A 57,671-nucleotide genomic window follows, 5' to 3' on the forward strand; every position below is an offset into this window, starting at 1 on the left:
GGATAAGTACCTCGAAAGAAGACGAAATAGGTTAACCCGAGAACGCTTTCTGAAAAATCGTCCGTCCGGTCAAATAAAAGCGGATTGGGCGGTCAAATTGAGCCGGATTGACCGGTCATTTTGATCCGGATTCGTCGGTCATTTTGAGGCGGATTTGGCGGTCATTTTGAGGCGGATCGGTCAGGCTATAACAATAAATAAGCCTAATATTATTGTTAAATAAATTGTGATACGTTTTTTGGTCATTTTATTTCCATGGCTAACGCCGCGCTAATATGCCGGACTACGACCGCATTTTCCCTCCGCAAACCACGAATCTTTTATGAAGAACCAGCCGACCGCGAGCCACAGGTGTTTGCAAATGCGGACGGTCATGATTTAGCGCGTTGTTAGGCGTTCTCCATTAGTATTCCTTAAATTGTATTCTTATTATACTTTCTTTAATTGGCTTATATTTTACTTGTTTCAAAATAGGGCAAACTGCAACTGTATCATTAACAAATTTAAACCTGGCTCCGCCCCCTAAAGTTAAATTGAACATTGAATTTAGATTGCAAAAAAAATGGATTTTATGATCTAATTTATTATAAATCCAATACTCATAAATTTCTTTTTTGCAATCCTTTGAAATAATTGGGCTGCAAGAATAGCTAAATATGACTATTTTCCCAGATTGCCCATCATAATTAAAGTCGCTTGGAAAACCAGTAGGTTTCTGAATAAAAGAAATATTGAAATTGGTATCGTTTTGAATTAAATATTTATTTGCATTTGATAATTCAATGTTAGTTGTTCTACTGTCTAAAAGATTAAAAATATTTACCCATTTTTCTCTTGAATCTATTCTGTTAATTACCAATAAATTCCCATAAAAAAATGGCCCTCCACCAAAATTGTAACCAATATTCTTTTCAATAAAATCTATACTATCAATTAATTTACCACTATCGGCAGAAAACTTATGTAGCTTTGTGCCGAAATAAACGTAAAGATAACCATTCAAATATTTTAAATCAAGAGCGGATTTATTGAATTTCCATTTTATTTCTCCCTTATTATTGCATTTATATATTTCGGGTCCAAATTCGAAGTAGACTGAGTATTCACTGTCAACATCAAAATTAGTGATTTGTCTATTAAAGCAATCGTTCATTTCTGTTCTCAAGCAATTTTTACAATTACCATACTTAATTGAGAATATTGTATCAACAGTAAATATTGCTTTATTGTTTATTAATAATTCTCTTGAGAAAGGTAAGTTACTCTCAGAGTAAAGGCTTGTAGTTAAGAATAGTAATGTAAATAATAATTTCTTATTCATTTTTATCTCGCCTAACGCCGCGCTAATTTGCCGGACTACAACCGCATTTTCAGCTTGCAAACCACCAATCTTGCTTGAAGAACCGACCGACCGCTAACCAAGGGTGTTTGCAGATGCGGACGGTCATGATTTAGCGCGTTGTTAGGCTTTAATTAGTGTAAATTGCTTATTATTACAGCAGCCAATATTCCACCAAGTATTCCACCTAAAATTGAACTCGTTATTATTGTGGCATTTTTAGTATGATCCTTATTAACTCTTTCTTTCAATTCTATGCTATCTACCGAATTTGATTTTAATTCCTTCTTAAATTCTGAACTATCTTGGAAATTGCTTTTTATTAATAATGCAGTTGCTCGATAACAAGAACTTAAGAAATCCGGCCTTCTTTCTTCGATAATATTTACCACGTCTGCACCACAATTGCACGCTTCCTTTCTAAATATTTCAATTGCATCATCTTCACCGCATGCAAAAGAAAAACCGCTGTCGCCGACCTTAACTCTACCAATAATTTTCACTGAAGTTGAATCGATACGCACATTTTTAACTACATTAACATTACAATTTGAATTCTTTTTATTATTATCGTATTTATATCCATTTCTTATAACAATATGCGTACATCCAATGCCAAGCAATAGAATTGCAAATGAAATTAAAACGTATTTCATTTATTTCTCCTTTTTATGAGCCTAACGCCGCGCTAATATGCCGGACTACGACCGCATTTTCTCTCCGCACGCCACCAATCTTGCTTGGATAGGCGAGGGCTGGCACGCCAAGAGTGTTTGCAAATGCGGACGGTCATGATTTAGCGCGTTGTTAGGAGTTCTTTCTTCATTTCGTAAATACAAAAGGGTATGTTACTTCTGTGACATCATCCCGTTTCTCTATTTGGTCAAAATTTATTGAATTTATTATTACCAATATTTTGGAATCAAACCCGGGGCTATTTGAATTGGATTCAGTAATCTTACTTGATGTAACAACTCCCAAATAGTTTATCTTGAAGAATACAACAACCTTCATATAATCCGGATATTTGTCCTTAAATTCCTCATTATATAATTGCCTTACTCTTCCAATATTTCCCATTATCCCTTTCATAAGATTCTCTCGGCTTCTACCACCAGTTAACGCTCCGCCTTTTACAAATCCAGGCTTAGCCTGTTCTGAATTGGTTGAATTCTGATGGATAGTTTTGTTTGTGCAGCCAAGGCAAAGAGGTAAGAGCACGAGAATTAATATGGATTTCATTGTTTTCAATTTTACTCCTAACGCCGCGCTAATATGCCGGACTACGACCGCATTTTCTCTCCGCACGCCACAAATCTTGTATGAGCAACCGACCGACCGCGAACAAAGGGTGTTTGCAAATGCGGACGGTCATGATTTAGCGCGTTGTTAGCCGGATTTCTTTTGTATTTTTGGTAATATAAAATTGTAATCTAGAAATGAAGAATCCTTTAAACAAAATGAATATAGCCTCAAGGAATCTTCATCGTTGAAAATGGCCTCGATTTTGCAATTGTTTCTATTATAGGCTTCGGAGTGCCATGGAAGACAAGGGATCCTTAATGTAAAACAATTATTAATAACAAAACGGCCTCCACCTCCAATGCAAAGAAAATCCATACGATCTTTCTTAGAGTAAGCCTTCTCGACATTTACCTCTTTTATTGATTCAACAAAAATCTGTGGTAATATCCTTATTGTGTCATATTCATAAACATACTTACGAGCTCCTGGTTCACTTTGGGCAGATTCTTTTTCTTTTGATACAACCAATAATTTTACTGAATCAATCTTCATTGATATAAGATGTTTGTAGGATATTCCCTTATATTTGTTTGGACTGCAATTAAAGAGTACCAATGCAAATGAGATGAATATTGCAGTAAAACAATTGTTGTTTAATGCCAGCTTTGTTATCATTATTATTTCTTTTGATATTGGCTAACAGATATTAGTCTTTAAACGACATAAATAATTAAGTCGACAGACGACATAACAATAATTATTTTAACCGGTAAACCATCCACCTCCCAAGGATACACTTATGACCCTTCATCAGTCAAGTTTGCTCTTGACAGACTATACCGCCACTTTGCAAAAACTACGTGTTCCTGATAATAAAAGCAAGTTCTACGTCTTATGGGTCAAGCGGTTTGGGCGGTTTCTCAATGGTGTTTCATTTGAGCAGGCATCTCCCGGGATGGTGGAAGCCTTTCTGGATGACCTCGCCACCGATCCGAAAATCGAGGAATGGCAGGTTGACCAGGCGCGTGAGGCGGTGATGATCCTTTTTTCCGATCTTCTCAAAATGAACCTGCATTACTCGGGGTTCCGGAAAAATGAGGGGTTCAAGGATTCACTCGCCCCTGGAGATCGTCTCGAAACGCTCCACGGCCGCCTGCTCGGGAAGGTCGTTTCGGAAATCCGGGTCCGCCATTATTCCCTCCGTACCGAGGAAGCGTACCTGGCCTGGATACGGCGGTTCATCACCTTTCACGATTTGCGGGACCCGCAGGACCTCGGCCCTCGCGACATCGGGAAATACCTGGATTTTCTCGCGGGCAAGCGCAATGTTTCGGCGGCAACGCAGAACCTTGCGCTTAATTCGCTCGTGTTCCTGTACAAACAGGTTCTCGGAAAAGATCCCGGCGAATTCGGCGATTTCACGAGGGCGAAAACGGGTTCTCATGTTCCCACCGTGCTTTCCAGGGACGAAATCGAGCGGTTGCTTGGAAACCTTGACGGCGCGTATCGGACCATGGCGGGGATTCTCTGGGGGGCGGGCCTCCGCGTGATGGAATGCGTGCGGCTCAGGATACAGGACATCGATTTTGACCTGCGCAGGATCGTCGTGCGGGATGGCAAGGGCGCAAAAGACAGGATCACCATGCTTCCCGCGCGGTTCGTCGCGCCTATCAAGGAGCAGATCGGTGTGTCCAGAAAGCTGTTTGACGACGATAGGGCCCACAAGGTCCGAGGCGTGTATCTCTGGCCCGCCATCGAGCGGAAGTTTCCCAACGCCGGCAGGGAATGGATTTGGCAGTATGTTTTTCCGTCGGAAAGGCTTTCGGTCGACCCGCGCACCAGGAGCGTGCGGCGGCACCACCTTGATCCCAACGTGCTCCAGCGCCGCATCAAACGCGCCGCGCTTGATGCGGGCATCGCCAAGCGCGTGAGCTGCCACACGCTGCGCCACACCTTCGCCACCCAGCTTCTGCAGGCGGGCGCAGACATCCGCACGGTGCAGGAGTTGCTGGGCCATTCCGATGTGTCAACAACGATGATCTATACGCACGTGCTCAACCGGCCCGGCTTGGCGGCGGCCAGCCCGGCGGACGCCTGAGGCTGGAATCCCCCCGCGGACCGTTGCGTTTACAAATGCGGACGGTCATGATTTAGCGCGTTGTTATGTGGAAATTAGATTTTAATTAAATTGTCTTGACTTATTCCTAAAAAGTATTTTGCAAGAATCGATTTTTCGAATTTCTCTTTGTCATTTGTCTTTATTTTATTAATTTCGCTATCCATTTCGTCTACATTTATGTACCCGATTTTTCTATAATCGTCTATATAATTTCCAGAAAACAGTGAATAAAGATTGCCATTTTCATTTAATTTATAATTTTTTGTTATTGCATCATAATTTCCTGAGAAATAATGAAAGAGCCAAAATATTGAATCTCTTGTTGCAATTATCTTTCCACAATTAGCACATTTAAACAATTTAGCTTTCCCAATTTTATAGTAATTCTTCTTATCATTATTGCCGCAATTAATACAAATTGCTTTTTTACTCCCATTTGGAGTTTTCAAATTATTAACATATGATTGAAATGAGACTTTTCTATTTAATGCAGTTAAATATGAAAAGCAGAAGAATATTTCTTTCCAATAATATCTGTACAATACAAATAAAACAATCCATCCCAAACCAATAAGTATTAAAAAATCAAAGGTTCCATGAAGAATAGAAGCGAAAACGAAAGCTCCAAATATTGTATTTATTTTATACCCCAAATTATTATATAGATATATAGCCAAACCCATAACTGCCGAAAATGCAATATGCATTGGTGTTGATATTCCTAATCTAATAAACAAAAGAGGTAAATTCCCTTGCTCTTTCGTTGCATACATTATGTTTTCTATTAATGAAAACCCTAATGTCAAGCATGATATATAAATAATATAATCAATTGGTTCATCTAAATCTTTTGATAAAAATGGAAGCAAAACAACAAATGTGATAAGTTTAGCAAATTCTTCAACCGGTCCTATTTTAAAATATGCATCCAAGAAATTATTTTGAAAATTATACCCAATATTTTTAAATAATATATAAAGTCCAATAGATATTAGTACGGATATTATTCCACCAATTACCGTAACAAATGACATTTTAACAATTGGTTCTTTTTCAAATATATCGTGATCTCTAATGTAATTAATTGAAAAAGCACCCAAAATAAACGAAATTACAACTGCGATATATTTTATCATTATTTCTCCACATAACGCCGCGCTAATATGCCGGACTACGACCGCATTTTCAGCTTGCAAACCACCAATTTTGCTATGAGAACCAGCCGCCCGCACGCAAAAGCTGATCGCACCCGCGGACGGTCATCAGCGAGCGCGTTGTCAGCAGCTCTTTCATTGCTTTTTAGTGTTGTGGCTATGGATTTACTTAATTTGCTTTAAATTTTCCCCAATTGCTTGGAGGTATCGGACCAAAATAGGGAAGATATTTGTCTATCAATCTATATCCAATACTGTCGGCTAAGGCCATTAATAGTGTGTCTTTACTAAACGATTTTACCCAATTTTTATAAATTTGACCATTTAATGAAAGGGTATCTGATTTCCATAGGTATGAGCTTGCGTATCGTTGCCAAGAAGAATCTGCGAAAATGAGGTATGCTATTAATGAATCTGTTCTAATTGTTATTATTGACTGAATTAATGTGTTGGAAAATACGGTGTCAGTTTCATAGGAAGAATAGATTGCCGAATACCCGTACCAATACCAGTTTCCAATTAGATTTTCAGTGTCGATGCTTGAGATGGGATTTGAATTGTTTCTTGTACATCGTGCAAAGAATAAAATACCCATGAGACAAATTATGCACAAGAGCGACCTATTCATCCTTTTCTCCTTTTTTACCGCTGACGGGTGTCAGTTTACAAACTCCATGATGTCAAATCATCATCGTTACTTTTACCGCTTTTCCGCATATTCAACTTTGAATATAATAATCCCGTCATCCAATCACAAATCAAGCCCTATTTCTTATAAAAATCCGTAAAAATTATATATTTTGTGCAGTCAGGCGGTCTTATACGGAAACGGCGTTATGAGGCATGCTGCGATTAGTGCGGTGTCGTTGGGCATGATTTTATGCCTCTTGATTATCGTCGCCCATTCGCAGACCATAAAGCTCGGGCCCGCGGAACTTATTTACAGCGACGCCGCCCTCAACGGTAAAACAATCATGCCCGGTGTAAGGCCCGGCGGTTCGGTGCGCACCATCACCGTTGACAACGGCGACCCGCCGCATTTCATCATCGACGCGCCGCTCAGCACGATCAGAAACGGCACCGCCATGGATTTTCTCGTCAGCAACTGGCAGGGAATCGACAAATGCCTCGGCACGCCGCTGGACCCTTTCCAAAAAAGATACTGGGGCCTTCCGCGGGAGAAGCTGTGGATGAATTCCTCGGTGTTTCTCAAGGACCGGGACACCGTCTCGGGCGGGGGCGGGGGCGCGGAGTATTGGCGGGACGTGCCGTGGATTTCGAATGTCTATAGGGTGCAGGATGACGGGGTCCCCGGAATCGGAAAAGGAGACCTGCTCGGGTTCGCGCACGTGGAGTGCTCGAAGGTGCCGAAAAACGGCGCCGGGTTTTACCGGAAGACTCTTTACAAAATAGGATTGGCGTTCTGCCGCGCCAAAGACGGCGCGGCGAAATGGGTGTATTGTTCGGACATCCTGTTCACAAAAGACCGGTACGGCGAGGAAATTTCCGATTGTAAAAAATATCCCTGGGGCAACGGCATGACGTGCCCCGGCTTTCTGCTCCATAACATCGGCGGGGCCCCGTACATAGTGAAAAACGATTCGTTCTACGTGTACTTCATGGACTGGGACACCGCAGACACGAAATGGAACGCCAGGCACTGGCCCGCGCGCATCTGCGTCGCGCGTGCGCGGGTGAAGGACGCGCTTGAGGAAATTTCAAAACGGATCGCGGCGCCGCCGGTCGCCTGCCCGCCTCCGTTTTCCGATTTGTGGAGAAAGTTTGACGGCAGCGCATGGTCGATCATGGGCAACAGCGCAAAAAGTGCGGGCAGGGAGGTGTTTGCGCCGTACCATGGCGACCCCGGCCTCGACATTCACGGCGACGCGGCCTATTGCGGGCCGCTTAAAAAATATCTGATCACCGTTGACATGCCGGGCGCGGGAAAGCTGCTGCTCTATTCTTCGAAGGACGGCCTGCATTGGGACGGTGCGCCCCTGGAGCTCGACGACGATACGGCATGGCGAATGCCGCATTCCTGTTTCGCAACGCTTGCATCCGACGCGTCAATTGATTGCCATGAAGTGGGAAAGCAGTTTTATGTGATTTGGCCGCGCACGAAAAATGCAGACCCGACGGTCCAGGAATTGTGGAGACGGGAAGTTGATATCGTCAAGTAATAGGTTTTGTCTGGTGGGGGAGTCTCCCCCTGGGGTGCAGCTTCCGCCGCTGGCCCGGAGGGCCGGGGTGAGGTCATCCTTGACGCACCACATGTCCGGTTGGCGCCAATGCAAGTTATTTACTAATAAGAACTTCGCCGCCGCGTTAGGGGCGACTGGAGGCGCCGGAGCGCGGTGCTGCCCGGCCGACCCCGCAAAGCGGGGGAACGTCCAACTTTTTTAAAACTCACTAATACTGCGATTACTCTCGCCTCTACAACCAACTATTTTTATCTAACTATGCAATCCGTCCCCAACCGCAACGCCCCCTGCTACTGCGGCAGCGGCAAGAAATACAAGAAATGCCATATGCTGCTGGACCAGAAGTCGGGCGCGGCGCAAATAAAACCGAAGCGCAGGCTCGCCAAGACGCAATCCGAGATCGAGGCCATGCGCGGGGCCGGCGCCTTCAACGGCGAGCTCATGGATTACATGCGGCGGTTTGTCAGGGCCGGCGCATCGACCCTGGAGCTCGATACGCTCGCGCACGACTACACCGTGCAACACGGCCATACGCCCGCGTGCCTCAATTACAAGGGTTACCCAAAGTCAATCTGCACGTCCATCAACAACGTCGTGTGCCACGGCATCCCGTCGGCGCATGACGTGCTCAACAACGGCGACATCGTGAACGTCGACCTCACCACCATCGTGGACGGCTTTTACGGCGATTCGTCGGAGACGTTCATGATCGGCGACGTGGGGGAGAAGGCCAGGCATCTTGTGATGGTGACGGCAAAGGCGATGCTGCTCGGCATTGCCGCATGCAGGCCGGGCAATCATCTGCAGGCCATTGCCCGGGCCATTGAGCCGTATGCGCGGGCGCAGGGCTGCTCCGTGGTGCACCAGTACACGGGCCACGGCGTCGGCACTCAGTTCCACGAGCACTTCAGCGTGTATCACCATATCGCGACCGACGGCGACGACGTGGAGCTCGAGCCGGGCATGACGCTCACCGTGGAGCCCATGATCAACCTCGGCGGATGGGAAGTAGTCACCGACCCGCGCGACAAGTGGACCGTGCGCACCAAGGACGGCTCGCTGTCCGCCCAGTTCGAGCACACGGTGCTCGTCACCGGTGGCGCGCCCGAAATCCTCACGCTCACCCCGTCGCAAAAGAAGGCGGGCGCGGCCATCATCGTGCCCGGCATGGACCTTTCATGAAGCCCACCCGCCTCTTCGACACCGATGTTCCCCCGCCCTCAGAGCGCGTGATCCTTGCCGGGCTGTTTACAGAAGGGACCGATCCGGAGCTGTTCGAGATTGACATGAAGGAAATGCGCATGCTGTGCGCCACCGCGGGCGCCACCATCGCCGAGACCGCGGTGCAGCGCCGCGACGCGCCGGTCGCGTCGACCTACATCGGCACGGGCAAACTGGAAGAGATCCGCGGGCTCATGAAGCGGCACGGATGCAAGACCGTGGTCATCGACGGCCAGCTGTCGCCCGGCCAGGTGCGCAACATCGAGAAGATCGTGGAGGGCAAGGTGATCGACCGCGCCCAGCTCATCCTCGACATTTTCGCCAAGCACGCGCGCACCAACGAGGCCCGCATCCAGGTGGAGCTCGCGCAGATGAAAACGCTGTACCCGCGGCTCACGCACGCGTGGACCCACTTTTCCCAGCAGGTGGGCGGCATCGGCACCACCGGGCCGGGAGAAAAACAGCTCGAGGTGGACCGCCGGCTCATCAAGAAAAAGATCAGCGACCTCAACGACCGGCTCAAGGCAATCGAGAAATCCCGCGCCACGCAGCGCAAGTCGCGCGCGGGCGAGTTCAAGGTGACGCTCGTGGGCTACACCAACGTGGGGAAATCGTGCCTGCTCAACGCGCTGTCGGGCGCCGACGTGCTCGTGCAGAACAGGCTTTTTGCCACGCTCGATACGGCCACGCGCCGTACGTTCATACAGGGGATCGGTGAGATCGTCATCTCCGACACGGTGGGCTTTCTGCGCAAGCTCCCGCCCGATCTTGTCGCGTCGTTCAGGGGGACGCTCGAGGTGGTGTCGCAGGCCGACCTGCTCCTCATCGTGATGGACGCGGCGAGCCCGTGGTCGGACCGCCAGCTCGCGACTGTCAAGGAAGTGCTCGCCGACCTCGGCGCCGACCACATCCCGCACCTGCTGCTGTTCAACAAGATCGACCTTGTCGCCGATCCGGTCGCGCGGAAAAAACTTTCGGTCAATTATCCCGACGCGCTGCTCGTTTCCGCGCTTTCGCCGGATGACATGGCCGTGGTGAAGGAGCATGTCGCGGAAATAATCAGGACGTATAAAAAAGACGCCGCCGCGGCCGACATCATAGCGAAGAAGACGAAGGAACTGAACAGGGATCCGGATGAGCCGGCGGGATTGCCCTGGGAAAATAGATAAAATTTTAATTCAGAGTTGGGCGTTCCCCTCGCCTTCGTCAAGACTCAGGCTCGGGTCGGCCCTCCTTCCGGTCCACCCCTTCGGGTGCTTCTCCCTCGTCAGGGATTTCCAAGGGTCACAAGGGTCGTCGTCCTTCGGCCCGGCCTCCAACCCGCCTGACGCACCGGAATTGGCAGTATTGCCGGTTTTCATCATCCCCCTTGTCAAGGGGATGGCGCCGGAGGCGGAGGGGGATGGACCACCGCGGTCGCGTTGCGAAGGGGCGACGCCTCGGGTAATCGGCGACCCGGCCGATGGGCATAGGGCGGTCCGGCAACGAGGCGAACAGCCGAGCCCGGAGGGAGACCGACCATAGCCCGCGCTTCAGCGAGGGCGAGGGGAACGCCCAACTTAATTTATCAAATCAAAAAGAATCATTTTTATGCAAGCACCACAACTTTTATCCAAGCCCCGCTACTCCATCCTCGACGGCCTGCGCGGCGTGGCCGCGGTCATGGTGGTGATCTTCCACGTTTTCGAGGCGCATGCCCGTGGCCATTTTGACCAGATCGTAAACCACGGATACCTGGCGGTCGATTTCTTCTTTGTCCTCTCCGGCTTCGTGGTCGCCTATGCCTACGACGACCGCTTCGTCTCCATGGGCGTCATGGGTTTTTTCAAGCGGCGGCTGGTCAGACTCCATCCCATGGTCATCATGGGCTCGGTCGTCGGCGCGGCGCTCTTTTACTTTGGAGACTCGGTGGTGTGGCCGGACATCCACAAGGTGCCGGCGTGGAAGATGCTCGGGATGACGCTGATCGGTTTTACCATGGTGCCGGTGCCGGTCTCAATGGACATACGCGGCTGGCGGGAGCTGTACCCCATCAACGGACCGGCCTGGACCCTGATGCTTGAGTATATCGCAAACCTTTTGTACGGGCTTGTCATAAGGCACTTGCCCAAGTGGGCGCTGGGGGCGCTGGTGTCCGCCGCGGGATGCGCGCTTGTCAACCTTGCGGTGTTCGGCCCCCACGGCGACGTGGTGGGCGGCTGGTCCATGACGGGGGAGCAGCTGAACATCGGGTTCACGCGGCTCGTGTATCCGTTCTTTGCCGGCCTGCTGCTTTTCCGCATGGTAAAGCTGATAAAAATCAAACACGCCTTTTGGCTGTGCAGCCTGCTCATCGTGACGGTCTTTTGTGTGCCGCGTATCGGCGGCGCCCATCATCCCTGGATGAACGGCCTGTACGAGTCGTTTTGCATAATCTTCATTTTTCCGCTTATCGTGTTTCTGGGGGCAAGCGGCACGCATGAAGGGAAATACGCCTCACGCGCGTGCAAGTTCCTGGGCGACATCTCGTATCCGATTTACATCACGCACTATCCGATAATTTACTGGTACACCGGGTGGGTCGCCGACAAAAAACTTTCCTTCGGCCAGGCATATCCCGTCGGGCTGCTCGTAGTAGTATCCAGTATCATTCTCGCATATTTGTGCTTCGGGTTTTATGACGTGCCGGTGCGGCGGTGGTTGGGGAAAAAGGTATTATTAAAAAATGAATAAAATAATTTTTATTGCGGGGGAGGTCTACCCCTTCGGGTACTTCCAAGGGTCGTCCCCCCGGGGTGCAGCTTCCGCCGCCTCCTTGACAAGAAATAGAATCAAAAAGGCGGCGGCGATCCGCACACGCACCCCTCTTTGGCGCCGGTGCCCCCGTGATTCGCAGGCACGCTTAGTGGCCGGCGAGACGAAGGTGGCAGCGCGAGCTTTACACGGTGGAGAAAGGCAAGTATTATAGCAATTTCGGAAAGATGTTAAGGCTTTTACAAATGCAATAATTGACCTATTACGGCGCGTCAGGCAGGACTGGAGGCGGCCAGGGGGAAACGCGAAGCGGTGCCCCCACCAAATGAGACTTGTTATGAGTAATCAAATATCATTCCTAAAACCCGAACACCTCGCCCCGATCCGAAACCTCACCCTTCGGACCAAGGCGATCGTCGAGGGAACCATCGCGGGACTTCACAAAAGTCCCTATCACGGGTTTTCCGCGCAGTTTCTCGAATACCGGCCCTACCTGCCGGGCGAGGCGGCGCGCCGCATTGACTGGCGCAAATACGCGAAGACCGGCCGGTCCGTGGTGCGGCTGTACGAGGACGAGACCAACCTGTTCGCGTGGCTGCTTCTTGACAAAAGCGCCTCGATGACGTTCAATTCCACCGCGGCGATGAGCAAATTCGAATATGCCCGGACGCTGGCCGCGTCGCTTTCGTGGATCCTCGTCCGCCAGCGCGACGCGGTGGGGCTGTACGCCTTCGACAGCGGCGAACACGTGATGCTGCCGCCGCGCTCCACCAACACCCAGCTCAAGGCCATACTCACGCGCCTCGAAACCATGGCGCCCGGCGGGACCACCGCCATTGCACGGTCGCTGTCGCGGCTCGCGGAGACGATCCGCAAGCGCGGGCTGTGCATCGTCATCTCGGACCTGCTCGACGAGCCGACGGCGATCATCACGGCACTGCGGCATCTGCGGTTCAAGCGCCAGGACGTGATGGTGCTGTGGGTGCTCGACCCGCTCGAGCGCGCGTTTTCCGCCGCCGGCGGCCTTGACGTACGCGACCTTGAGACGGGCGCCGGCGTCGCGGTGGACGGCCTCACCGCGTCGGAATATTTTTCCCGGGGCATGCTCGGCCACCAAAAGGCGATCGAGGACGCGTGCCGGTCGCTGAGGATCGGGTTTGAGCCCGTGGTCACCAGTGAACCGTTCCAGAAGGCGCTGTTGCGCGTCTTGGCAAAACGGAGGCGGCTGTTTTGAGCGGAATATCCTTTGTCCATCCGGAATTTCTCTGGGCGCTTTCCGGCCTGGCCATCCCGGTCATTGTCCATTTCCTCAACCGCAAGCGATCACGGCGGCTCGAATTCTCCACGATCAGGTTTTTTTCAGCCGGAGCCGTTTCCACCAGCAGGATGCGGCGGATCAAGCGGCTTCTTCTGCTGCTCGTGCGCATGGCGGCGATAGCCGCGGTGGTGGTCATCTTCAGCGGGCCCTATAGTGCAAAAGACCCCTTCATGGTCCTTTCGAATCCCGGCGCGTCGGTGTACGCCTTTGTTGATCCCACCATGAGCATGGACTACCGCGACGCGGGAATGCCCCTGTGGAAGAAAAGCTTTTTCCTGTGCGATACGCTTTCCCAATACCTGCCCGCGGCGGCGAAGCGGTATTTATACAACGAAGGACGGTCCGAATTCGTACAGGTAAAGTCATTCGGCGCGCCCCCCGAACCGTTTGTCAGGCACGGCCCGGCGGACATTGACAAAATGGCGTTCGCGCTCCCCGGTTCGACCGGGCGCGGGGCCGGCATGGCCGCGCTTGCGGTGTTGTCTGATTTTCAGCAGAACATCGGCGGGCCGCTTGACACCATGCTTGTCCGCGTTTCTTTGCCCGTGCTTCTCGTGAGCGTCGCCCCTTCGGAGCCCCGGAACTGCGGCATTCGGGACGTGTCGCTCTCGGCGGCCAACCGGTCCGTGATAACGGTGCGCGTCGCCTGCCAGGGGAGAAATCTTGACAGTGCGGGAATATCGGTTTCCGCCGGCGGCATGCGCTGCGGCCGCGCCGCGGTGAGCGCCGGTCCCGGCCGGGCCGAAAACGTGCCCGTGACCGTCACCGCCGATTTGCAAAACCCGCTCGGCACGGTCACGCTCGACTGCGACGACCCGTTCCCGGCCGACAATGCATGGTATTTTGTGCGCGGCGGGGGCGGCGCCCTGCGCGTGCTCGTGGTGGGCGAGCCGGACGAATGCTTTCCCGTCGCCGCCGCGTTCAATTCGCTGGGCGCGTCGCAATGGGCGGCCAAGAGCCGGCAGGCCCATATCGTATCGTACGACGACATCGATTCCGCGGCGCTCGTGGTGCTTTGCGGGGTGAGGCAGCTGTCGCCGCCGCTTGCCATCCTGCTGCACAACCGGTCGTTCGGCCAGAAGGCGATCCTGTTTTCGCCGGCGACCGACAGCGCATACGCAAATGTAAACGGGACGATCCTTCCGGTGCGCGATCCCGCGTCATGCGCCGTGGTTTATGACCCAAAGCCGCACGCCGTTGTCCTGCCCGACACGGTGTCCCAGTTGTTTTCCGGGTTCAAGCGCCTCAAGGACGCGGACGCGGCGGTGTCCCGCTACTGCACCGGGCTGCCGGGCGGCGCGCTGCTGCGTCTTGACAACGGCAAGCCCTTTGCGACCCACCTCGTCGACTCCATGGGGAATTCCTGGGTGATGGCCGCGGCGCCGCTCGGCATGGCGCGCGAGGCGAGGCCCGGCGGAGCCCTGTTCGAAACCGGGCTGTACGTGCCGCTGCTTGACAGGCTGGCAAAGTTCGCGCTGTCGGCGATCCAGAAGGGACAGCAGTCATGGGTCGCGGGCGTTCCCGCGAAAAACCCCTTTTTCGGCGCCAAGCGCGGCGCGCTCGTGTTCGACGCCGCCGGAAAACTCATTTCGCGTTGGTCAAGCCAGCCGCTCGTTGCGTTTTCGTCGCCCGGCCATTACCGCATCCAGCCCGACGGCCAGCCGTCGTTCTGGGTGGCGGTTGAAATGGACACCGCAGAGGCAGACTTCACGTACAGGGCGCCCGTCATCCCCGCTTCAAAAGCCGCGTCGGTAAAATTCCTCTCTTCCCGGCAGTTCGGGGCGTTTGTAAAATCCAGACGGTCTGGTTCTTATTCACAATGGGTCTGGATTGTTCTGGGCTTGCTTCTTCTCGCAGAGGTGTTTTTGTGGGAGAAGAAACGAATGCCTTCAAGTTTGCAAAAATAAAAGTATCTGGTGGGGGAGGGCTCCCCCTCGCTTTGGCCCGGTCGCTCCTCGTTTTTACCTTTTGTTTCCCATCCGCAATTATGTGCGACCGGTCCTCCGCTGCCCCCTCCTGGGTGCAGCCGGGAACCATCCGCTGCAAGCCCGAACCTGCCGCTGGGCGCGCCCTTGTAGCCCTTGATTACCATGGCATTCCATGTGATTGTAATTCATCACGCCCATTTCACAAAAACAAATAGTACCATAAAACTCATCAGGGGAAACTTTTCCCTCATAGATCATTTATTTTTTATATTGAAATCATGAACAAAGCCAATCATCCATATCTTGAACTACTGTATTCCAGGACCCCTATAATTTTCGACGGAGCCATGGGAACACAGATTCAGGAACTCGGGGTCAGGCCTTCCGATTTCCGCGACCACGAAGGATGCAATGAGATCCTCAATGTGTCGCGGCCCGATCTCATCACCAGGATCCACACCAACTACCTGCGGTCAGGCGCGCATGTCATCGAGACCAACACCTTTGGCGCGAACCGCGCAAAGCTCATGGAATACGGGCTCGACGGCTCGGTCGCGGAAATCAACAAAACGGCCGCGCAGCTCGGCAGGGCCGCGGTTGCGGAGGCGTGCTGCAACCATGCCTGTTTCGTGTGCGGCACCATGGGACCCACCGGCATTCTCTCGTCTCAAAGCGCGGGCCGGAAGAAATTCGATTTCAACGGGACCGCTGCGCTGTTCCGCGAGCAGGCCACGGCGCTGCTCGACGGCGGGGCGGACCTCCTGCTCCTCGAGACCATGCATGACCTTCTCGAGCTGCGCGCCGCGGTTTCCGGGATCAGGGGTCTTCTTGACGAACGCGCAATTACTATTCCGCTCCAGGCGCATGCGAGCATGGACGCGGCCGGCCGCATGCTTCTGGGCTCGGACCTCATCGCGTTTCTTGCCGCGGCCGCGGGCATGGGCGTCGACGTTGTCGGCCTTAACTGCAACACCGGGCCGCATGAGATGAAACGCCACGTGGAGGAACTGCTGGGTCTGTCGCCGCTGCCGGTGTGCATGATGCCGAACGCGGGCATGCCGAAAAACGTAAACGGCAAGGCCGTATATGACATGGGGCCCGACGAGTTCTGCAACACGATCGTTCCGCTTGTCTCGGAGAGGGGGCTCAATGTCACGGGAGGGTGCTGCGGCACGACGCCGGCGCACATCACCGCGCTTGCGAAGGCGCTTGACGGAAAGAAGGCCGCCCGGCGCACCATAACGCCGAAAACGTTTTGCGGGTCCGGCATTTCGGGAAAAGACCTTGAAACGGAAAAAAAACCTTTTATCATCGGCGAACGGCTCAACACCCAGGGCTCCAAAAAGACAAAGGAGCTTGTTCTTGCAAAAAATTACGACGAGCTGTATCAGGTGGCGCTGGGCCAGGCCCAAATGGGGAGCAGCATTCTTGACTTGTGCGTGGCGGTGAGCGAAGCCGACAACGAAAAAGAGACCATGGCGGCGCTCGTTTCGTTTTTGTCCGAGCGCGTGGCGCTGCCCTTTTCCATCGACTCAACCGATCCCGCGGTCATCGAGGCGGCGCTCAAGGCCTGCCCCGGGGCCGCGCTTGTCAATTCGATCAACCTCGAGGCGGGCGGCAAGCGCGCCCGCGCGATCCTGCGGCATGCCAAACAATTCGGCTGCCCAGTCATCGCGCTCACCATCGATGATGACGGAATGGCAAAGACCGTCGAGAAAAAAATGGAAATCGCCCGCCGGCTCCGCGACCTTGCCTGCGGCCAGTTCAATCTGCCGGAGCATTTTTTATACATAGACCCGCTCACCTTCACACTCGCCGCCGGGGACGCCGAAGGCGCAAACGCGGCGAAGGCGAGCCTCGAGGCGCTTGCCCGGATAAAAACGGAAATGCCGGGCGTGCGCACGGTCATGGGCGTGAGCAACGTTTCGTACGGCCTTTCGCCCGCGTCGCGCAGGGTGCTCAACAACGTCATGCTCAATCACGCGGCCGAGGCCGGGCTCGACGCGGCGATATTCAATCCGCTGCATCTTGACAGAATAGATACCTATGCCCCGGCGGTCCGCGAAAAGGCCGAGGCCCTGCTGTTCAACCGCGCGCCGCAGGCGCTGGCCGATTTTATTACCGTGTTTGACGATAAAAAAAGCGGCGGCGCCGGTATGAGCCGCGAAGCGGAAAAAACCGCGCTTTCGCCTGAGGAGCAGCTCCGCAACAAGGTGATCAACCGGGACCGCCGCGACCTGGCGCCGTTAATAAACGGTTTGCTGGAAAAACACGAGCCGCAGCGCATCCTCGACGAGATTCTGCTGCCCGCCATGGCCATGGTCGGCGAGAAAATGGACAAAGGGGAAATGATCCTGTCGTTTGTGCTGCAGGCCGCCGAGGTCATGAGGGAGGCGCTTTCCATCCTTGAGCCGCGCCTTGCGTCGAAAAACATGGCGCGGCGGGGGAAAATCGTGCTTGCCACGGTGTACGGCGACGTTCACGACATCGGGAAGAACCTGGTCGCCACGATCCTCAGGAACCAGGGATACAACGTGGTCGATCTCGGCAAACAGGTGCCTTCCCCGGACATCGTCGCCGCGGTGAAGCGCGAAAAGCCCGACGCCGTGGGCCTTTCCGCGCTGCTGGTCTTCACCAGCCGCGAAATGGCCGCGTGCGTGGCGGCGCTTGACAGGGAAGGAATAAGCGTGCCCGTGCTCATCGGCGGCGCTGCCGTGAACAGGGACTTTGCCTCGCGCATTTCGCGTCTGGAAAGCGGCGGCGCCTACGCGGGCGGCGTGCATTACGCAAAGGACGCGTTCGAGGCGTCGAAGATCCTTGAGGGGATAAAGAAGCCCCAGGCTTTTATGGAGAAAAAGGCGGAGCATCCGGCGGCCGGCCGGCCGCCTATAGAAGCAAAAACGCAGAAGCCGGAGCAGCCGCCGTATCCCGAAATGGTGACGCCCCAGTTCTACGGCACAAGTCAGGTGTTGAGGTGGGATGTGAAGTCGCTCTTGTCAACAATCGACACCAAACGCCTGTTCAAAGGGTATTTCGGCGGCGGCAATCTGGATAAAGAGGCCTTTAAAACAGCTTGCGAAAAGGAATTTCAACCGGCGTATGACCAGATTACACGGCTTATCAGCACGGAAAACCTTGTCGATGCTGCGGGGCTGTACGGGATTTTTCCGGCATATACTGACGATGACAAACTGGTAATCCTTGACCCCGGCGACTATTCCTCGCACCGTGCCGAATTTATTCTGCCAAGGGTCGAACGCAAAAAAAACCGTTCCATCGCGGATTACTTCCGGCCCGAAGGCGACGTGATTGCCGTGCAGATCGTCACCATGGGCAAGGCCATTGACGAAAAATGCAGCGCCTTTCTTAAAAACGAAAACAAGTACGCCCTCGGGTTTTATCTCAACGGCCTGGCCAATTATCTCACCGAACTTCTTGCCGATAAAGTCACGGCGGAGATCCGGCGCGCGTTTCTGATTCCCGCCGACCGCGGCAGGAGGTACAGCTTCGGGTATCCGGGACTTCCGGGCGTGGAGGAGCAGGTGAAACTGTTCGAGCTCCTCGGCGTTGAGGAACGGCTCGGCGTGTCGCTGACTTCCGGCTTCCAGATGGTGCCCGAACATTCGACCATGGGAATTTTCGTGCACCATCCCGAGGCGGAGTATCTTTGATATTCCGATTTTGTCGGCCGGAAAACCGTGGCAGGATATTTTTACCCCGCCTATTGCTTTACAAAAACGAACACGACCGTGGTGCCGGTGGAGTCGTACGCAAACGAGGTCGGTCGGTTGGGGTTCCCCGGCTCGTTTGCCGCATAGGTAAGCGTGTCGCTCGAGACTTTGTAGATGCCCAGACTTGTTTTTCCCACGTAGGCCGTATTTGCGCATTGCGTGATCACCACGTCCATTGTTTTCGGATTCGAAGCGGCATTGATCGAAAAGGTGCCCGCGTACCCGATGATCAAACCAAGTGAAAAAGAAAAATTATTGCCCGTGAAAACCGCGGTAAAGGTGTTTGTATCCCCAAGGGTATGGCCTTTCCATGTGCCTTCGAGCGAGGTGGCCGTCGGACCCGGACCGGTGGGGCCGGAGGAGGTGGAACTGGAACAGTTCAAAATTGCGGTAGATAGACAAATGGTAACCAGACAGGCAAATAAGCATGAAATGAATGAACGCATAATGGGCACTCCCTGATGAAGTTTTATTCCGTCAATTATCTCTTTTCAATCTGCGTGAAAACTTTACGCCGGCTCCATGCTAATCATAATCCTACAGTTCCGCCGGCAAAAATTCAATCATGGCTTTCCGCCCAACTCTTCAATTTCATGAACCCTTCACCGGCTTTTAGCGACTATTGTTTTGTTAAGCGACAAAGGCGTGTTCCATAATCCCTTGCCGTTATCCTCGGCGGGCGGCCGATGAAAAACCTTCTTCATTCATTCTGCGCCATTCTTGTCCTTGCATTACTCGGTTCCGTTTTTGCATCCACCTATCCATCGGTAAATAAAAGTACCGGGCATTCCATCGCCAAAACCACGGCCACGGGCCTTTCCAAATCAGCAGCCTCCGACACGATCATGAATGTCCAGGATTTCATGTACGACGGCAGTGATTCGCTGGCCGAAGTTTTCACCTACCGTTACGACCAGAAGCTCCGTCCGTTTGCGCGGACCGGCTATACCATGTTTGACAGGTTTGAGTACGACAAGCGCGACATGCCGGTGGTAACCTGCATCGTGGGCGGCACTCTGCTGGAATGGTTCACCACGGCCTACGACACCCAGAGCCATTGGTTGACAAGAGATACTTATCATTATTGCCCGACCTCGACATACGGTTCAAATCCGGCATATTCAAGTTTTATGTATGATTCCCTGACGGGCAGGATCGCCAGGGAAGACGTCTGCGACGGCATCGGGTGGGTGATGTATTCGCTCACCTATTCCTACGACCGGTTCGGCAGGCTCGTCAAAGTATATGCGCCGGGCGTGGTGCGCACCGAGCTTGTCTACGGCCCTGTTCCCAAACCGGCGCCGGTGACGGTTGCGACCATGCAGGGTGATTGGCGCACCGGTTCGATGGATTACGGTTGCTCCACGATCCGGTTGGAGGGATATTCAAGCGATTATACGTTTGTTGGAGATTCGTTTTTTTGCAGAAGGTATTGTTTTACCGACGCGATAAACCCCTCGGACACCTGCAGCACGACATTTGAGTGGACGTTGTATATCAGGGGAGCTTTCAGCATCAACCAGGACAGCATTGTTTTTATCGGGCTCTATACCGACAGCAATTTCGTTATAAGAACCGGCGGCTGCGCTTACGGACCCAGGCAGTGGGGAACCTGGAACCAGACCTATCTTTACCAATTGAGCGGAACGACCATGATCCTGTTTGATCATTCGTTCGGTTATCTGCCCGAGCCAACCCCGGTCATCTGGATGAATAAAACAGTCTCAACCGCTTCCAGGCCTGCGGCCTTGTCAAGTCCCCGGCCCGCAGCCGCCCGCATTATTGAAACGGCGTATTACACCGCAAGCGGCCGCAGGCTTTCCCTCACGCCGGCGCAGCTTCGTTCCCATCCCGGAATCGTCATCACGGCGCAGCGCTTGGCTGACGGCAAAGTTGAGGTCAAAAGAGGATTCGGCAAATTCAGATAAGGGAAATTCACCGAGAATAAAAACGCCCTCGGGTGAGGGCGTTTTTATCATACCACTATTTGTCAATTAAAAAACATCCAATATATCACGGATATTCCAGCACGCTCGACGACGCCACGCCGCCCACGCCGTTGATGACGTGCGTGATCTCCCCGCCGCCCAGTTTCTCCGTCACCAGGTGGTGCATCTTGACGCCGGGAGCGTTCGCGGGAACTTCAAACGCGTTGGTGGAGACCACGTCGTTCCTGAAAACGGAGTACACGCCGAGGCCCCAGGCCTCGTGGGTCAAGACGCCGTCGGAAACCTTGTACGACGGAAAACCGAGAATGCCGTTGCCCTCCGACCAGCTGGCGTTGTCCGGCGGGTCGTAAGGCATTTCCGATTGGTAAAAGAACGTGCGGCCGTTGTTGCCGTTCCACCAGGTCTGAAAGGCCTGCGTGTGCTCCACGAACAGGCCGTACACGGTCACGTTGTTGCCGTTCACGATAAGGCCGTTTGCGTTTTTATTCGAGTTCCAGCCCGCGCCCGTGCCGTGGTCGGCGCGCCACAGCCAGGTATGGTCGTAGATCACGTCGTTGCTGTTGATCATGACAAAGCAGGTCGCCAGACCGTTGTACTGGCCGCCCACCCTGCAGAAAATGTCATACAGGCATGTCGGATTTTTGGAATGGTCAACGGTTGAACCGGAGTCGCCGATTTCCAGCAGCACGGGCGCGTTCTGCATGCAGCCTTCGAGCAGGAAGCCCCCGACCTTCACGCCGTCGACGTCGGACACCTTCAGGGCGACGTTCCCGTTGGTCGGGACAAGCGTGGGATAGCCGATGCCCAAAACGATGGTGCCGGGCCGCGTGACCAGGACCGTGCTTTCCAGGTTGTAGTGTCCGGGCGTGAACAACAGGTTTTTCCCCTGGCTCAAGGCGGCGTTGATGCTCGCGGCGTTGTCGGAGGTCTTCGTGATGTAGAACAGGTCGATCGGAAGCCGCGTGCCGGGAGTCGCGCCGTTTGCCCACGAGACTCCCGCGGTGCTGTCGCGCCTGAGATCGGGGACGATAACGGAATAATTATTGCTTTTGTCAATTACGAGGAACGGCTTTTCCGCGATGAGCGGGGTCTTTGCCACCACCGTGCGGTTGACGCCCGACGAGGCGGGCGCGCCCGTGACGCCCACGAACACCATGTTCCAGTTGCCGCCGCTCCAGGTGCCGTACGCATCGTTTCTCGAAAAGTACTGCTGCTGCGACCCCGAGCTTATCGTGCCGTCAACCTTGCTGTCCGCGAAAAAACCGCCGCTCGACCATCCGCCGTCGTCGAGCGCCACGTCGCCCTTGATGTGCATGCGGCGCACCGGCGCGCCCTGCGAGGCCGCCCAGCGGTTCAAACCGCTCGTGGGGGTCACGCAGATGCCCGCGCACGCCCGCCAGAACGTGCACGTGGCGTTGCCGCCCATCCAGTCGGCCTCGGAATGCACCTGTCCCGTTATCTGCACGCTGTCCGGGCTGGTGCCGAGGCCCAGCACCTCGGTGTAGAAGCCGACGTTGACATCAAGGGAATACGACCCGGGCTTGAACAGCAGCGCGTACCGGTTCCCGCCGAACTGCGCGGCCAGCTGCGGGTCGTTGATCGCCGAAAGCTGGCTCTGCATGGCCGCCATGTCCTGCGACGGGTCGAAGATATACACGTTCGGTCCGAAATCCGGCGATGTTGCCGCCTGGCTCAGCGTGATATTCTTTGTGCCGGTGAGAACGGTCAGCTGCTCCATGTACGATGCATACCCGGACTTTGTGGCCTGGAGCCAGTCGGACGCGGCGGTCTTTTGCAGCGGCCCGCGTGAAGATCCCGGATCCGGATCAAAAACCATTGTTTCCGACAAAGGGTTGATCTTGCAGGTGACAGCTTGTTCGCCGGATTGCAGCCGCATCAGGACCATGGACCGCCCGAGGTCCCTGAGACTGAAGGGAACCTTTGTCGTTCCCCGCGCAAGATATCCATTATACGCCGTCGCCAGGAGTGCGCCGCGTGCGTCAAAAAGCGTTATCTTTACAAATGCGGGTGAGGCGAGGTTGAAAATAAACGAATTGTTTCGATAGAAAACTCCTTGGGCGCCTGCGTGATCGGGCCGCGGGGTTGCAACGGAAACGGCGCCTAAAAGCGAGTACGCTCCGTTCGCGTCGGTGGTGTCTGAAAGGCGCGAGGCGATCAGGTTGACAATGACGCCCTGCAGCGGTTGGCCCGCGCTATTGGTGACCGTACCGGATAGGGAAATGACCTGGCTGGAAGCAATCGAAGCAATTGATAAAAGCATGATCAACGGAAACTTCGTCATAAACAACTCCAGTGCCCCCCATTTCGGTTCTCTCCCCCCCCCCCCCCGGATCATTTCAGTAATAATTTGGCTGAAAGATTCATCCAAAATCAATATGCCGGTCAATATTCATAATATAAGATAAAAATGTGCAAATGAAACATGTTTTTTAAGAATTTACTTTAAAAAATGCGAACAAAGTAATTCGTAACTACTTGTAAAATAGGTAGTTAAAATTCTAAAAACATTGCGAATATAATTATTTTGCGAACATGAATGGCCCGGATTTTCTCAATTTCACCCATGCGGCAGGGGGTGCCGTGCCGATATATGGGGGTAGGGAAAGCCAACTTGACAAATAATTATAAATTCTTGACAAAAAGAACTTTGCATGGTACAATTATTACAGGTGCGACGAACTTCAGCGGAGCGGCAAACGCTCGGGAAGGGAGGCAATCAGGGTTGCATGAAGAAGTGCTCATGTAATCCATGCAACATCATGTGGATGGAGAAGGCCTCCGTAGTGAAAGGAGGTTTCTTATGGAACGGGTTAAAAAAAGCAACAACGGGTTCACAATGGTGGAACTGATGGTGGTCATCGCGGTGATAGGAATTCTGTCGTCAGTGGCGATTCCCAAATTTCTCGATGCCTCGCAAAAGGCGAAAGCGACGGAATTTCCCACCCAATTGACGGCGATTTATACCGGGGAGTTGGCGTATATCACGGAGCAGAGCACGTATGCGTCCACATTTGCAAACCTGAAGGATCAGGCGGGCGTTGACGTTGCCTCGTCAACGACCTGGTTTACGTATAGCCTTTCGGTGTCGGGCAGCACCGCATTTACGGGTACGGCGAGCGTCAACAGCCCCGGCTTTGGACAGGTCACCACCAGCGACTTTGCCACCATTGATCAGACAAATTCGAAATTCTGCACCTCTGCATTGCAGAGGTATTGTCCAAGCTGGAAGTAGCGAATCTTGGAAAAGGGTCTTTGATAAAAATAGCGGGATCACGTCAATCACAAGGCGATGCGGTGAAAAGGCCTGGGGTAGCGGGGCCTTTTTTATTGCTTTTTGAGAATCAAGCAAGCCGCGCGGTGTCGGCATAATGACAGGACGTATTGAACATTATTCCCTTTGATCCATGTCCCTGCACATAGCATATTCTTGCCATGGTAACGGCGACGCGTGCCGATCCAAAAACAAAATGGAGGATGCCATGATGTACGGTCAACCGGCGGACAAGGAACGCGCCTACGGATATCCTGCCGAGCAGGTTCCGATTGACAGAGAAATAATGTTTTCGAACCACAAGGGCGAATACAAGAAGGGGATCGAAAAGCGCCAGACAAAACTGCTCGGGAAGATGTCGTTCATCAAACCCTTCATGGCGCAGGATGAGAAGATATTGCTCATCACCACGGGATGCTCTCCGATGTCGGTGCTCGACCATCTGCTGACCGGATACCTCGTGTATTATCTCAAACAGTCCCTGTTCGTGTTCACGAACAAAAGAATTTTCCATGTGCCGACATCAAGAAATTACACGTATAAGAATTCCATCGCCCGAATCCAGCCCGCGGACTGCAAAGAGATTAAAATGAGCATGGGAACGCTTGCCGTCACCTTTCAAAACGGAAAAAAGGAAAGGTTCCATTACATTGCTGGACCGGAACGGAAAAAAATCAGCGCCATCCTCCCCGCCATTTCACAGACGGGAATGCCCGGTCAGACCGGCGGAAAGGAGCATCTCTGCCCGCGCTGCGGCACGGAACTTGTCAATGACGAATACCTCTGTCCCAAATGCCGGCTCGAATTCAAGACCAGGGCCGATGCGAGAAGAAACGCCGTTTTGTTTCCGGGCGGCGGATATTTTTATACCGGCCATCCCTGGCTTGGCATCAACTACGGGATCGTCGAACTGATCTCCATTGGCCTGATCATAACGTTTTGGATTGACGCTGCAAAGGGAGTGAAGGGTTCTGTTGAAGCGCTGGCAGTATTGTTGGTCATACTGGCCTTTGTAAAACTGATATCGGTATTTCATTCCAATCAGTTCATCAGCGAGTATATCCCGAAAGAGAAGAAGGTGGTAGCGAACTTTTAGGAATCCTGTTTTTAATTTGAGTCGATACTCGGCAAGGGCGTTCGCGAGGACGCCTTTTTTGCCCCGATCAAATTATCGTCCCAAAATGGTTTTTTGGATGGCAACCATCATCACGATGCTCATAGCTTCCAACCTGTCTTGGTATAGCGTATTTTTCCCATAGCATGGTCACCATCACTATTTCTCTCAACGACGCCAACCAGCGCCTCGACCGTTTTCTCCGCAGGCGCCTCAGTTTGCGCACGCTTTCGGACATCTACCGCATGATCCGCACCGGGTTTGCGCGGGTGAACGGGAAAAAGGTAAAGGAAAACTACCGCCTGCGGCAGGGCGACACGATCGAATTGCGCATGGACGAAGCAGAGCTTTCGCCGGAAAAACAGGAAAACCAACAGGCGCTCGCGGACCTTTCCAGGACGGAATTTTACCGGCGCAATCTGAAAATCGTTTTTGAAGATGACGGGCTTATCGCATGCGACAAGCCGCCGCACCTTGTGGTGCATCCGGGGACCGGCCACGACGGCCACGCCACGCTCATCGACCTTGTCAAAAGCTACATGCTTGCAAAGGGAAAGCGTGATGCGGACCCGGTGCTCGTGCACCGGCTCGACCGTGACACTTCGGGAATCATTCTTGTCGCCAAGAACAAGGCCGTGGTGAGAAAGCTCCATGATCTGCTGCGCGGCCGAGCGCTCATCAAGAAATACCTGGCAATATGCCATAACGGCCCGCCGCAACAGCAGGGCTTTGTCGAGGCCGACCTGGTGAAAACGCTCGAGCGCAACCAGGGCACCAAGATGAGGGTCGGTGAAAAGGGCCTTTATTCAAGAACCGAATACAAGGTCGCGAAAAGGGGGCAGGGCCTTTCCAAACTCGAGCTGACCATTGTCACCGGCCGCACGCACCAGATCCGCGTGCACATGGCGCACATCGGGTGCCCGGTCGTGGGCGACGTGCGTTACGGCGATCCCGCCGCGGACGCCGACGTTTTCAGGCGCACCGGCGCGCCCAGGCGGCTGTACCTCCATGCCGGCATCATCTCCTTTGTCCACCCCGCAGACGGAAAACGGCTCACCCTGACCGTTCCCGAGCCTGAAGAATTCTCCGCCATCATGAAATCAGCCCACTGCTAAAACTTTTTGACTTTTTGGTTGAACGGTAAATTGTTGGAGTGGTAAAATTATAGTTACCATTGGGTGTGATCCTTTTGCTTGTTGAAGAATACGGATGTCATTCCCGCGAAAGCGGGTATATTCTTATGTTAAGATGGGCTCCCGCTTTCGCGGGAGTGACAATACGGGGGAGTTTTATTTCCTGCTCGTAAGTTTGATTTTGTTTTTTATCGCCGCGAAGCGGCATGCCGCTGAGGATGCGTTGCGAAGGGGCGACGCCTCGCGAGCGTAATGCGAGCGAACTCGCGCGCCCCTTTGCTGGAGGGGGTGCGGGTGCAGATCACCGCCGCCTCCGCGATATCATTTTTTCAATAAGGGAGGCGGCGGAAGCTGCACCCCAGGGGGAAACGCGGAGCGGTGCCCCCACCCGTATATTTATTAAAAATAAAAAACAATTATGGCCATTCCCGACACCCCACGCTCATTAAAAAGCTCTCTTGACAAGGGGAAGCTCAAGATCCACAACCTGCTTCCCTCGCTCGAGCGCACGTACCTGCCCATCGGGTCGATTATCGGCAAGTACCGCATCATCGAGGAGATCGACCGGGGCGGAATGGCCGTGGTGTACAAGGCGCTGCAGCTCGACCTCGACCGCGAGGTGGCGCTCAAGGTGCTGCCCGCCAACATCACCATCAACCGGAACTTCGTTGAGCGGTTCCTGTCCGAGGCGCACGCGGTGGCGAAGCTGAACCATCCCTACATCGTGAATATCCACGAGGTGGCGGTCGAGAACAACGTGTACTATCTCGCCATGGACTACATCCCGGGCGTCAACCTCTATTACCACCTCAACTACCAGAAACCCAAGCTCATCGAGGTGCTCGAGATCACTGCCAAGCTCGCGGACGCGCTCGGCTACGCGCACCGGCAGAAGATCGTGCACCGAGACCTCAAGCTCAACAACGTGATCATGAAGGACAACGTCACGCCCGTGCTCATCGATTTCGGGCTCGCCAAGGCGCTCGAAAGCGAGGAGGGGACCGCCACCAAGACCGGCGAGATCATGGGCTCGCCCGCCTACATGGCGCCCGAGCGGCTGTTCGGCAAGGGCGCCGACGCGCGCAGCGACGTGTGCAGCCTGGGCATCATGCTGTACGAGATGTTGACATTCAAGAATCCCTACCTCGACCCGCGCAGCATCCATCAGACCACCATGAACGTGATCGACGCCAGCCCCATCCCGCCCCGCAAGCTCGTGATGTGGCTGCCGCCCGAAATCGAGGCCATCACGCTCAAGGCGATGCACAAGGACCCGGACAAGCGGTACCAGACCATGGAGGAGTTCGCCGAGGACATCAGGCGTTACCAGAAGGGCGAACCCGTGCTCGCCAACCCGCCGTCGCTGTGGTCAAGGCTGCGGCATTTTGTCCGCAAGCGGTGGCCGTTCATCGCCATGTTCTTCCTGTGCGTCGTGTTCGCCGGCATCTTTTCGTATTTCAGGTATGCGCAGTCGAAAAGGGAGCGGCCCTACTGGCAGCTCACGTACCAGAAACACTTTGCCGGCCTCGCCATCGGCGACGAGTGGTCGCAGTATCCGGGCGTGTCCGAGAAGAACGAGGGTTGGTCGGCGAAAAACGGCGAGCTCTTCTCGCCGTCGGGCGCGTCGTTCATCAGGCTCGACCGCCGCATCACCCGCGACGAGCGCGTGGAGTTCGACATCCGGGGCGTGGGGAACAATTTCTTCAATGCCGGGTTCTTTCTGTACGGATCGCGGCCGGACTCCGGATACGGGTTCCACCTGTTCAGGGGCCCGGACGCCGAATGCGGCATCTCGTTTCCGGGCAGCACCCATCTTTTTTCCGATTACAACCCGCTCGACCTCGTGCCGGCAAGGCATTTCCATGTGGTGGTGGAATGCAAGGAGAACGTGATCACCTTCAGGGTGAACGACCTGCTTGTCGGGAAGATATGCGACTTTTTCCCGCCGCTCGGCGCCGACCACCAGGCCATGGGCTTTTTCGTGAACGGCAGCAGGTGCGCCATTGACAACATGAAAATCTACCAGTACGCCATTCCCATGATGCCGAACGCCACGCTCATCGCAGACCGGTTCGCCAAGCACGGCGCCATAGAGACCGCGATCGAGGAATACCAGGAAATGCTCACCGATTTTTCTTCCGAGCCCATCACGCAGGACATTCAGCTCAGGATCGCCGAATGTTACATCAGGCTGGGCAAGTACGACAAGGCGCAGGCCGCGCTTTCGAGCCCGGAGCTTGCAAAAGCCGACGAGCAGATGCGCCTTAGGGCGCTTTATCTCAAGGGCCTCATCCAGGGCAGGAAGGGAAACCCGTCGTCGTCCGACAGCGCATTTTTGGTCCTGGGCAACCTGGCCAACGCGAGCCCCCTGTTCCAGTCGGCCATGTTCACCATGGCGCGCAAAATACTCGACCAGGTCGACCAGGGCGACGCGGCCGCCGCGGAGAGCAAGGTGATATTCCTGACGCAATATTATCCCCGGTACTCACGCCTGCTCGGCAGGGTGCACCTTGCCGTGCTTGACTATTACGCCAGCCAGGGCGCTCTCGACGCCGCGATCGAGGTGGGGCAGGCCATTGTCAAGCTCCACAGCATGGACAACGACATCGGCGCGCTGGCGAAGGTCAGGCTCGGCGAGATGTTCATGGCTAAAAACCGGAAAAACCAGGCCGTTGACGTGCTCAACCAGTGCGTGGCCTCCTACGTGCCGTCCCAGGGGCTGTGGCTGGCATGGATGGAGCTCGCCGCGATTTACGAATACGAATCGGACTACGCGAACGCCTACACCACCTACCGCAAGGTGTACGAGGACTGCCCCAAGGCGCTGGTCATCCCGTGGCTCGCGCGGATAAAGATGGGCGAGCTCGCCGACCGGACCACGAGCGACGAGACGCCCAAGGGAATTTTCGACGACGTGGTGAAGAGCCCGCATCCCTTTGCGCTGCCGCGCGCCATCGCGCAGCTGTACCGGGGCGCCGCCACCCCCGAGGAATTCAAGGCGTTCTGGGACATCCTCCATCCCGATGACCACCGGTACCTGGTCTATTTTGTCAACAAAGCCATCCTCGACAAGCGGCCCGACAAGGCCCAGGAATACCTCAACGAGCTCGAGGAATCGCTTCCGACCGCCTCGTGGGAGCTGATGCAGGCCTCGCAGTTGCGCAATGTGATCAGAAACATGAAATAGCGCCGGTCTCTCGTCTTGACAACCTGACTCATTTATAAATTCACCGCAAAGACGCAAAGAGCGCAAAGGTGAAAAGTGAGTTTGTACGGGACATGTTCTCAGATAAATTATTCTTTGCGACCTTTGCGCCTTTGCGGTGAGGTTTTTCTTTCTTTGCAAACAATCCGGGCTAAAAACGCGCCCCACAGCCGTAAAATTATTAAAACGCAATAAAGCCTTGAATTGAAAATCGTCGTTGGTTATTTTATACCTTTCCATTTCAACCATAAACCCATGTCAGGACAATGTTTCGCGATTTTATTGCTGGAAAGAAATATGTAGATCTCCACATTCACACGAAATTTTCAGACGGGACGCATCCGGTAGAGGAAATTCTGGAATTCGCCGCGGGCAAGAAGCTCAAGGCGCTTTCGATCACCGATCACGACTGCGTGGACGCGTATCCGTTCGCCCAGGAGCTCGGGGCCAAACACGGCATAGAAGTGATACCGGGCGTGGAACTTTCGAGTGAAATAAGCGGGGCCGATATCCATATCCTTGGATATTTCCTTGACACGAACAACCCGCGGCTGGTTGCGAAGCTCGTGGAACTCAAAAAGGCCCGCCACGTGCGCGCGCGCAAGATCGTGGAGAACCTCAACCGCCAGGGCGTCGACCTTCGCTTCGAGACCGTGCTTAACATCGCGGGAACCGCGGCGATCGGCAGGCCCCATATCGCGGCAGCGCTGCTCAAGGAAGAGCTCGTGTACTCGTTCCGCGAGGCGTTTGAAAAACTCATCGGCTACGATTCGCCCGCCTACGTTGAAAAGCTCAGCATGCCGCCCAGGGAGGTGTTCCAGCTCATCCGCGGCGCGGGCGGCATCCCGGTGCTTGCGCACCCGGGCGTCACCAAGGTGGACGAGCGGATTCCGGAGTTCATGAGCGAAGGGCTCATGGGCGTCGAGGTGTTCCATTCGGAGCACAACACCGCCGTCGAGCGGCATTACCTCCAGTACTGCCGGAAGAACGGGCTCGCCTACACCGGCGGCTCCGATTTCCACAACGGCAGCCAGAGCAAGTCGGAGATCGGCGTCCCCAAGGTGCCCTACAGCGCCGTGGAAAGCCTCAAGGAAAAACTCGCCGCCTTTGCCGCGGGCACGGACGCCGCCGTATGATCGCCGTTCCCCTCATCCTTGCCGGGGGCAGGGGCGAGCGGTTCTGGCCCCTTTCGCGTTCGTCAAATCCCAAGCAGCTGCTTCGCCTTGCGGGCAATAAAACCATGGTCGAGGAAACGCTCGCCCGCGCGCGTGCCGCCTGCGGCGGCGCGCAACCGCTCGTGATCACGGGGCGGCAATGCGCCGCGGCCATGCGCCGGGCGCTCGGCCGCCGCGTCGCGTATGACTGCATCGTTGAGCCCGTGGGAAAAAACACGGCGCCCGCCATCGCGCTCGGCGCGCTGTGGGTGCGCCGCCGCCATGGCGACGCGGTCATGCTCGTGGCGTCGGCCGACCATGCCATCGCGCCGAAACAAGCGTTTGTCAAGGCCGTGCGCAGCGCCGCATTTCTTGCCCAAAAGACGGGTTCCCTGGTGGTGTTCGGCATCAGGCCCACGCGTCCCGACACGGGTTACGGGTATATCAACATCGGCAAACCGATTTCCGGGGCCGGCGGCACCGCGTCGTACCAGGTGCGGCGCTTTGTTGAAAAACCGTCGGCCGCTGTCGCGCGGGAATATGTGCGGTCGGGAAACTACTTATGGAACAGCGGCATGTTCGTTTGGAAAACGTCGGCGATATTATCTGAAATCAAGGAGCACATGCCCCGTCTGTACCGCCAGGCTTGCGCGGTTGAAAGGGCCGGTTTTACAAAGGCTTCCATTGACCGGTATTATAAGACCTGCGAAAGCGAATCAATCGACTACGGCATCATGGAGAAATCGTCGCGCATCGCCGCCGTGTGCGGCGCGTTTTGCTGGGACGACATCGGCTCGTGGGAGGCGATGACGAGGGTACACCCGAAAAACAAAAAAGGCACGGTCGCGGTCGGGCCGGCGGTTTTTGACCATGAAAGCTCAAACTCGATTATTTATAACGCCTCGCCATTGCACGTCGCATCCATCGGCCTTGACAACGCCGTTCTTGTCGTCACTCCTGATGCGGTGCTCGCCGTTGCAAGGCCTTTGCTTCCGGGATTAAAAAAGTATCTTGGGATGATGAAGGAAAAGAAGTTTCCGGCGAAGCTGTTCTGATTGATTTTTCTGACTAATAATAATCTGGCGGGGGAGCTATCCCCCTCGCTGCGGCCCGGACGCGCTCCGAATTATTTCCAATGATGCCGTGTCCAAAGATTTGCGCGTCCGGTCCTCCGCTACCCCCTCCTGGGTGCGGCCGGGTACCGACAGTGGCAAGCTGCAACCATCCGCTGGGCGCACCCGCGGAGTGCGGTTGAAATGGGATCCTTATATACCTGGCTTCTTCTTATTATCAAGATGTCCTGCAAAACTTATTTTGGTATTATTAAATCATGTGTCCGACCGGCGCCAGAGATGTTGTTTGACTAATCGGAACCCCGCCGCCGCGTTAGGCGGGACTGTAGGGCGCGCAAGAGCGCGTTGCCGGCCGACCCATCGCCAGAGGCGACTACGGGCGGTCCGGCAACGAGGCCGCGGGCCGAGCCCGGAAGGAGGGCCGACCCCTTTTGGGAGCGAAAAGTTAACGCCCCCAAAGGGGGTAACGCCCAGATCAATACTTGAAAAATAAGGTTGCATTCATGAGCACGGTCATCTGGGTTCTTGGCAAGGAGACGATGCGCGAAGACGACTATGACCATTTTTACCTTTTGGAAGCGCTGGAAAAGCTGGATGCGATATGCGTGAGAGAACACATCCGGAAGATATCGGAGTTCGTCGATCGGGCGGACGGCAGCACGAAGAAGAAATGGCACCGGCCCGATGAGGGGCTGGCCGTTCTGAAGCATCTTGTGGAGTACCTTGACAAAAAGGGTGATGAACTGGCGGATATTGACGCCGAGGCATTAAAGGAAGAGCTGGCAGATTGCATTGACAAGATAGAACAAATCAAGAAAAACAAGGATTTGTTCCAGCTAACCGTGGTCATGTAAGGCTGAACAAGGTGTGGTATTGATGGGCCCCTCATCAACAGGGCCGCTCAAGCAATCCAGCAAAACTTATTTTGGTGTTATCAAATAACCCGTCCGACGGTGCCAGGGATGGCTTTTGACTAACCGGAACTTCGCCCGTTTTAAAACCTAATTTATGGAAAAAAAACCAGTATCCATCATGTTCGTCGCCGGCGACCCTTCGGGCGACGAGCACGCCGCCGCCGTGATCGGGCGTCTCAAGGAAATGCTCCCCGACGCCCGCCTGTTCGGCATCGGCGGACCGTGCATGCGGGAAAAGGGGTTCGAGGCCGTGCTGCCGTTCGAGCCGTTCAACCGCATGGGCATCGCCGAGGTGCTCCTGCACCTGCCGTTTTTCCTGAACGCAAAATCTATTCTTATAAAGCAACTTAAGAACACGAGACCCGCCGCGCTCGTGTGCGTGGATTATCCGGGGTTCAACATACCGCTCATGAAGGCGGCGAAAAAACTCGGCGTGCCCGTGGTATGGTACATCGTGCCGCAGGTTTGGGCGTGGAAGAAGAAGCGCGCCGAGGTGCTGGGGAGGTTCGCCTCGTTCATCGGCGTGGTGTTCCCGTTTGAAAAGGAATATTTCACGGCCTACCCTGCGCCTGTGGAATACGTGGGCCACCCGCTCGTCGAAGCGCTTGACAGAGAGCAAACGGTGGCCCCGAAGCGGCTCATGCTTGACAAAAGCAGCCCTGTCCGGCTTGCGATCGTGCCCGGCAGCAGGCGGCAGGAAGTCTCGCGCCTGCTGGGCCCCATGATGGACGCCGCCATGATTCTCAAGCGCGAATTTCCAAACCTTACGGTTGCGGTGTCGAGAAGCAGGGGGCTTGAATCCGGTCTTTTCGAAGCGTCGGCGCGCCGGTTTGAAAAGGAATTCCCCGGCGCCGTCGCCGTGAGCCGGGAGCCGCTTCCCTTGCTTTTAAGGAATAGCGACTGCGCGCTGGTCACCTCGGGCACCGCCACCCTGCAGGCCGCGCTCCGCGAAGTGCCGCTGGTGGTGGCCTACAAAACCTCCGCCGTGACGTATTCGCTGTTGAAAGGCATGATCACCCTGCCGTACATCGGCCTGCCCAACATCGTGGCGGGCGAGCGCATTGTGCCAGAATGCATCCAGCATGACGCGACCGGAGAGCGGTTCGCGGCCGAAATCCGGCGCTTTATTATTGACAAAGAATATTACGCCGCAACCGTGCTTAAACTGTCGCAGGTCCGCGCCAAGCTCGGTGAAAAGAAACCCTCTGTTGAAATCGCCGCGGCAATCGGGGCAGCGGCAAAGTCCGGTGTCCTCGCGCCATGAGCTCGCCAGTCTCTTCCATTCACGTAAAACGATCAACGGTTGCTCTTGTCAAATGTGAATCATACAATGACACCGAAGTGCTCGCGGCAATGCGGCGCGGCATCGAACTGCTGGGCGGCATGGCGAAGTTCGCAAAGCCCGGCGAGACCATCCTCGTGAAGCCGAACGCGCTGGCCGCGTGCGCGCCCGACCGCTGCGTCACCACGCACCCGTCGGTGTTCGCGGCCGCGTGCGCGTGCCTGCAGGAGGCGGGCTGCCGCGTCACGTACGGCGATTCCCCCGCACTGTATGCGGGCTGGGGGAAATGCGGTGCGGCCATGAACAAGTGCGGGTTTAGCGCGGCCGCCGAAAAACTCGGCATTCCCTGCGCTGATTTTGAAAACGGCCGGATAGTGGCGCGCGCGGCCGGCGCATCACGCAGGAACATCGTGATCGCAAACGGCGTTCTGGCCGCGGACGGCATGGTGAGCGTGCCGAAGCTCAAGACCCACGGCCTCGTCCGCGTCACCGGCGCGATAAAAAACCAGTTCGGCTGCGTGCCCGGCGTGTACAAGGGCCGCTATCACGCGTCCGCGCCCGACGTGCGCGATTTTTCCCGGCTGCTCGCGGACATCACCGCGTTTGTAAAGCCCCGGCTTTATATCCTGGACGCCCTGATCGCCATGGAGGGGAACGGCCCGCAAAACGGCGACCCGCGCAGGCTCGGCCTTCTCATGCTGTCGCGGGATCCCGTGGCGCTCGACGCAATCGCGTGCACCATCATCGGGCTCGAGCCGGCTTTCGTGCCCATGCTTTTGGCGGGCGAACAGGCCGGGCTCGGCACTTCGCGGATGGATGAGATCGAATGCGTGGGCGACGCCGTCGAAAATTTCATGACGCCGGATTTCAAGGTGTCGCGGCTCCCGGCGGTTTCTCCCAATTCCCTGCTGCGCGCGATACGCAACCTGCTGGTGACAAGGCCGGTCATTCGCGCCGCATCATGCACCCGGTGCGGACAATGCGTCGGCGCGTGCCCGGTGGAGCCGCGCGCTCTCGATTGGGGAACGACGGGCAAAAAAATGCCGCCTGTTTACAAATACAACAGGTGCATCCGGTGCTTCTGCTGCCAGGAGCTGTGCCCGGCCGGCGCGGTTCGCGTCAAGACGCCGGCGCTCGGCAGGCTGCTGCCCGTGGCGGCATATCTGTCGCTGTGGGTCTCGAATGTCAGGGCGAGGGGAAAGCGGAAGACGGGCTCGCATGAACGCTGGGCGAGGCAATGATTCCCCATGACAAAGGACGGATCCCCGATCAGGTCGGGGATGACAAAAAAGAACAATTTGTAAAGGCACCCTGCTTTATTTCTTCATCGAATACGCTAATCATTCAATCCCTTTCCCTTGAGAATCCGCTGCACGCATTTGTCAACCCTCGACTCCCGGGTTTCGGATTGTTTGGGCTGCGAGAAATAAAAAAGGTACGCTCGTTGCCGTCCCGGCGTCAACGCCTCAAACGCGGTTTTCAAACCGGGATTATCATCCAGTTTCCTCTTAAATTCCACGGGAATTTTGAAATCCGAAGTTCTTTTCAAATCCACTTTCAATCCGGCTTTTTCCACTTCAATGGCTTCATGAATATAGGCTTTCAACACGGGTTCAATCTTCACTATTTCCTGAACATTGGTGAACCGGATCTGGCGCCCCGCCTGCACGTTCTCCGTTTGCTGGATGAGAACGCCTTTGGCATCTTTCAACAAGGCGCCTTTGATGAACAGGATCGTGCAGTATTCCTTAAATCCGTGTATTAAAACCACATTGCCGCCGTTGAACGAGTAACAGGGCACACCCCACTTCAATTCTTCGAAGAGCCCGCAGTCAAGAATGATCGCCCTCAATTTTTTGAATTCTTCCCTCCACTTTTCTGCTTTGTCGAGGAATGCGTCGACCTTGGCATTGGTTGTAGTCTTTGGCATGGTGAACCTGTCCAGTTTGTTTCCACCTTGTTGAATTCGGTTATGTGCCGTGTTTATTTATGCCGTAGAACGGTTGGGTTTTTAGATGGTTGCAACGTGCGCCGTGTTACGACGTGGACAGCGTTAGAAAACGTGACGGAGTGAAGCGACTTGACACGTTTTATTCAAACGCTGGACATGTGCGCGTTTCGCGCGAACATAACGCGGCTGTTGGTGGATTTGCTGCCCGTTTGTGTTGCTGTGGCGCATAACTGTAGATTTATTTCTTCTCTGATTCTGTTTTAGGAGAATTGGAAAGCCTTGAAGCTAATTCGTCTTCAAGTTCTGATACAGTTGGAAGTTTTGAAGATAGATTTTCAGGAATTGCATGAGTGAGAAGATAATCGCTTATGCCGATTGGTTTGTTGATGTCGCGTAAAGAGTATTCCGCTTCAATTTTATCCTTTTTCTTGCAAAGCAAGATTCCTATTGTTGGATTATCATCCGGACGCTTCAACTGGCTATCAACGGCGGATAAATAAAAATTGAGTTTCCCTGCAAATTCAGGTTTGAACTTACCGGCTTTAAGTTCGATCACCACGAAACACCGGAGTTCAAGATGATAAAAGAGCATGTCAAGAAAGTACTCGTTATCACTCACAATAAGCTTGTATTGCCTGCCGATGAAAGCAAAACCTTTTCCTAATTCGAGGAGGAAGTCTGTGATTCTATCGGTTAACGCCGTTTCAACGGCGCGTTCCTGCGCATCGTCTTCAAGCCCGAGAAAGTCAAAATTATAGGGATCTTTTATTGTTTCCTGAGCAAGACCTGAGTGCGATATCGGCAAGGTTCTGGGAAAATTTGTGAGCGATTTTCCTGTTCGCCGATATTCGTCCTTTTCAATTTTCATTTCCAGGATGTCTCGCGCCCAACCGTTTTCAATAGTTGCTGAAACATACCAGAGTGCCTCGTCGACATCTTTTATCTTGCTTGTTATCAGACGGTTATGACCCCAGGGAGTTTGTGCCACAGGCTGTGGCACAATTGGAGAACTGGCGGAATAAAAAAGATACCACTGGCGGATTGCATAAAGGTTCCGCCGGGAAAACCCTTTCATGTCAGGAAATTCGAATGACAGGTCGCGGGACAAACGGTCAATAAACCCGCTGCCCCAGTTGGCTGCTTTTTCCTTTTCAATTATTTCGCCGCCAATGTGCCAGTAAAGCTTGATAAGTGCTTCATTGAGAGACAAGCCTGCTTTTTGCCGGGCAATGGTAATTTGCTGCTTCAAACCGGAAAGCCAGGAGCCGTATTCTGGAGAAAGTTGTTGTTCTGAGTCATTCATAATAGGAAGTCTTTTTTCGTTGTTTAAATCACCGGAATCCCGATATCAGTAAGATAATAAAATGTCGGGTCGTAGAATGCCGGGTTTCGAGTCGGATCAATCGGATCGCCCTCCGGAACAACAATAACCATACCTTGCCGTGCGCGGGTTAACAGAACCCGGTACGCATTCTTCAGATAATTCCGGCGTTCTTGTTTCTTGATGTGATTCCAGCGGTCACCGCAAAATGACCAATGTTCCCATCCTTCCATAGCGGAAATCAGCATCCCACGTTACGCAGGCCCAATCAAGCTCAAGACCCTGTACATGGAACTCCGTGGCAACATCTTCAAGATAATACGATGACCGTACATCTTCCTTGCCATCGAGAAACCAATGAATCGGATCCATCGGTGATTTCACATCAATTGCATGCGGCTTTAATCGCTGCGCCTGCGAGGAAACCACAATACCGTACCGCTCCGTTCCGCGCGCTTTTTCCCTCAGCCATTGTTTGGCTTTGGAAAAATTCCTGGTGATAACAATTGGATATTTCACATTTACATTTAATAGTGTTTGCCTCGCTTCGGTCGATTCAAGGTCAAGCAGCTGTTTTACCAATAGCGAAACGTTCTCTGCGCGAAATGAGCGCATCGAAACCGAAAGATGCAATTCGTCCTTATAGGTTACATTCGGGCGGGATTTAATAGCTTCCAAAATCTCGCCTGCGCCATACTCACTGTCGGTAAGTCGGGGGGATATGAATATGCGCCAGTCCGGGAAAGACCTGATCAACGATTCTACCCATTCGCTGATTCCGGCTTCACCGGTGTTAATTTCCTGGCCACCTCCTACAAGGCAGACAACCACTGCCCAGTCCGGGTGCCTGTCAAGGCATGATATTAAGAATTCAGGTTCTGATTTCATAAACCCAGGCGTTTTCTTTTTCCGGAGCATGAAATTGGCCGTTTGTTCAAGGTTCCAGGCTCGCTGGGCTTCATCGAAGAGCGCGACATGCTCGATAGGGGGTTTTGTGGTGTCAACAAGACAATCGTCTCGAAAATGATGCACGTTTTGAATGAATATTTTCACATCACTTAATGCCTCGCCCTTCCTGAGTTTCCGCCCCTGCTCTTTTTCATGTTGCACTTTATCCCGTGCTAATGCTTCGCGCAAAATTGCGACAAGCGGGCCATTGCCTGAAAGAAAGACGCTGTAGAGGTCATTGTCCCTGTCAATGTGTTTGGTGGCAATGTTGAGGCCAACCAGTGTTTTGCCGGCTCCTGGAACGCCTGTTAAAAAGCAGATCGATTTATGACAGTTCTCTTTTGAAGAACGGACAATGTCGGAAATTGCATCGGATGTCCGGCTGAGGTTGATCGCACTAGCGTCACTGCGAGAAATATCGGCAACGGAATGGCCATTATACAGCGCCATTGCGGCTTCAATGATTGTCGGGGTAGGGCAGTAACGTCCGGTCTCCCAGATTACTCCATCAATTTCAGGTCCCTTGCAAAAACGCAAGACTTCATCAAGAACATTGCCAAGCAATTCTACGGTGCACTCAACGGGGTGAAGAAGTTTGTCGCGATGCGGAGTAGTCGCAACGACAGGAACGGCTGTTTTTGCAGTTGTCGGAACAAGGATTGGAGCGATAAACAGATCATGACTGGATTCGTGAAAGTTTTTCAGGTCAAGCGAATAATCCCAGACCTGGTCTTTTCCCGAGGAAGTAAATTCTTTTTCGCCGGCTTTGAATTCAATGACAAAAATCACCGGGCCAATAAGAAGTACCACGTCAATCCGTTTGCCCATTCGCGGAATTGAATATTCAAAATATACCGATCCTTTTCTTCCCCGCAGCACAGCTTGCAGAATGGATATTTCCTCGACCCAGGCGTTACGTTGCGATTGTCCTACATCAAAATCACTTCTTGAAGTAAGCTTGCCGAGAACTTCATCGGAAGATGATTTTAAGAAACCCTCAATTGAATCTGAATAATATTCCCGTTTTGTCATTTACGGTAATTTAATCTATGCGAATGTTTATCTTCAGTAATGCGCCACAATTCTTCTGACTTTCAAACGGGCAGCATTTACACCACCTACAGGTATGTTGCTTTCATAAAGCATACCCTTTCGGCATGCATGCTGCTACCTACCTGCAACATACCTGCCAAAACGGGACATTTTCTGCAGGTCGATGCGCCTTGGGCCTTTCCCCCTAAATCAACATTCACGCCCTTGCACAAATCAAGAAAGAAAAATCGAATAATTTGGAACAAAGGAGAAAAACAAAATGAGAGGTCGGTCTTCAGCGGCCGGAAGCCGGCGAAGCGGAAAAAATTCAGGCAATGTTCAATACTCCGCCTTCCATTCCACCCCGATGAGTTTCGCACCTTCCGCCAGGGTTCTTGCCGCGAGCATTTTGTCCGCGAGTTCCTTCGCCTTTGCGCCGTTGATGGCGCCGATCTGTTTCTGCAGCTGCGGGATCCGGCGCGGGGGAATTGTCAGATGGGAAATTCCCATGCCCACGAGCACGGGGATCAGCGGCTCATACGACGCTATTTCGCCGCACACCGACACCGGTTTGTCGCGGCGGGCGCCGGCGTCGGCCACCGTCTTGATCGCGCGGAGGACCGCCGGGTGCCAGGGAACGTACCAGTCGGTCATCTGTTCGTTGGTGCGGTCGACGGCGAGCATGTACTGCACCAGGTCGCTGGTACCGATGGCGAGGAAATCGGCCTCGGCGGCCAGGTCGTCGGCGATGCCCACGGCGCAGGGCAGCTCCACCATGGCGCCTATCGAGGGCGCGTGCTGGTGCGCCGTGCCCGCGTTCGCGAGGGCGGCGGCGTGCTCGGCGACGATGCGCTTTGCATGGAGGAAACTGTCCACCGAGGGGACGAGCGGGAACAGGATGCGCACGGGACGGTCGTGCCCCGCGCGCAGGATCGCGCGCACCTGCGTGTCGAAGATCTCGCGGTGCCTAAACGTGAAGCGGATGCCGCGCAGGCCCAGAAACGGGTTGGTCTCCTGCCGGGTGGGAAAGTAGCGCAGGATCTTGTCGCCGCCGATGTCGAGCGTGCGGAACACCACGCCGCCGGCGCCGGTGTGCTCGGCCACCTTCCGGTACACCGCGCACTGCTCGTCCTCGGTGGGGAAGCCGTTGCGGATGAGGAAGGGCATTTCGCTTCTGTAAAGTCCAACGCCCTCGGACCCGATGGCGGCGGCGAGTTTTGCCTCGCTCACCAGGCCGATCGCTGCGTGCAGGAAAACGCGCATGCCGTCGGCCGTTCGGGTCTGCGGCGCGGCGCGCTCCCGGTGCTGGGCTTTGCCTTTTGCGCCCAGCACGTCCCGGTAGCCGGCGATGATATCGGGTGCCGGGGCGACGTGCACGTTGCCCACGTTCGCCTCGAGCAGGAGCAGGGTGCCGTCGGGAATGTCGCCGAGCTCGGCCGCGTCGACGAGCACCAGCGGCAGGTCGAGGCTGCGCGCCAGCACCGAAATATGCGCAGTGACGCCGCCCTCGGTGAGGATCACGCCCGCCACGCTCTGGGCCACCAGCCGCAGAATGTCCGAGGGGAACAGCCTTGACGTGATAAGAATCCTGCCGCTGTAATCCGACAGCTCCGCCGCGCCGGTGCCGGCGAGGTTGCGCAGGATGCGGCCGGCCAGGTCGCCCAGGTCCTGCGTCTTTTCCCGGATGCGCGGGCTTGCGCTCTGCGATAAAACGGCGTTATACTCCTGCCATACCGTCTTCACGGCGGCGCCCGCCGGCATGCCCGACGTGATGAGGCCGCGGATGCGGCCCGAAAATTCATTGTCGTCAAGGATGGCCAGGTGCGCGCCGAAGATCTGGGACACCTGCTCGTCCACGCGCTCCTGGATGGCATGCTGGAACGCCGCGAGCTGCTTGCGCGTTTTGTCAAGTGCATTTTCGAAATCCCTGGCGGTCCATGCGTCGCTCAGCGGGCCGGTGAACGCGTCCGGCGAACCGGTCTTGACAATTGCCGTACCCAGGGCCACGCCTTCGGAGGCGGGCTGGCCGTGGATCAAGCGGGGGAGGGTGGACATGGGAGCTCCCTATCGGATAGGCGAATTATTCCTGAAGGTCGCGGTTTCATTCCGTGCTCGTCGGCTTGTCTGATAAATCAATTCTCGCGTTTTCACAAATCAAGAAAGAAAAGAAAGCGGAAAAACGCCCGAGTACCTCCTCAACGGTGGGCAAATCGAAAAAGAATTAGGGCGTCGCACAATAATCAAACGGAAAGCCGCCTCACTCCTTCACCACCAAACTCTTCCCGTTCCTGCCTTTTTTAATCACCCGTCCGACAATCTGGGTCCTCGCATATCCTTTGTCAATCAATTCCGCTTTCATCCTGTCGGCCTTTGCTTCCGGTGCGCACAGCAGCAGCCCGCCCGACGTCTGCGCGTCGAGGCAGAGCATTTTCATGGAATAGTCGACGTCCTTTTCAAACAGGCATTCTTTTTCCACGAACTCCTGGTTGCGGAAGGCCGCGCCCGGGATGCAGCCTGATTCGGCGAGCTCGTACGCGCCCGCGAGCACGGGTATCTCCTCCGAATCCAGTTCCAGGGTCACGCCGCTTGCCTGCGCCATCTTGAGGCCGTGGCCGAGCAGGCCGAAGCCGGTGATGTCGGTGGCGCAGCGGACGCCGTATTTCCGCATGACCTCGGCGCCGGCCTTGTTGAGCAGTTTCATGTTGTCAAGGCACGCCTCGTAGTCCTTGTCTTTTGCGTCGCCCACGCGCCTGCCCGCGACCATGACGCCCGCGCCCAGGGGTTTGGTGAGGATGAGCGCGTCGCCGGGTTTTGCCCGGTCGTTGGTGATGATTTTGTTCGGGTGCACCACGCCGGTGACCGCGAGTCCGTATTTGGGCGGATAGTCGTCTATGGTGTGGCCGCCGGCGACCACGGCGCCCGCCTCCTTGATTTTCCGCAGGCCGCCGGCCAGGATCTCCCGCAGCACGTCAAGAGAAATTTTCGATGACGGGAACATGCAAAGGTTGAGCGCCGCGATGGCCTTTCCGCCCATGGCGTATACGTCCGAGAGCGCGTTGGCGGCCGCGATCTGGCCGAACTCGAAGGGGTCGGAGCAGACCGGGGGGAAAAAGTCGGTGGTCAGGATGACGGCGATATCATCTGTCAATTTGTACACGCCGGCGTCGTCATGCGTTTCGATGCCCACGAGCAGGCGTTTGTTCACGATTTTCGGCAGGCCTTTGAGCGCGTCGGACAGTTTCTGGGCCGGTAGTTTGGCGGAGCAGCCGCCGTGTTCAACGGTCGAGAGGAGGTCGAATGACATTGGAGTATCCCGGTTGATTGATAATTACTATATTACCTACTAAAGATAAATTCAAATCACGGCTCAAGCATGAAATTCGGAAAGGGGAGCGCCTTGAAGAAGATAATCCTACTTTGCATTCTTGTTTTTTCGACGTCAACTTTTGCCTGGAAAAAAGAAGCGCATTTCATCAGCCTGCCCATCATCGAGGGCGCTGGGCTTTACACGTCGATACGCTGCCTGATGGACACGAAATCCGCGGCCACGCAGGTCCCGTCAATCGCCACCATCACCCTGCTCGCGGGAAACGCGACGCTCGGTGCGGTCTCGGTGTTCGGCCCCCAGGAAAATTATCCGGTGCTGCGCACCATTCACCGGTACGTGGGTTTCGGCATCACCGCGGCCGCCCTGTGGATGAGCGTCGCCGCGGGAAACGACAGAAACGTGAATAATTTGACGAGGAATATTTCTTACGGATACACGGCGGTGACGACGGTGCCGATTATCATATTCTCTTTTTAACAAATAAGATTCTGGTGGGGGAAGTTTCCCCGTGGGGTGCGGTTTCCGCCGCCTCCTTCACAGAAAAGAATAAAACAAAATCCTGAGGCGGCGGCGGTCCGCACCCGCACCCCCTCCCGGGTGCAGCCATGTACCGGCGGTTGCAAGCCCGCACCTTCCGCTGGGCGCGCCCTTGATGCCACCGATTGCCAAGGAATCCTGAAAAGTTTATTTAAATCCGATAATTTTGGATTTTTAAAGTTAACTTACCTTGCTTATTTCCCTTTTGCTGCGAGTCTTCCGCAAATTGAGAGGAAAAAACGGTAGTGACAATTTATTGCCTGATCGGCGCCATCAGAAGTTATTGACGAATCAGAATCTCGCCGCCGCGTAAGGCAGGACTGGAGGCCGCGCTGGAGCGCGGTGCTGCCCGGCCCTCGCCGCCAGGCATACAGGGGCCGTGGCAGCCGGAGCCGAAGGCGAGACCGGAAGGACGGCCGACCCCGAACAAAAAAGGCGGGTATTTAACCGCCTTTTTTGTTCGGGGGAACGCCCAGATTTTTATTCTTCATCTAGATGATTAAACTCCGCGTTCTCCAGAAACGTCTTCGGCTCAGCCACGAACTCCAGCAGATGCTCCACCAGGTGCTCGTGCTTCTGCTCTTCCTGGATAAGGTATGTCAGGATTTCCTTTTGCGGGGACGAGGGTGATTTTGCGAGCATGTCTTCGTACAGCGTGATGCTTTTTCGCTCCATCTCCAGTGCCTTGGAATATGCCTTTGAATATTCATACACGGTTTCGGGAAAAGAGAAGTGGGACGACAATCCCGCGAATATCCGCTTTGCCTCGGCCGAAACCGTGCCGGACGACGACGGATGGGGGAACGTGGTGTTCCGCCATGAGTTGAAAAGCTCGTAATGCTGCTGCTCCTCGCCTGCAAGGAGTTTGAAGATTCCGGACAGTCCGGGAACAGGGGTCTCCCGGGCGAGCTTTTCGTAATACCGTTTGCCTTCCTGTTCGATGTTTTTCGCGAGTTCGAGCGGGTCCATGAGGTTTCCCTTCAGCATTACAGCGTGATGGTTTTAGTCGCGTCGTCCTTGTGCTTTTTCTTTATGTCGTTCGTGGCGCCGGTCGCGAAAATCAATTTCACCTTTGCGCCGGGCACCAGCTTGACGTCCTTGGGGTCGCCGCTGTCAAGCGGGATGGTGAACGAGAGCGTGGTGACGCCGCTTGCCTGCGTGCAGTCGCCGGCGATGATGTTGTTTGTGCCGCCGAGCACCGTGTCGGGCGCGTGGGTGAACATGCCGTCGCCGAACTCGTCGGACACCACTGCCTTTCCGTCAATCACGCTGCCCAGGATCAGATTGGCGCCCTGCATGGCGCTTTTGGGATTGAAGCCGACCGCGATCCAGCCGTTGGTCTTGCACGAGACTTTTGCGACGAGGTTTGCGCCGTCGATCCGGTAATTGAACGTGAATTTTCCCGCGATGACGGTTTTCATGGGCGGTTCCTTGCTTGTTGCAGCAGCGGAGTCCTGTCCGAAGGTGAAAACGGCTGCGAGGCACAGGGCGGTCGCAGCGACGGCCGCACGGCGGGAAATCATGCTTTGCTCCTCTTTTTGAAAAAGGTTGATTTGATCCATGTCCAATTGAGGTAGGTGTGAAGAATGATAAGCGCAAACAGAATATATCCGGTAATCAGGTGAAGTTGACGCACCGTCCCGAACGGGATCACGTCGGAGAAAAAGGTAAAAAGAACCGCGGTCACTGCCTGCGCAAGAACAAAAATTGCCAGTGCCGGGTTGACGTATTTTAATGCAGTTGTCTTCGAAAACGCCATTGATCCTCCTTTGTAAAGGGGCAATAGGGTTACGCCCCGCCTCCGGCCGCCTTCATCGCGGCCTCGACGCCCTTTGAAAAGTCCGTGGGGACCGTGGTCATGCGGGCGGCCTTTTCCTTGTCGAGAAGGTAGAGCGCGGCAGTGTCGGTGCCAATGAGCTTGAGCTGGGCGATGATGTCGTTGTCGTTTTCCTCCTCTTCGGTCTGCTCCGTGACATACCACTGCAGAAACACCTCGCTGGCGTGGTCTTTCTCCTTTTTCGCAAGCTCCACGAGCCCGGCGATGCATTTCGTGATGAACTGCTCGTGCGCGAGCGTCTTGGTGAACATGTCCATGGGAGACTTGAACTCGGACGGCGGCTCCTTGATGGGGAGCAGCTTCACCTTGCCGCCCATCTTGATCACGTATTCATAGAATTTCATGGCGTGCAGCATCTCCTCGTGGTACTGCACCATGAACCAGTTGGCGAACCCCTTGAGCCCCTTGAACGCGCAGTCCGCCGACATGGCACTGTAGAGGTATGCGGAATACATTTCGTTGTTGATCTGGACGTTCAGGGCCTCTTCCATTTTTTTTGAGATCATGCGATCCTCCTGTTAAATAAAATGGATGATACTATTCGGAACGAATATCCTCTTTCGGCAACTGGAAACATAATAAAAGGCGCATCCAGACTCACGGAAAATCATCCAGGAATCATCATTTCTCCTCCCATTTGCCTTTTTTCCGGTGACACTCGATTTCGCGGTCCGCTTCGGCCTTGATCCGATACGCAATGTCCCTCACGATGCCGTACAGCACGCCGCACCCGTCATCGTCGCGTTCCAGGTCGCCTTTGTCCGCAAGGGCCAGAAGCTGGCGGGAAAGCTCGAGGGTCTGGCGAATGTTCTGATTGTAAGGCTTCATAGGTCCGCCTTTTTCATGATGGTCCCGATCATTGTAAAATCTAAACTGCATTTCCTATGCCAACGGCAGAGCAAAGTGATGAAAGCTGGCATTTTTTAAAAGGTCGATATAAAAGCCGTATGAAATTTGAATCGGGGAGTACCAAGTCAAAAATTATGATAAGGCAGCATTATAATTATACACATATGTCTATTTTTATCGGACATTCCAAACATTTTTCAGAATAATTGCTCCATTTTCCGGTTTTTTCCCATAAAAAACAATTATTGGCGGATTGGCACATCATTTGAAGAAATAATGTCAAACATACTGATAATCAGGACAAGGAGATGAAAATGCATAAGGAAACCAGTGATTTGACTTTTGAAAATGATGTGCTTAAATCCGGCGTGCCGGTGCTTGTGGATTTCTGGGCGCCGTGGTGCGGCCCGTGCAAAATAGCGGAACCCATTCTCGAACAGATCGCCCAGAAAACGTCGGGAAAGGCCCAGGTCTTCAAGATGAATGTCGACGAAAACAGCCTTATTCCCGGCAGGTACGGCATTACCGCGATTCCTACGGTGATTGTGTTCAGGAACGGAAGGATCGAAAGGGAATTCGTGGGCGTGCAGCCCGAAAACGTTTATCTCGGCGCGCTGGCGCTGACCTGATTTCTCAAGGCAGGGATTATATTCTCCTTCTTGGATGAAAGGAAATCCCTGTGATGAAAAACACGTTCCTTGTTCTGGTGTCGCTTCTTGGCCTCGTTTGTTGCGGATGCGGCGGAGAAAAAAAATCCGTCATAGTCCCGGTTCTCACCGGCAAGGAACTATCCAGCATCATAGACAACTCCGGCGACACGCTTATAGCATTTGACAATTACGCCGACTGGTGCGTGCCGTGCCACGTGCTCGAGCCCACGCTCGAGGAAGTCGCCCGAGAGAACCAGAAGAGGGTCGACTTTTACAAGGTCAACGTCGACCAGGTGACCGAGGCGGTGCAGACCTTCGGCATTCCCGCGGTCCCGTTTGTTGCTTTTGTCAAGAACAAGAAGGTCGTTGCCTCGCTCACCGGCGTGCAGCCGAGGGAAAGTTACGAGAAGATAATAAAGGATAATAGTAAAAAATAAATTGATAATTCTGGGCGTTCCCCCGTCGCAGAGGGGGCGGTTTGCGAACCGTCCCCTATGCGACGGGGGCGGCCGTCCTTCCGGTCTCGCCTTCGGCTCGGGCTGCCGAGGCCCCTATATGCCTGACGGCGAGGGCCTGGCAGCACCGCGGCTCCAGCGCGGCCTCCAGTCCTGCCTAACGCGGCGAGAGATTTCCGGTTAGTCAAAAGCTATTTGTGGCGCCGATCGGACAGTAGTTTTTACCTTCCAAACAACACTCGCAATAACTTCTGCTGGAACAATATTTTCTTCCGCCGTGTAAAGCCTGACCTGCCGCTGACTGGTCGCTAGCCACCCGGGTTTTCGCATACCACAAGACTCGGGCGTCAGAGAGGGGGCACCTGCCTTCGCCGTAGCGGCTTCGCGCAGGCAGGCAACGTAACCTCTGCGGTTCATCCCCCTCCGCCTCCGGCGTTTTCCCTCTTTGAAAGGGGGAAAAAGATGTGCGGCAAGTTACCTTTTATCCGCGCGCCAGGTTGGACTGGAGGGTGAGCAAGAGCGAATTGCCGGCCGTCCCCTCGCCGAAGGCGACTTCGGGCGGTCCGGTAACGAGGCGAATAGCCGAGCCCGGAAGGAGAACCGTCGCCGCGCTTCGCGGCGGGGCGCCCAGATTTTTATGTTTTAACACTGTCTGAATCTTCATGGTATTTTCCCCCCGAATCAACTATTTTTCCTATTCTTTATCGGATCACTTTCAGTCAAACACCAAAGCAGAAATTATCAAAAAAGCAAGGAGCCCATTTCCGTGGAATTGTCCGGACCGCCAAACGACCAGCGCGCCGTACGCATCGAAAAAATAAAAATGCTGCGCGAGGCGGGCGTGCTGCCGTACGCGGAGCGTTTTGAAAAAACCCATTCCCTGGCCCAGGCAAGGGCGCTTGCCGACGGCGCCAAACAGGTGCGCGCGGCAGGCCGCGTGGTGGCGCTGCGCGGGTTCGGCAAGCTCACCTTCGGCCATTTGCTCGATTTTTCGGGCACCATGCAGTTTGCGCTTCAGAAAAACAAGCTGGCCGCGCAGTTCGAGCTGTTCATGAAAACCGTTGACATCGGCGATTTTGTCGGCGTCGAGGGCGACATCATCACCACCAAAACGGGCGAAAAGACCATCGACGTAACGCAATGGACCTTTCTCACTAAAACCTTGCGGCCGCTGCCGGAAAAATTCCACGGGCTTACCGACCCGGAACTGGTGTACCGGCGGCGCTACCTCGACCTCATCACCTCGCCCGAGCACATGGAGCGCTTCAGGAAGCGAACGCAGGTCATCAAGACCATCCGCGACTACCTCGACGCCAACGGGTTCACCGAAATCGACACGCCCGTGCTCGCCAACAAGGCGTGCGGCGCGCTGGCAAAGCCCTTCGTCACGCACCACAACGCGCTCGACATCGACGTGTACCTGCGCATCGCGCCAGAAACCTACCTCAAGCGTGCGATCGCGGGCGGGTTCGAGCGCGTATACGAGTTCGCGCGATGCTTCCGCAACGAGGGCCTCGATGCGTCGCACCTTCCGGATTTCACCCTGCTCGAATATTACTGCGCCTATTGGAATTATGATGACAACATGAAATTCACCGAGGCGCTCCTCAAACACCTGCTCATGCAGGTGTGCGGCGGGCTCTCCATCAAATACGAGAACACGCAGATTTCGTTTGACGGCGCGTGGCCGCGCGTTTCGTTCCGCGACCTCATCCTCAAGGACTGCGGCATCGATATCAACCAGTTCGCCACCAAGAACGAGCTGCTCGCGGAAATCAAGGCAAGGGGCATCACCTTCGAGGACGACGTGGACGTGAAGCGCGCCGGCCGCGGTAACCTCGTCGACCTTCTTTACAAAAAGGTGTCGCGTCCCGCGCTTGTCGATCCCGTGTTCGTGATCCACCACCCGCTCGATCTGTCGCCGCTGGCGCGGAAAAACGACAAAAACCCGGACGTGGTCGACCGCTTCCAGCTCGTGGTGAACGGGTGGGAGATCGTCAACGCCTACTCCGAGCTCGTGGACCCCATCGACCAGGCCCGGCGCTTCGATGAGCAGGCGAAAGCGCGCGCGCAGGGCGACGCCGAGGCCATGGAGGTGGACAACGATTTCCTGCTGTGCATGGAATACGGCATGCCGCCCATCTCGGGATGGGGCATGGGCGTGGACCGCGTGGTCGCGCTCTTGACAAACGCGCCAAACCTCCGGGACGTGATCCTGTTCCCGCTCATGAGGCCCGAGTAACCATGGCACGGCCCCTGGAGCTGTTCGTCGCGATGCGGTACCTGCGCGGCAAGCGCAGGATGGGGTTCATCTCGTTCATCACCTGGATTTCGGCGGGCGGCGTGTTTCTGGGCTCCCTCGTGCTGGTGGTGGCGCTGTCGGTGGCCAACGGGTTCGAAAAGGAAGTGCGCGACCGCATCGTGGGCATCACCGCGCACGCCAAGATCCTCCAGTATTATTCGCGGCCCCTTGTCAATTACGATTCGCTCCGCACCCGCATCCTCAAATGCCCCGGCGTGGTGGCCGCCACGCCCTACATCATGGAAAAGGGCGGCATCGAGTATGAAAACTCGAAGGAGGGCGTGATGATCATGGGCGCCGAGGCGGCCGCCGAGACCACGGTCACCGAAGTGGGGCGCAAGATCACGTTCGGGACGTGGGCCCTCGATTCCGCAATGTCAAGCAAGCACCGGAAGCTGCCCGGCATCGTGGTGGGCGTCGGCCTGGCCGACAAGATGGGCATCAGGCCCAGCGCCGAGGTGGTGGTGGGCGGGCTCACCAGCGAGGCGGCGGAAGGCGGGATCACCTCGATCCCCATGGAGCGCTTCGTGGTGCGCGGCGTGTTCGAGACCGGCATGTACGAATACGACGTGGGCCTGGTGTACCTGTCCATCGCTTCGTGCCAGAGCCTCTTTTCGATGAAAGGCGTTGAGGGAATCGCCATCCGGACCATCGATCTCTTCAAGGCCGACGCCATCGGCCGGGCCGTGAAGGACTCGCTGGGAGGGTATCCGTACCATTCGCTCGATTGGAAGTCGCAGAACAAATCGCTGTTCGAATGGATGAAACTCGAACGGTTCGTCATCTTCATCGTCATTTCCCTGATCATCGTGGTGGCGGCGTTCAACATCGTGTCGTCGCTCGTCATGATGATCATCGAGAAGCGCCGAGAGATCGGCATCCTCATGGGCATGGGCGCCACCGGCGGCTCCATCCTGCGCATATTCATGTTCAACGGCGTGGTGATCGGCCTGCTCGGCTCCACGCTCGGCACCGCCCTGGGCGTGGCGATCTGTTTTGTGCAGTACCACTACCGGTTCATTCCCATCCCGGGCGACATCTACTTCATCAACAAGCTGCCGGTGATGGTACAGTGGGCCGACATCGCCGCCATTTACCTGAGCGCCAACGTGATCTGCTTCCTGGCCACGCTGTACCCGGCCTGGAGCGCCTCGCGCGTGCTGCCGGCCGAAAGCATCAGGATCGAGTAGGGTATTTATGGACGCCATGGTTGAAGTTTTCCATCTGACAAAGACCTTCACCGACGAGGCAGGCGCATTCGACGTGATCAGGGACGCTTCTTTCACCATTGATAAAGGAGAAATGGTCTCGCTGGTGGGCGTGTCGGGCGCGGGCAAGACCACGCTCCTGCAAATACTGGGAGGGCTGGATGCGCCCACGGCCGGGGAGGTGCGCATCAACGGAAAGCCGCTGGGCGCGATGAGCGCGAAGGGCCTCGCCGCGTTCCGCAACCTGAGTCTGGGGTTTGTGTTCCAGTTTCACCATTTGCTGCCCGATTTCACCGCGCTCGAAAACGTGGTGCTCCCCGGCATGATCGCGGGTAAAACCAAACGGCAATGCGAGGCGCGGGCACGCGAACTCCTCGAGCTGCTCGGCCTGTCGCGGCAGGCGAGCCATCTGCCGTCCGAGCTTTCGGGCGGCGAGCGCCAGCGCGTTGCGCTCGCGCGCTCGCTGTTCAACCAGCCCGCGCTCATCCTGGCAGACGAGCCGACCGGCAACCTTGACAAAGAAAACGGGCACATCCTGCTCGAGCTTTTCAAGAAGGCGAACCGGGAGCTGCGGCAGACCTTTCTCGTCGCCACGCACAACGCGGAATTGACACAAGGGATGCACCGGACGGTGTATATTGAGGACGGGAAGATAGTGAGCAAAGGCAACCTTAATAAATGATTTATGACGGTGTCATTCCCACGAAAGCGGGAATCCATCCTGGAATCTTCACAGGAAAAGATGGACTCCCGCTTCCACGGGAGTGACAGGCAATAGTTGAGGTTCCTAAGTAGAAATTATTCAGGATATTTTTCATGACCCTCTGCGACTACTGCCACAGCGCGCCCGCCACGGTGCACATCACGCAGATCGCGCACCACAAGACCATTGTGTCGCACCTGTGCGAGACCTGCGCGCGCGAGCAGGGCGTTGTCGTTGAGGTGGGGCGCGACGGCATTGTACCCGAGGTGCAGGTGCAGGCCGACGCGCAGGCCGGGCCGGCGGAAAAGGAAAAAGATCGCGAGTGCGGCTTTTGCCATCTTACCTTATCGGAATTCAAGGCGCAGGGACGGCTCGGTTGCCCGCAGTGTTATAAGGAATTCGACCGGGAAATCGAGGCGCTTCTTGTCAAGGTGCATGGCTCGGCCGTCCACAGGGGCAAGGGGCATGTGGCGGCGGGCGACGCCGGTACGGCCGGCGACCTAACCCGGCTGCAGCGCGAACTTTCAGAGGCGGTGGCGCGCGAGGAATTCGAACTCGCGGCGCAGCTGCGCGATGGGATCGATCGTTTAAAGGAAGACAGCCACGGAGGCGCAGAGAGCACAGAGAAAATCAAAAATAAATAAAAACTTTACTCATTCAATCTCCGTGTCCTCTGTGTCTCCGTGGCATTCTTGTATTATGATACAATCAATCCTCACCCACAACATGCCGCCCTGGCTGTCGGGCGAAGGCCCCGACGCCGACGTGGTGGTGTCCTCCCGCGTGCGGCTCGCCCGCAACCTTGCGCAGCACAGGTTTCCGGGCCGGGCGTCGATGTTCGAGCGCGCCGAGGTGTTTCAGGAGGTTTCCGCCGCATTCAGGGAAACGCCGCAATGCAGCTCGTTCAACCCGGTGTCGTTCAGCAAACTTGACAAAAATGAACAGCGGTTCCTCGTAGAGGAGCGGCTTGCGGGCGCCGGGCTCGAAAACGCCGAGGGCGAGCGCGGCATCATCCTTGACGAAACGCGCCGCGTGAGCGTCATGGTGAACGGAGAAGACCACCTGAAGCTGCAAATCCTTGACGCGGGCCTGCGGCCGCAGGAATTGTGGGGCGTGGTCGACGCCATCGACGACGCCGTGGGCATGCGGCTCACGTACGCGTTTGACGGCCGCAGCGGGTTTCTCACCTGCCGCCCCGCCGATGCGGGAACAGGGCTGCGTGCGTCGTTCCTCGTGCATTTGCCCGGGCTCACGCTCGCGCGAAGCGTTGATACCGTCCTGCGCGGCGCGGCCCAGATGGGCGTTTCGGCGCGCGGTTTTTTAGGGGAGCACTCGCCGGTCGCGGGAGACCTGTACGCACTGTCGAACGCCTCGGCAATGGGGTCCACCGAGAACGCCATTCTTGACAACACGGCAACCGTGGCGAGGCACATCGCCGGGGTCGAGCGCAAGGCGCGCCAGCGCCTGCTCGAGGAAGCGCACCTCAGGCTTATTGACAGAATCCAGCGCGCCTGGGGCGTTCTCTGCCATGCGCGGCTCCTGGGCGTCAACGAGTTCCTTGCCCTGGCATCGGATCTGCGCCTGGGCATCGAGTGCAACCTTTTTGACAAATGTACCAGGAGCGAGCTCAACCGGCTCACGCTGTTTATGCTGCCCGGCCACCTGCGGGCGTATTACAAGAAAACGATGGACGACGAGGAATGCCGGGCGGCGCGGGCCGACCTGGTGCGGGCGTTTTTTAAAAGAAAAAAAACTGGAAAGAGGACCCATGAAAACGGTTGACGCGCGCGACATGGCGTGCCCCAAGCCGCTCATTCTTGCACGAAAGGCGCTCAACGGGCTTGCCGCGGGCGGCCGCGTTCGGGTGATGGTTGACAACGAGACCTCGGTGCAGAACATCAAGCGGTACTGCAGGGACAACGGCGTCGGCGCGTCGGTCTCAAAGCAGGGACGGCTTTTCGCGCTGACGCTTGCAAAACGCGGGACAAAGGCGGCCGCGGCAAACGAGGCTGCCTATTCCGGTTCCGGCGCCCCGGCAAAACCGCACGTGGTCGTTTTCAGGAGCGACACCATGGGAACCGGTCCTGCCGAGCTCGGCGCCGTGCTCGTGAAAGCGTTTGTCAATACCATTAAAGAAGTGAAGCCGCTGCCGAGCCACTTGATTTTCTATAATTCGGGAGTCAATCTGGTGGTGGAGGGGTCCGCCCTCATCGGGCCTTTGTCTGATCTTGAGAAAATGGGCGTGAAAATCCTCGCCTGCGGTACGTGCCTCGACTACTTCAACCTCAAGGACAGGCTCAAGGTGGGCGACGTGTCAAACATGTTCACGATTCTCGAAACCATCACCGCCGCCGGCCATGTAGTAACCACCTAGCCGCACGTCAATGAACAACGTGATCGCCGTATTCGATTCGACCCGAGCCGCCATCAATGCGGAAAAACTGTGCGCAAAGAACGGCATATCCTGCCAGGTGATTCCCGTGCCGAGGGACATTTCTGCCGAGTGCGGGATAGCGCTGGAAATCAATGCGGGTGACAAGGACAGCGTTGAAAAGATTTTTAATCAAGGGAATGTTAAAGTGAGGTTTTATAATAGATGAATTTTTCATTACAACAATATCGATGCTGGTTTATCCGCATTCGTGCTCTTGTTTTGATCTTAGAAAAAACTTGATCAGCCATACCCAATCCACCTATATTGTTGAATGCAAAAAACGGAAAATCATCCATAAATATACAAACTGAAAGGACAGCACCGTGAAAGCCATCAAGGGCTCAAAAACCGAAAAAAACCTTCTCGCGTCCTTCGCCGGGGAATCCCAGGCGCGCAACCGCTACACTTATTTCGCGAGCGCTGCGAAAAAGGAAGGCTTTGCGCAGATCGCCAACATTTTCGAGGAGACCGCCGACAACGAGAAGGAGCACGCGAAGCGCATGTTCAAGTTCCTCGAAGGGGGCATGGTTGAGATGACCGCGTCGTATCCCGCGGGAAAAATAGGCACCACGAAGGAAAATCTCGCGGCAAGCGCGGACGGCGAGCACGAGGAATGGACCCAGCTCTATCCTGGATTCGCAAAGACGGCGCAGGAGGAAGGGTTTGCCGAGGTCGCGGTGATGTACAAATCCATAGGCGTGGCGGAGGCGCAGCACGAAAAGCGGTACCGCGGCCTGCTTTCCAATGTGGAAAAAGGCAAAGTGTTCAAGAAGGACGGGAAGGTTTTCTGGCGCTGCAACAACTGCGGCTACATCCACGAGGGCACCGAGGCGCCGAAGACCTGCCCGGCGTGCAACCATCCGCAGGCGCATTTTGAGGTATTGGCGGAGAACTGGTAAAAAGATTCACCACTGAGACGCGGATAGACAGAGAAAAAACAGGGTTGGAAGTTGAAGGTTGAAAGTTGGAAGCCAGTCCATTCCGTAAACCTTCATCTTCACTTTCAACTTCCAGCTCTGAACATGTAACTTTGTAAGGAGAACACCATGAAACGGTATGTTTGCAATGCATGCGGATGGATTTACGATCCGGCAGTCGGCGACCCTGACGGCGGCATCGCGCCGGGAACGCCGTTTGAAAAACTCCCCGCCGACTGGGTGTGCCCGCAGTGCGGCGTCGGTAAAGACGAATTTTCCCCTGAGTAAAGTAAACGGTCCGAGGGTACCTCGTCACTCGCGTTGCGGCGCCAAAAAATATCCCTGCAGCGACTGCCTCGCGTGCCAGTGGTGCGCCGAATCACGCTGCAGAATGTGCAGGATGTCAAGGGCGGGCTGCTGCAACGAGCCCCCAAGGCGAAAAGGAAATAAAAAGTGAAAGCGGCATGCGGCACTTCGGGATTTGCCATCGTGATCCTCGGCGCGTCGGGCAACCTGGCGCAAAAAAAGCTCATGCCGGCGCTGCACCGGCTTTACCAGCGAAGCGAGCTTGCCGACTGCTCGATCATCGTGGGCGCGGGCCGCACGCCGTTCACCGATGAACAGTTCAGGCGGCGTTTCACCATCACCGACGACTTCGGCGGCAAGCTTTTTTATCACCAAGGCCTGCAGGGGCTCAGGGAATATCTTGCGGGTAAAGGATCATTTTCCCGCGTCATTTTCTTTTTTGCGCTTCCGCCCGACACCTATGCGCCCACCGCGGCCGAGCTGAGGCGCGAGGGCTTCTGCGGGAACACCTCCATCATCATCGAAAAACCCTTTGGCTCCGATGTTGCCTCGGCGCGGCTGCTGAACCGCGAGCTGTCGGCCTGTTACACCGAACGGCAGATTTTCCGCAACGACCACTACCTTGCCAAGGAAGCGGTGCAGAACATCCTGGTATTCCGGTTTGCAAACTCGCTGTTCGAACCGGTGTGGAACGGCCGGCACGTCGAGTCGATCCAGATCAGCGCGTGCGAACAGGCCACGGCCGCGGACCGCGCGCAGTATTTTGACAAGGCCGGAATCATCCGTGACATGGCGCAGAACCATCTCATGCAGCTCTTGTGTTTGCTCACCATGGATGCGCCCGCGAGCCTTGGCGCCGAAGACATCCGGCGCAAAAAAATCTCCATCCTGAAATCGCTTTCCGTTTCGGAATGCCGCCGGTGCCAGTACGACGGGTACCGGTCGGAAAAGGGCATTGCCCCGGATTCCAAAACCGAGACGTTTGCCGAGCTGTCGATGCGTATCGCGGGCGAACGGTGGAAGGGCACGAAGATCTTCATTCGCACCGGCAAGGCGCTGCACAGGACCGGAACGGAAATCGGCGTCCGGCTGCGGCCGCCCGCCAGAAACCTGTTTGCCGGGCAGCCCAATGTGATCGTTTTTAAGATCCAGCCGGCGGCAGGGATCATCCTGGGGCTGTCGGGAAAGAAGCCGGGCGAGGTCAGCATCGCGGGCACGCGCATGACGTTTTGCTACAACAAGGCCTTTGACGCCGAAATCCCCGGGGCGTACCAGAAACTCCTGCTCGACGCCATACGCGGCGACCACACGCTGTTCGTCGGGGCGAAGGAAACCGAGGAGTCGTGGCGCGTGCTTGACGCGGTGCTTGACAAAGGGCCGCTCGGCACCTATGCAAAGGGCGCTTTGCCGCCGGCAGGGCTCGACGCCGACTGGATTGATTTCGACGGCTTTGCGGCCGAATGCGCAACGGACTGATATATTTTTGCATGACGAAACAACCGCAATGACAGGAGGTTTTATGGCCCTATCCTACAGTGCCGACGAAATTTACGAAATTGGCGTCACCATCGAGAAAAATGGGAAGAAATTTTACGAGGCTTCCGCGGGCATGGCAAAGGAAAAAACGGTGAAAGACCTTTTTACTTCGCTTGCAAAATGGGAAAACCAGCATGTGAAGCTGTTCGAGGGCCTCAAGGCGGGCCTGCCGCAGGCGGCGCGCGAGCCGGTGTCGTACGATCCGGCCAACGAGCTGCAATTATACTTGAAGGCCGCAGCCGATTCCCATATTTTCCGCGCCGACGCCGACATTCCCGGCCTCGTGTCGCGCTGCAAGACCGCGATTGACGCGCTTTCAATGGCTTTGGTGTTTGAGAAAGACTCAGTGGTGCTGTATTCCACCATGCTCAACCTGGTGCCGGAGAACCTGGGAAAAAAAGACGTGGAGAAAATTCTGAACGAAGAGTTGAAGCATGTGAGCATCATAATGGGGGAAATGGAGAAATTGAAAAAATAGCGAAGTTTATTGCGGGGGAGGTTTCCCCCTCGCTCCGGTCCGGCCGCGCTTCTCCCTATTTCACCGAATCGTATCCGTAAGTTTGCGCCGCCGGTCCTCCGCTATCCCCTCCTGGGTGCAGCCAGGCACCGATAGCTGCAAGCCCGAACCTTCTGCTGGGCGCACCCTTGTGGCGGCGGTTGTCTGGGACAAGGATGTTTTTTCTGATTTAGCTTACTGCTGACCGCTAGATTTCGGGGCGCACCCGCGAGCGGCAGTCGAGAGGAAATCCTCATGATGAGGACAAATCAAAAAATTAAAGCATACTCCTGAGATATTTTTTCCTATATCTGAAATATCAGCAAATAATACAAAAAATATTTTTCTTAAAATATTATGCCTGATCCGTCATCCTCAAGAAAAACAATTCTCGACCATCTCACCCGCTACGGCGTGCTTGACAAAGACGCAATGGCGCAAAATCGGAAACAGCAGAGAAAATCCGGCATACAAAAGAGCGGAAAAAGAAAATTCAGGATGACGCTCGATCTGCATGGAATGACATCGCCTAAGGCCATGGCGGCATTGCGTGAAGCGGTAAACGAATGTTCCGAGAAAGGGATAGCTGAACTGCTGGTGATTCACGGCTACGGGCTTCATTCGGCGCCGGCGGAGGGTGGAGTACTTAAAACAGCGGTGAAGCAGTATATTGAAGCAATCAATGGTTTACGTGTACGGAGTTTTACCACTGCCGCGCCCAAAAATGGCGGGGAAGGGGCGACACTGGTGAGATTC

51 protein-coding genes (1 of these 51 running past the window's edge) are annotated in these 57,671 nt (G+C 55.1%); 33 read left to right on the plus strand and 18 right to left on the minus strand.

Features of this window, described 5'->3' with window-relative positions; translation table 11 throughout:
• Positions 1-403: 403 nt before the first annotated feature.
• From VLX68_08855 to VLX68_08870, 4 genes are all read right to left on the minus strand, one after another.
• A complete protein-coding gene (locus VLX68_08855; protein ID HUI92338.1) occupies positions 404-1,321 on the minus strand; it encodes a hypothetical protein in 918 nt (305 codons plus the stop codon).
• Between the two features lie 152 nt (positions 1,322-1,473).
• The gene (locus VLX68_08860) at positions 1,474-1,995 is read right to left on the minus strand and encodes a hypothetical protein (protein ID HUI92339.1); all 522 of its coding nucleotides are present in this window, start codon (positions 1,993-1,995) and stop codon (positions 1,474-1,476) included.
• Positions 1,996-2,161: 166 nt separating this feature from the next.
• Positions 2,162-2,581, minus strand: a complete 420-nt coding sequence (locus VLX68_08865; protein ID HUI92340.1) for an AgmX/PglI C-terminal domain-containing protein — start codon at positions 2,579-2,581, stop codon at positions 2,162-2,164.
• A gap of 147 nt (positions 2,582-2,728) precedes the next feature.
• Positions 2,729-3,259 (minus strand): hypothetical protein, encoded by a 531-nt coding sequence (locus VLX68_08870; GenBank protein HUI92341.1) that lies wholly within the window; start codon positions 3,257-3,259, stop codon positions 2,729-2,731.
• Positions 3,260-3,383: 124 nt separating this feature from the next.
• On the opposite strand from VLX68_08870, the gene VLX68_08875 reads away from it, so the two are divergent.
• The gene (locus VLX68_08875; protein ID HUI92342.1) at positions 3,384-4,682 is read left to right on the plus strand and encodes an integron integrase; all 1,299 of its coding nucleotides are present in this window, start codon (positions 3,384-3,386) and stop codon (positions 4,680-4,682) included.
• A 74-nt stretch (positions 4,683-4,756) separates the two neighbouring features.
• Here the strand turns inward: VLX68_08875 and VLX68_08880 are convergent, their stop codons facing one another.
• Entirely contained in the window at positions 4,757-5,839 is a 1,083-nt protein-coding gene (locus VLX68_08880) for a PrsW family intramembrane metalloprotease (GenBank protein HUI92343.1), read from the minus strand.
• An 854-nt stretch (positions 5,840-6,693) separates the two neighbouring features.
• On the opposite strand from VLX68_08880, the gene VLX68_08885 reads away from it, so the two are divergent.
• The 7 genes from VLX68_08885 (at position 6,694) to VLX68_08915 (ending at position 18,929) form a co-directional block, all read left to right on the plus strand.
• A complete protein-coding gene (locus VLX68_08885) occupies positions 6,694-8,037 on the plus strand; it encodes a hypothetical protein (protein ID HUI92344.1) in 1,344 nt (447 codons plus the stop codon).
• A 279-nt stretch (positions 8,038-8,316) separates the two neighbouring features.
• A complete protein-coding gene (gene map / locus VLX68_08890; GenBank protein ID HUI92345.1) occupies positions 8,317-9,240 on the plus strand; it encodes a type I methionyl aminopeptidase in 924 nt (307 codons plus the stop codon).
• A complete protein-coding gene (gene hflX, locus VLX68_08895; protein HUI92346.1) occupies positions 9,237-10,448 on the plus strand; it encodes a GTPase HflX in 1,212 nt (403 codons plus the stop codon). Before map ends, hflX begins: the two co-directional genes overlap by 4 nt.
• 421 nt (positions 10,449-10,869) lie before the next feature.
• A complete protein-coding gene (locus tag VLX68_08900; protein ID HUI92347.1) occupies positions 10,870-11,991 on the plus strand; it encodes an acyltransferase in 1,122 nt (373 codons plus the stop codon).
• A gap of 358 nt (positions 11,992-12,349) precedes the next feature.
• Positions 12,350-13,246 carry a DUF58 domain-containing protein gene (locus VLX68_08905; protein HUI92348.1) on the plus strand — a complete coding sequence of 299 codons (897 nt, stop codon included), beginning with the start codon at positions 12,350-12,352 and terminating at the stop codon, positions 13,244-13,246.
• Positions 13,243-15,237 (plus strand): BatA domain-containing protein, encoded by a 1,995-nt coding sequence (locus VLX68_08910; GenBank protein ID HUI92349.1) that lies wholly within the window; start codon positions 13,243-13,245, stop codon positions 15,235-15,237. The genes VLX68_08905 and VLX68_08910 overlap by 4 nt, the downstream gene beginning before the upstream one ends.
• Positions 15,238-15,536: 299 nt before the next feature.
• Positions 15,537-18,929 carry a homocysteine S-methyltransferase family protein gene (locus VLX68_08915; GenBank protein HUI92350.1) on the plus strand — a complete coding sequence of 1,131 codons (3,393 nt, stop codon included), beginning with the start codon at positions 15,537-15,539 and terminating at the stop codon, positions 18,927-18,929.
• Positions 18,930-18,979: 50 nt separating this feature from the next.
• Here the strand turns inward: VLX68_08915 and VLX68_08920 are convergent, their stop codons facing one another.
• Positions 18,980-19,372 (minus strand): TIGR03067 domain-containing protein, encoded by a 393-nt coding sequence (locus tag VLX68_08920; protein HUI92351.1) that lies wholly within the window; start codon positions 19,370-19,372, stop codon positions 18,980-18,982.
• 303 nt (positions 19,373-19,675) lie between these two features.
• Between VLX68_08920 and VLX68_08925 the strand changes: the two genes are divergently transcribed.
• Positions 19,676-20,917: a hypothetical protein gene (locus tag VLX68_08925; GenBank protein ID HUI92352.1), complete on the plus strand. Its 1,242-nt coding sequence runs from the start codon at positions 19,676-19,678 to the stop codon at positions 20,915-20,917.
• An 85-nt stretch (positions 20,918-21,002) separates the two neighbouring features.
• Here the strand turns inward: VLX68_08925 and VLX68_08930 are convergent, their stop codons facing one another.
• Positions 21,003-23,240, minus strand: coding sequence for a carboxypeptidase-like regulatory domain-containing protein (locus tag VLX68_08930; protein HUI92353.1), 2,238 nt, complete (start codon positions 23,238-23,240; stop codon positions 21,003-21,005).
• 519 nt (positions 23,241-23,759) lie between these two features.
• Here VLX68_08930 and VLX68_08935 point away from each other — a divergent pair.
• From VLX68_08935 to VLX68_08975, 9 genes are all read left to right on the plus strand, one after another.
• A complete protein-coding gene (locus VLX68_08935) occupies positions 23,760-24,191 on the plus strand; it encodes a prepilin-type N-terminal cleavage/methylation domain-containing protein (GenBank protein ID HUI92354.1) in 432 nt (143 codons plus the stop codon).
• Between the two features lie 247 nt (positions 24,192-24,438).
• Positions 24,439-25,326: a hypothetical protein gene (locus VLX68_08940; GenBank protein HUI92355.1), complete on the plus strand. Its 888-nt coding sequence runs from the start codon at positions 24,439-24,441 to the stop codon at positions 25,324-25,326.
• Between the two features lie 164 nt (positions 25,327-25,490).
• On the plus strand, positions 25,491-26,459 hold the full coding sequence (locus tag VLX68_08945; protein HUI92356.1) for an RluA family pseudouridine synthase: 969 nt from the start codon (positions 25,491-25,493) through the stop codon (positions 26,457-26,459).
• A gap of 436 nt (positions 26,460-26,895) precedes the next feature.
• Positions 26,896-29,664 carry a protein kinase gene (locus VLX68_08950; protein ID HUI92357.1) on the plus strand — a complete coding sequence of 923 codons (2,769 nt, stop codon included), beginning with the start codon at positions 26,896-26,898 and terminating at the stop codon, positions 29,662-29,664.
• 284 nt (positions 29,665-29,948) lie between these two features.
• Positions 29,949-30,818, plus strand: a complete 870-nt coding sequence (locus VLX68_08955; protein HUI92358.1) for a PHP domain-containing protein — start codon at positions 29,949-29,951, stop codon at positions 30,816-30,818.
• Complete coding sequence (locus tag VLX68_08960) at positions 30,815-31,891, plus strand: mannose-1-phosphate guanylyltransferase (GenBank protein ID HUI92359.1); 1,077 nt, start codon at positions 30,815-30,817, stop codon at positions 31,889-31,891. Before VLX68_08955 ends, VLX68_08960 begins: the two co-directional genes overlap by 4 nt.
• Before the next feature lie 521 nt (positions 31,892-32,412).
• Complete coding sequence (locus VLX68_08965; protein HUI92360.1) at positions 32,413-32,763, plus strand: hypothetical protein; 351 nt, start codon at positions 32,413-32,415, stop codon at positions 32,761-32,763.
• Positions 32,764-32,917: 154 nt separating this feature from the next.
• A complete protein-coding gene (lpxB, locus tag VLX68_08970) occupies positions 32,918-34,087 on the plus strand; it encodes a lipid-A-disaccharide synthase (GenBank protein HUI92361.1) in 1,170 nt (389 codons plus the stop codon).
• Entirely contained in the window at positions 34,084-35,346 is a 1,263-nt protein-coding gene (locus tag VLX68_08975; protein HUI92362.1) for a DUF362 domain-containing protein, read from the plus strand. The genes lpxB and VLX68_08975 overlap by 4 nt, the downstream gene beginning before the upstream one ends.
• Before the next feature lie 95 nt (positions 35,347-35,441).
• Here the strand turns inward: VLX68_08975 and VLX68_08980 are convergent, their stop codons facing one another.
• From VLX68_08980 to selD, 5 genes are all read right to left on the minus strand, one after another.
• A complete protein-coding gene (locus tag VLX68_08980; GenBank protein ID HUI92363.1) occupies positions 35,442-36,035 on the minus strand; it encodes a YdeI family protein in 594 nt (197 codons plus the stop codon).
• Positions 36,036-36,294: 259 nt separating this feature from the next.
• Entirely contained in the window at positions 36,295-37,359 is a 1,065-nt protein-coding gene (locus VLX68_08985) for a PDDEXK nuclease domain-containing protein (GenBank protein ID HUI92364.1), read from the minus strand.
• 216 nt (positions 37,360-37,575) lie between these two features.
• Positions 37,576-39,357: a DUF2075 domain-containing protein gene (locus tag VLX68_08990; protein HUI92365.1), complete on the minus strand. Its 1,782-nt coding sequence runs from the start codon at positions 39,355-39,357 to the stop codon at positions 37,576-37,578.
• A 339-nt stretch (positions 39,358-39,696) separates the two neighbouring features.
• Positions 39,697-41,412: a phosphoenolpyruvate--protein phosphotransferase gene (ptsP, locus tag VLX68_08995; GenBank protein ID HUI92366.1), complete on the minus strand. Its 1,716-nt coding sequence runs from the start codon at positions 41,410-41,412 to the stop codon at positions 39,697-39,699.
• Between the two features lie 202 nt (positions 41,413-41,614).
• Positions 41,615-42,661: a selenide, water dikinase SelD gene (gene selD, locus VLX68_09000; GenBank protein ID HUI92367.1), complete on the minus strand. Its 1,047-nt coding sequence runs from the start codon at positions 42,659-42,661 to the stop codon at positions 41,615-41,617.
• A 93-nt stretch (positions 42,662-42,754) separates the two neighbouring features.
• Between selD and VLX68_09005 the strand changes: the two genes are divergently transcribed.
• On the plus strand, positions 42,755-43,162 hold the full coding sequence (locus VLX68_09005; protein HUI92368.1) for a hypothetical protein: 408 nt from the start codon (positions 42,755-42,757) through the stop codon (positions 43,160-43,162).
• 540 nt (positions 43,163-43,702) lie between these two features.
• On the opposite strand, the gene VLX68_09010 is transcribed toward VLX68_09005, so the two are convergent.
• From VLX68_09010 to VLX68_09030, 5 genes are all read right to left on the minus strand, one after another.
• Positions 43,703-44,191, minus strand: a complete 489-nt coding sequence (locus VLX68_09010) for a ferritin family protein (GenBank protein HUI92369.1) — start codon at positions 44,189-44,191, stop codon at positions 43,703-43,705.
• Between the two features lie 17 nt (positions 44,192-44,208).
• Positions 44,209-44,745 carry a DOMON domain-containing protein gene (locus VLX68_09015; protein ID HUI92370.1) on the minus strand — a complete coding sequence of 179 codons (537 nt, stop codon included), beginning with the start codon at positions 44,743-44,745 and terminating at the stop codon, positions 44,209-44,211.
• Positions 44,742-44,981, minus strand: a complete 240-nt coding sequence (locus tag VLX68_09020) for a DUF4405 domain-containing protein (protein ID HUI92371.1) — start codon at positions 44,979-44,981, stop codon at positions 44,742-44,744. The genes VLX68_09015 and VLX68_09020 overlap by 4 nt, the downstream gene beginning before the upstream one ends.
• Positions 44,982-45,010: 29 nt before the next feature.
• Positions 45,011-45,565, minus strand: a complete 555-nt coding sequence (locus tag VLX68_09025; protein ID HUI92372.1) for a ferritin — start codon at positions 45,563-45,565, stop codon at positions 45,011-45,013.
• Positions 45,566-45,680: 115 nt separating this feature from the next.
• Complete coding sequence (locus tag VLX68_09030) at positions 45,681-45,887, minus strand: hypothetical protein (protein HUI92373.1); 207 nt, start codon at positions 45,885-45,887, stop codon at positions 45,681-45,683.
• Between the two features lie 335 nt (positions 45,888-46,222).
• On the opposite strand from VLX68_09030, the gene trxA reads away from it, so the two are divergent.
• Together trxA and VLX68_09040 are read left to right on the plus strand one after the other, a co-directional pair.
• Positions 46,223-46,537 (plus strand): thioredoxin, encoded by a 315-nt coding sequence (trxA, locus tag VLX68_09035; GenBank protein ID HUI92374.1) that lies wholly within the window; start codon positions 46,223-46,225, stop codon positions 46,535-46,537.
• A 53-nt stretch (positions 46,538-46,590) separates the two neighbouring features.
• Positions 46,591-46,995 carry a thioredoxin family protein gene (locus tag VLX68_09040; GenBank protein ID HUI92375.1) on the plus strand — a complete coding sequence of 135 codons (405 nt, stop codon included), beginning with the start codon at positions 46,591-46,593 and terminating at the stop codon, positions 46,993-46,995.
• A 499-nt stretch (positions 46,996-47,494) separates the two neighbouring features.
• On the opposite strand, the gene VLX68_09045 is transcribed toward VLX68_09040, so the two are convergent.
• Complete coding sequence (locus VLX68_09045) at positions 47,495-47,677, minus strand: hypothetical protein (protein ID HUI92376.1); 183 nt, start codon at positions 47,675-47,677, stop codon at positions 47,495-47,497.
• Positions 47,678-47,779: 102 nt separating this feature from the next.
• Here VLX68_09045 and lysS point away from each other — a divergent pair, with 102 nt between their 5' ends.
• The 12 genes from lysS to VLX68_09105 all read left to right on the plus strand — a co-directional run.
• Positions 47,780-49,255, plus strand: a complete 1,476-nt coding sequence (lysS, locus tag VLX68_09050; protein HUI92377.1) for a lysine--tRNA ligase — start codon at positions 47,780-47,782, stop codon at positions 49,253-49,255.
• A gap of 2 nt (positions 49,256-49,257) precedes the next feature.
• The gene (locus tag VLX68_09055) at positions 49,258-50,505 is read left to right on the plus strand and encodes an FtsX-like permease family protein (protein ID HUI92378.1); all 1,248 of its coding nucleotides are present in this window, start codon (positions 49,258-49,260) and stop codon (positions 50,503-50,505) included.
• A gap of 7 nt (positions 50,506-50,512) precedes the next feature.
• Complete coding sequence (locus tag VLX68_09060) at positions 50,513-51,205, plus strand: ABC transporter ATP-binding protein (protein ID HUI92379.1); 693 nt, start codon at positions 50,513-50,515, stop codon at positions 51,203-51,205.
• Between the two features lie 134 nt (positions 51,206-51,339).
• The gene (locus tag VLX68_09065; protein ID HUI92380.1) at positions 51,340-51,870 is read left to right on the plus strand and encodes a UvrB/UvrC motif-containing protein; all 531 of its coding nucleotides are present in this window, start codon (positions 51,340-51,342) and stop codon (positions 51,868-51,870) included.
• Positions 51,871-51,925: 55 nt separating this feature from the next.
• Positions 51,926-53,008 carry a hypothetical protein gene (locus VLX68_09070; protein HUI92381.1) on the plus strand — a complete coding sequence of 361 codons (1,083 nt, stop codon included), beginning with the start codon at positions 51,926-51,928 and terminating at the stop codon, positions 53,006-53,008.
• Positions 52,995-53,600, plus strand: a complete 606-nt coding sequence (yedF, locus tag VLX68_09075) for a sulfurtransferase-like selenium metabolism protein YedF (protein HUI92382.1) — start codon at positions 52,995-52,997, stop codon at positions 53,598-53,600. Before VLX68_09070 ends, yedF begins: the two co-directional genes overlap by 14 nt.
• A 10-nt stretch (positions 53,601-53,610) precedes the next feature.
• Complete coding sequence (locus VLX68_09080) at positions 53,611-53,826, plus strand: DUF3343 domain-containing protein (protein HUI92383.1); 216 nt, start codon at positions 53,611-53,613, stop codon at positions 53,824-53,826.
• A 157-nt stretch (positions 53,827-53,983) separates the two neighbouring features.
• A complete protein-coding gene (locus VLX68_09085) occupies positions 53,984-54,559 on the plus strand; it encodes a rubrerythrin family protein (GenBank protein ID HUI92384.1) in 576 nt (191 codons plus the stop codon).
• A 147-nt stretch (positions 54,560-54,706) separates the two neighbouring features.
• Positions 54,707-54,865, plus strand: a complete 159-nt coding sequence (locus VLX68_09090) for a rubredoxin (GenBank protein ID HUI92385.1) — start codon at positions 54,707-54,709, stop codon at positions 54,863-54,865.
• A 165-nt stretch (positions 54,866-55,030) separates the two neighbouring features.
• Positions 55,031-56,359 carry a glucose-6-phosphate dehydrogenase gene (locus tag VLX68_09095; protein ID HUI92386.1) on the plus strand — a complete coding sequence of 443 codons (1,329 nt, stop codon included), beginning with the start codon at positions 55,031-55,033 and terminating at the stop codon, positions 56,357-56,359.
• Positions 56,360-56,402: 43 nt separating this feature from the next.
• Positions 56,403-56,897 (plus strand): ferritin family protein, encoded by a 495-nt coding sequence (locus tag VLX68_09100; protein HUI92387.1) that lies wholly within the window; start codon positions 56,403-56,405, stop codon positions 56,895-56,897.
• A 375-nt stretch (positions 56,898-57,272) separates the two neighbouring features.
• Positions 57,273-57,671 carry the 5' portion of a Smr/MutS family protein gene (locus VLX68_09105; GenBank protein ID HUI92388.1) on the plus strand. The gene runs 3 nt beyond the window's last position, so only the first 399 of its 402 coding nucleotides appear in the window; the start codon lies at positions 57,273-57,275; its stop codon lies off the right edge, out of view.

Source organism: Chitinivibrionales bacterium, assembly GCA_035516255.1.
GTDB lineage: Bacteria > Fibrobacterota > Chitinivibrionia > Chitinivibrionales > FEN-1185 > FEN-1185.

Bases quoted from the DNA above. Each gene is read 5' to 3' on its own strand.
- VLX68_08975 (HUI92362.1), top strand. From the start codon at position 34,084: ATGAGCTCGCCAGTCTCTTCCATTCACGTAAAACGATCAACGGTTGCT.
- hflX (HUI92346.1), top strand. From the start codon at position 9,237: ATGAAGCCCACCCGCCTCTTCGACACCGATGTTCCCCCGCCCTCAGAG.
- VLX68_08985 (HUI92364.1), bottom strand. From the start codon at position 37,359: ATGAATGACTCAGAACAACAACTTTCTCCAGAATACGGCTCCTGGCTT.
- VLX68_08900 (HUI92347.1), top strand. From the start codon at position 10,870: ATGCAAGCACCACAACTTTTATCCAAGCCCCGCTACTCCATCCTCGAC.
- VLX68_08860 (HUI92339.1), bottom strand. From the start codon at position 1,995: ATGAAATACGTTTTAATTTCATTTGCAATTCTATTGCTTGGCATTGGA.
- VLX68_08960 (HUI92359.1), top strand. From the start codon at position 30,815: ATGATCGCCGTTCCCCTCATCCTTGCCGGGGGCAGGGGCGAGCGGTTC.
- VLX68_08905 (HUI92348.1), top strand. From the start codon at position 12,350: ATGAGTAATCAAATATCATTCCTAAAACCCGAACACCTCGCCCCGATC.
- VLX68_09025 (HUI92372.1), bottom strand. From the start codon at position 45,565: ATGATCTCAAAAAAAATGGAAGAGGCCCTGAACGTCCAGATCAACAAC.
- VLX68_09010 (HUI92369.1), bottom strand. From the start codon at position 44,191: ATGGACCCGCTCGAACTCGCGAAAAACATCGAACAGGAAGGCAAACGG.
- VLX68_09015 (HUI92370.1), bottom strand. From the start codon at position 44,745: ATGATTTCCCGCCGTGCGGCCGTCGCTGCGACCGCCCTGTGCCTCGCA.
- VLX68_08880 (HUI92343.1), bottom strand. From the start codon at position 5,839: ATGATAAAATATATCGCAGTTGTAATTTCGTTTATTTTGGGTGCTTTT.
- VLX68_09030 (HUI92373.1), bottom strand. From the start codon at position 45,887: ATGAAGCCTTACAATCAGAACATTCGCCAGACCCTCGAGCTTTCCCGC.
- VLX68_08930 (HUI92353.1), bottom strand. From the start codon at position 23,240: ATGACGAAGTTTCCGTTGATCATGCTTTTATCAATTGCTTCGATTGCT.
- VLX68_09045 (HUI92376.1), bottom strand. From the start codon at position 47,677: ATGAAGATTCAGACAGTGTTAAAACATAAAAATCTGGGCGCCCCGCCG.
- VLX68_08885 (HUI92344.1), top strand. From the start codon at position 6,694: ATGAGGCATGCTGCGATTAGTGCGGTGTCGTTGGGCATGATTTTATGC.
- yedF (HUI92382.1), top strand. From the start codon at position 52,995: ATGAAAACGGTTGACGCGCGCGACATGGCGTGCCCCAAGCCGCTCATT.
- VLX68_09055 (HUI92378.1), top strand. From the start codon at position 49,258: ATGGCACGGCCCCTGGAGCTGTTCGTCGCGATGCGGTACCTGCGCGGC.
- VLX68_08925 (HUI92352.1), top strand. From the start codon at position 19,676: ATGAAAAACCTTCTTCATTCATTCTGCGCCATTCTTGTCCTTGCATTA.
- VLX68_09080 (HUI92383.1), top strand. From the start codon at position 53,611: ATGAACAACGTGATCGCCGTATTCGATTCGACCCGAGCCGCCATCAAT.
- selD (HUI92367.1), bottom strand. From the start codon at position 42,661: ATGTCATTCGACCTCCTCTCGACCGTTGAACACGGCGGCTGCTCCGCC.
- VLX68_09070 (HUI92381.1), top strand. From the start codon at position 51,926: ATGATACAATCAATCCTCACCCACAACATGCCGCCCTGGCTGTCGGGC.
- VLX68_08915 (HUI92350.1), top strand. From the start codon at position 15,537: ATGAACAAAGCCAATCATCCATATCTTGAACTACTGTATTCCAGGACC.
- VLX68_08875 (HUI92342.1), top strand. From the start codon at position 3,384: ATGACCCTTCATCAGTCAAGTTTGCTCTTGACAGACTATACCGCCACT.
- VLX68_08865 (HUI92340.1), bottom strand. From the start codon at position 2,581: ATGAAATCCATATTAATTCTCGTGCTCTTACCTCTTTGCCTTGGCTGC.
- VLX68_09040 (HUI92375.1), top strand. From the start codon at position 46,591: ATGAAAAACACGTTCCTTGTTCTGGTGTCGCTTCTTGGCCTCGTTTGT.
- VLX68_08950 (HUI92357.1), top strand. From the start codon at position 26,896: ATGGCCATTCCCGACACCCCACGCTCATTAAAAAGCTCTCTTGACAAG.
- VLX68_09065 (HUI92380.1), top strand. From the start codon at position 51,340: ATGACCCTCTGCGACTACTGCCACAGCGCGCCCGCCACGGTGCACATC.
- map (HUI92345.1), top strand. From the start codon at position 8,317: ATGCAATCCGTCCCCAACCGCAACGCCCCCTGCTACTGCGGCAGCGGC.
- VLX68_09060 (HUI92379.1), top strand. From the start codon at position 50,513: ATGGACGCCATGGTTGAAGTTTTCCATCTGACAAAGACCTTCACCGAC.
- VLX68_08855 (HUI92338.1), bottom strand. From the start codon at position 1,321: ATGAATAAGAAATTATTATTTACATTACTATTCTTAACTACAAGCCTT.
- lpxB (HUI92361.1), top strand. From the start codon at position 32,918: ATGGAAAAAAAACCAGTATCCATCATGTTCGTCGCCGGCGACCCTTCG.
- VLX68_08965 (HUI92360.1), top strand. From the start codon at position 32,413: ATGAGCACGGTCATCTGGGTTCTTGGCAAGGAGACGATGCGCGAAGAC.
- VLX68_08870 (HUI92341.1), bottom strand. From the start codon at position 3,259: ATGATAACAAAGCTGGCATTAAACAACAATTGTTTTACTGCAATATTC.
- VLX68_08945 (HUI92356.1), top strand. From the start codon at position 25,491: ATGGTCACCATCACTATTTCTCTCAACGACGCCAACCAGCGCCTCGAC.
- ptsP (HUI92366.1), bottom strand. From the start codon at position 41,412: ATGTCCACCCTCCCCCGCTTGATCCACGGCCAGCCCGCCTCCGAAGGC.
- VLX68_09020 (HUI92371.1), bottom strand. From the start codon at position 44,981: ATGGCGTTTTCGAAGACAACTGCATTAAAATACGTCAACCCGGCACTG.
- VLX68_08990 (HUI92365.1), bottom strand. From the start codon at position 39,357: ATGACAAAACGGGAATATTATTCAGATTCAATTGAGGGTTTCTTAAAA.
- VLX68_08935 (HUI92354.1), top strand. From the start codon at position 23,760: ATGGAACGGGTTAAAAAAAGCAACAACGGGTTCACAATGGTGGAACTG.
- VLX68_08940 (HUI92355.1), top strand. From the start codon at position 24,439: ATGATGTACGGTCAACCGGCGGACAAGGAACGCGCCTACGGATATCCT.
- VLX68_08980 (HUI92363.1), bottom strand. From the start codon at position 36,035: ATGCCAAAGACTACAACCAATGCCAAGGTCGACGCATTCCTCGACAAA.
- VLX68_08955 (HUI92358.1), top strand. From the start codon at position 29,949: ATGTTTCGCGATTTTATTGCTGGAAAGAAATATGTAGATCTCCACATT.
- VLX68_09100 (HUI92387.1), top strand. From the start codon at position 56,403: ATGGCCCTATCCTACAGTGCCGACGAAATTTACGAAATTGGCGTCACC.
- trxA (HUI92374.1), top strand. From the start codon at position 46,223: ATGCATAAGGAAACCAGTGATTTGACTTTTGAAAATGATGTGCTTAAA.
- VLX68_09090 (HUI92385.1), top strand. From the start codon at position 54,707: ATGAAACGGTATGTTTGCAATGCATGCGGATGGATTTACGATCCGGCA.